The following is a 54,542-nucleotide window of genomic DNA, read 5'->3' as shown; positions in this document are numbered from 1 at the left end:
ATCTGCAAGGTTTTTCAATGAAAAAAGGTTTGATTAACTGTCAAAGTCGGGAAATCCGATTTTAACTTTCGTATAATATTTGCTATAATAACTTATTGATATGAAGCACAATATAAAATTAGATACTATAGGAGATGATTTTTTTGGACCCGAGTTCGTGGCAGATTATTTTATTGATTATACTCATTATCCTCTCAGCACTGTTCTCTTCGGCCGAAACCGCCTTCACGGCAGTAAATAAACTCAAACTTCGTCATATGGCGGAAGAAGGAAATAAAAGGGCAAAAAGAACGCTGAAGCTGGTGGAAAACCCATCTAAAATAATCAGTACTTTACTCATCGGAAACAATATCGTTAATATTTTTGCGTCTGCACTGACAACGATGATTGTCATCGAAAAGTTCGGATTCAATGCAACAGCGCTTGCAACGTCCCTTTTGACCATCGTGATCATCATTTTCGGTGAAATCACTCCGAAATCCTTCGCAACTCAGTATGCCGAACGAGTGGCTATGGCTTTTTCGAAACCCGTCGGGATACTTATGGTTATTCTGACACCGCTCGTCATCATTTTTTACAGTATCGCCTCTGCAATCATCAAGCTCTTTGGTGGAAACATCAATCAGGGACATCCTCTGGTGACAGAAGAAGAGCTGAAGACTATGGTTGATGTGGGCAGTGAAGAAGGTGTATTCGAAGAGGACGAAAAAGAGATGCTTTTCAACATTTTCGACTTCGGTGACTTGCAGGTCAAGGATGTCATGGTGCAGAGAGTGGATATGACCGCCATCGATGTTGATGCGGATTTCGATGAAGTGATGGAAGTTGTCGCCTCTGAACAGTTTTCAAGATTTCCTGTATACGGAGAAGACATAGATGATATCGTCGGTATCCTCAACGTCAAGGATCTTCTGTTTCTTTCAGATGAAGACAAAAAAACCTTCGATCTGAGAAAATATATCCGCGAACCTTATTATGCCTATGAATTTAAACGGATCACCGAGCTCTTCAAGGAGCTGAAAAAAAACCGTACGCATATTTCGGTCATACTGGATGAATATGGTGGCACAGTCGGTATAGTCACCATTGAAGATCTTCTGGAAGAAATCGTCGGTGAGATCGATGATGAATATGATGATGAGCGCGTCATGGATATCGAAACCATCAAGAAGAATGAATACGTCGTTTCAGGCTCCTACAGACTGGATGAACTGAATGAGAATATCGGTACCCATATCGAATCTGAAGAGTTCGATTCGATCGGAGGTTACCTGATCGGAATCCTTGGCACCTTTCCTGAAAATGGAGAAATCATTGAAACCGACGGCATAAAATTCATCGTCGATGAAGTGGACAAAAACAGAATCAAAAAAATCAGAATGATCATGAAAACCAGTATATAAGCAAGTTTCGGAGAACCAGAAAAGGTTCTCCTTTTTTATGCCTGACAGAAACCTGCTCAATTTTGTAAACGTTTTTTAAACATGCGTTTTTCCGTACTGTAAACGTATTGACAAACCTATACGTACAGGGTATATTCAAGACAACAAGCTTGTACGTATAAGTTAATAAAGGAGGATTAAAATGGGTAAGTACACTGAAGATGCCAAAAAAATGCTCGAACTGATCGGTGGAAAAGAAAATATTTCCGCTGTCTCTCATTGTGTCACCAGAATGCGTTTTGTCCTTGTCGATCCGTCCAAAGCAGACATCAAGGGAATAGAATCCCTGAAGAGTGTTAAGGGCAGTTTCACTCAAGCCGGACAGTTTCAGGTCATCGTGGGTAACGACGTAGCCAATTTCTACAATGATTTTTCTGAGGTTTCCGGTGTGGAGGGCGTGTCCAAAGACACAGCAAAGCAGGCTGCCAAGAGCAATATGAACTGGGCACAAAGGCTTCTTGCAAATCTTGCAGAAATATTCGCACCGCTTATCCCCGCACTTGTAGTCGGAGGTCTTATCTTAGGTTTTAGAAACTTTATCGATGCTGTTCCTCTTCTTAACGGCGGTAAGGATACGATCACCTCGCAGTATCAGTTCTGGGCTGGCGTGAATCATTTCCTCTGGATCATCGGTGAAGCGATCTTCCACTTCCTGCCTGTCGGTATCACCTGGTCTGTTTCAAGAAAATTCGGCACCACTCAGATTCTGGGTATTGTACTGGGTATCACCCTTGTATCCCCTCAGCTTCTGAATGCCTATGCAGTTTCAGGTGGAGGAGAAATACCTTTCTGGGATTTCGGATTTGCAAAGGTCGACATGATCGGTTATCAGGCTCAGGTTATTCCCGCGATGCTCGCAGGATTTACACTGGTCTATCTTGAAAAATTCTTCAAAAAAATCGTACCGGACTACCTTTCCATGATCCTCGTTCCCTTTTTCGCACTTGTTCCTACCGTACTGCTGGCACATACCGTCCTTGGTCCAATTGGCTGGGTCATCGGAGATGCCATTTCAAACGTTGTCTATTCAGGACTGACTTCGGCATTCGGCTGGCTGTTTGCAAGTCTCTTCGGATTCCTTTATGCGCCTCTTGTCATCACAGGTCTTCATCATATGACCAATGCCATCGACCTTCAGCTCATGGAGCAGTTCGGTGGAACCAATCTCTGGCCGATGATCGCTCTCTCCAATATCGCTCAGGGCTCAGCAGTGCTTGCCATTGTAGTCCTGCACAGAGGGGATAAGGAAGAGCAGCAGGTATCGATTCCTGCGGCCATCTCATGCTATATGGGTGTAACTGAACCTGCAATGTTCGGTATCAACATCAAATATATCTATCCGTTTGTTGCTGCAATGATCGGTTCTGCCCTAGCCGCGATTTTATCCGTAAGCTCCGGTGTCATGGCAAACTCTATTGGTGTTGGTGGTATACCTGGATTCTTATCCATACAGTCCAAGTATATGTTCATCTTCATTCTCTGCATGATCATAGCCATTGTTGTACCATTCCTTCTGACCATATTCTTCGACAAAAAGAATATCCTGAAAGGAAAGGGTATCGATCTCAAAATGAAATATTTCTAAAAGACAAAGGAGGGGAACAGCTTGAACAACTTTGACGACAAGGTCATCTACCAGATTTATGCAAGATCCTTTATGGACTCCAACGGCGATGGTCTTGGCGACATACCGGGAATCACCAGTAAACTGGATTATCTGAAAGAACTGGGCGTAGATTACCTGTGGCTTACTCCTGTATTTGAATCTCCAATGAATGACAACGGCTATGATGTAGCCGACTACTATAAGGTGGATCCGATCTTCGGTACGATGGATGATCTTATTCATCTCATCTCCGAAGCAAGGACTAGAGGATTAGGCATCATGCTCGACATGGTGTTTAATCACTCTTCCATTTCACATGAATGGTTTCAGAAAGCTCTGAAAGGAGATCCTAAGTATAAGGACTACTATATCTTCAGAAAAGGTAAAGATGGAAATCCCCCAACCAACTGGGTTTCCAAATTCGGCGGAAATGCGTGGGAATATGTTTCTGCTCTTGACGAATACTACCTCCATCTCTTCGACAAAACCCAGGCTGATCTCAACTGGGAAAATGAAGAGGTCAGAAAAGAACTGTTTGACATCGTAAGGTTCTGGCTGGAGAAAGGCGTCAGCGGATTCCGCTTTGACGTTGTGAATCTCATTTCAAAACCTGAAGTTTACGAAGATGATCATTTAGGTGACGGGAGAAGATTCTATACAGATGGACATCGCGTCCACGAATATCTTAAAGAGCTCAATCAGGAGACATTCGGCAGAGTGGAAAACACCATAACTGTGGGAGAGATGTCCTCCACCAGCCTGGAAAACTGCGTCAGATATTCAAATCCCGAGGAAAATGAACTCAGCATGGTGTTCAACTTCCATCATCTCAAAGTGGATTATGAGGAAGGTGACAAATGGTCCCTAAAACCCTTCGACTTTCAGGAACTGAAGGAAATCTTCGATCACTGGCAGATGGGCATGCAGCAGCACAATGGAAACATGGCACTTTTCTTCAACAATCATGATCAGCCTCGGGTGGTATCAAGGTTCGGAAACGATCAGAAATACCGAAAGGAATCAGCCAAGATGCTGGCCACCTCGATTCATATGCTCCGCGGAATCCCCTATATTTTTCAGGGGGAAGAATTCGGGATGCCCAACGCCTATTTCGACAGTATAGAAGATTATAGGGATGTGGAAAGCATAAACTACTACCATATTCTTAAGGAACTTGGTATGCAGAAAGATCAGATTCTCTCCATTCTTCAGGAGAAATCCAGAGACAACGGCAGAACGCCTGTTATGTGGAACGAGGAAGAAGGACATGGCTTTACTCGAAGTGTACCATGGATTCCGTTCTGCAAAATGAAAGGCATCAGTGCTGAAGGAGACCTGATTGATGATGATTCCATTTTCAGATACTATCAGAAGCTCATCAGATTGAGAAAGAAAAACAAAGCCATACAGAAAGGTTCCTATAAAATCATCGACAAAAATCATAAAGCATTATTTGCCTACTTAAGAAGTTTTGAGGATGAAAAAGTGCTTGTGATCTGTAATTACTATGATCAGGAAGTGCTTTTTGATCCGGCTCGATATGAATTACCCGAACTATCCTCTAAACGCTATACTGTTCTACTCTCCAACTACAATGAACTCACTGAACAGGAAGGAAAAATCCTGATCAAACCATATGAATCTTTGGTAATAAATATTGAGCGACAGTGATACTCGTGTTATTATGGATTGGGTGATGTGTGTATGGCAAAATATTCAGCTTTATATAGCAAAATACAAAAAGATATAGAAGATGGTGTCTTAAAACCAGGTCAAAGACTTCCCTCCGAAAAAGAGCTTATGGAGGAATATGACCTATCAAGAGATACTGTCCGTAAATCATTGGGATTACTTGCTGCGAACAGCTATATCAGAAAAATTAAAGGCAAAGGATCCTTTGTTCTTGAAATGAACAGATTCGATTTCCCTGTGGCTGGACTGATCAGTTTCAAGGAAATGGCCAAGCGTACAGGGATGAACAGTCACAGTACTGAAGTCATCAGCCTGAAAGTCCTAAAGGAAACTTCTTTCCCGGTACATACCATTGAAGGAAAAGAAATCCGAGATATGTGGGAAGTCATAAGGGTAAGAAGTATCGACGGCAGACGGGTCATCCTGGACAAGGATTATTTCTATACGGAAGTGGTGGAAAAGCTCAGCGAAAAGATCTGCAAAGAATCGATCTATGAATATCTTGAAACGGAGCTCGGCCTTAAAATCGGTTATGCCCATAAAGAGATCATCATTGAAAAGGCGACCGAGGAAGACAGGAAAAACCTGGATCTTCTGGATTATGACGTGGTGGCTGTGGTCAATACACTTGTCTATCTGGAAAGCGGCAAGCTTTTTCAGTTTACCCAGTCAAGGCATTGTCCGGATAAATTCAGATTTATCGATGTGGCAAGAAGAGTAGCCCCATAAACGGAATCAAAAACTTTAACATAAAAGACATCGCTCTGCGATGTCTTTTATCATATCCAAGGATATTACACTGATAAAAACATTTCTGAGAAACCGGTATCTGTATACTCTATATGTTCCATGATTGAGTTACCGATCACCTTTTTGATGCCTTTTTTCTTCTGTAAAAGTATCCGATCAAAAACACAATAATCATGAGTAACAGCCCGATAACCTGCATGGCCAGTGATATTTTATTAGGCCTCTGTTGAAGGATGGGTTTAATCCTAGGTTGTCCCATATAAATTCTTAAATCTGATGTATAATGTAGTTATTATTATAATATGATATAAAAAAAGTCTATTCTGAGTGAGAATTCTGTATCTTTTTCAGACCTATCTTTTTCAGATGGAGAAGGGGAATTATTGATGGTCATATTGGAGTTTATCAGTGGAATTGGAGAGGTTCTCATATTTATCACCCCCATGACTCTTGTTGTCGGAATCATTAATGCCATAAAGAAGGATGGACAAAGTTCTTCAATATACAAAGTATTGGCCATAATAAGTGCTTATCTCATCTTTATTCCAATGATTTTCAATTCATAAGGGACAATTATGCTCCTTTTTGAATATCGTACCAGAACAGAAAGGGATTCAAAAGGATCCCTTTTTTCTGTCCGCTGTTACATAGGTGCTGTAATAAAGACACCCCCTGGTTATGATTATTTCGATGCACTCTTCTTTGCTCTACTTATTTTTTGTGGCGGTAAATGTAAACATGCACTACAATATCACTAACGAGGTTTTTTACCTAAACGCAATCAGGAAATAAGGCAGGTGAATCCATGGATTCTTATTATCAGGAAGCCCTCTATGAAGCGCAGAAAGCATACAATGAAAATGAAGTTCCTGTAGGGTGCGTGATTGTAAAAGATGGAGAGATTATCGGACGCGGATACAATCAGATGGAAGCCTCCCATGATCCTTCAGCACATGCTGAAGTCATTGCCATAAAAGATGCCTGTGCGCGTCTTGGAACCTGGAGACTTTCCGGGTGCATCATGTATGTCACCCTTGAGCCCTGCCTCATGTGTGCTGCCCTCATCAGAAAATCCAGAATGAAGAGAATTTTTATCGGTGCCATCGAACCACGCGAAGGCGCTTTCGGCAGTGTGGTGTCCATAAATGATCTTCCACCGGGAGGCATTCATGTGGAATCCATCTGGCTATATGATGAAGCATCAGAGAACCTGCTTAAACAATTTTTTAAGGAGCTAAGAAAAACATGATAAAAATCTACGACAGAAAAAGCGGTCAGATAACCGAAGAAAAAGTGGTCGGCGGAAAACTCCTTGAAATGCTTTATGGCAAGCCATATGGAAGACCTTTTCTTCATCTTGTGAAGAGAAAGTTCTTTTCACAGCTCTATGGAAAAGCCATGGACTCCACCTGGTCCAGAAAAATGGTCGATGATTTCATCAGAGATCACGCCATTGATATGGAAGAATCCCTTATGCCCGCCACCTCATTTCAGAACTTCAATGATTTCTTCACAAGAAATCTTAAGCCTGAGGCAAGACCATTCGATTCCGATCCCGAAGCTTTCTGCAGTCCTTCGGATTCCCGACTGCTGGTTTTTGAAAACATCGATATCGATAAAGTCATTCAGGTTAAGGGGCTTACCTACTCCTTAAAGGAGCTTGTAAAAAATGACGCACTCGCTGAAAGATATCAGGGAGGAACCGTGCTTGTCTTCAGACTTAATCCCCTTGACTATCACAGGTTCCATTTTATTGACGAAGGGATTGCCCATCCGACAGTAAGTATTGACGGGCTATACTATTCTGTGAATCCCGTTGCCCTTAAGACCATCCCCAGAATCTATGTGGAGAATAAAAGAGCCATAACAGAGTTTGAGAGCAGAAACTTCGGCACAGTCTTATATGTGGAAGTGGGTGCAACCAATGTGGGCAGCATCATCCAGACGCATAAGGACTTAAGCCTTGCAGCAAAAGGCAGTGAGAAGGGATATTTTAAATTCGGCGGTTCCACGGTAATTCTTTTTGTGGAGAAAAATCAGGTTGTGATATCCCCGGATATCCTTCAGGCATCTCAGGAAAACATGGAAACAAGAGTTCTTTGCGGTGAAGTCATCGGGCGGAAGTCGAATTGACAAAGAATTCATCCCTAAGCAAGACTCTTGTAAGACTTCTCTAGTATATTGGTATCAGACATGAATAAAGGAGTTGGTCTTATGTATGGTCTTGCCCTTGGTGGCGGAGGCTCAAGAGGCTCCTATGAAATAGGAGTACTTAAAGCACTCAAAGAAATGAATATCGAAATCGGTGCAATCACCGGCACCTCCATCGGGGCGATAAATGGCGCTTCCTTTCTTATGGGTGACGTGAATCTTGTGGAGGAGATGTGGAAATCATTAAGTCGTGATTCACTCATCAAGTTTAAAGGCATCAGCATCCCGGATATCATCAGAAACAGAGGATTTGATTTTGATCTGCTTTATACGCTCCTTCAGGATTACCTCGTAGAAGAGCTCATCAGAAGCAGTCCCATCGATCTTGGCATCGTCACTTATAACGTGACCAATAAAGAACCCCTGGTACTCTTCAAGGATGAGATTCCAGAAGGAAAACTCATCGACTATATTGCCGCAAGTGCCAATCACCCTACTTTTGCACGCCTTGTGATTGACGGTGAAGAATTCATTGACGGTGCGGTGTATGACAATATCCCCATAAAGCCGCTGTATGATAAAGGCTTCCGGGATATCATCGCGGTCAACCTTCATACGATTAATGACCGGAAAGATCTGGACGGACCATACAATCTTCTGCAGATTGAAGCGGATGGTTCATTGGGTTCCATCCTTTTCCCCGATCCACCGACAATAGAAAAGAATATTCTGCTGGGGTACCTTGATACCCTCAAGGCTTTCAAAAAGCTCCATGGAAACCGGTACTATTTCAGAAGCCTTGATGACTTTTCTCTGCTGTCTCTGCTCAATGCGGAAGAAGCAAAACTCCTGAAAGAAGAGATGAATCCTCTCTTTCTAAACAAGACCCTTGATCGCTATCAGCGGGATGCTCTACCAGAGTATTCGATGATTCTTGCAGCACTCGAAATCACTGCAGAGGTTCTCAATATCGATAACACAAGAATATACGCGCATCAGGGCGAACTTCTGGATGAAATTCTTACAGCAGTTGATGAAATCATCAAAGGTCAGAGAAAACCGCCTTTGAAAGAGAAGGTCATTTTTATGAATCTTGAACCGGCGGCATTCAAAGCTCTGGAAATCACAGCGCCGAAACTAGCCATTGCCAACCTGTTTTTAAAAATCTTACAAAAAAGAATGATAGGAGAATGAACATGGAAAAAATCGATCTGAGAAGTGATACAGTAACCCATCCAACCGAAAAAATGAGAAGGCTTATGGCAGAAGCTCCCGTAGGCGATGATGTCTATGGAGATGATGAGACTGTAATCAGTCTTGAAAGAAAAACTGCCGAGCTTCTTGGAAAGGAAGCTGCAATGTTTGTCCCCTCCGGTGTATTCGGTAACCAGGTTTCCGTGCTTACCCATACATACCGGGCTCAGGAAATCATACTCGGCGAATTCTCTCATATCATTCAGCATGAAGCAGGCTCCGTAGCCCTCATCTCAAATGTACAGACCAGAACCATCGATGACAGATACGGTGAAATGGATCCCGAAAAGGTTGAAAAGGCAATCCGCAAGGATGAGGACATCCATTTTCCCCACACAGGTCTCATCTGTATGGAAACCGCCCATTCCACTGGAAATGTGGCTTCCCTTGAAAATATGAAGGCAGTTCATGCAGCAGCGAAAAAATATGACATTCCTGTCCATCTTGATGGTGCAAGGCTTTTCAATGCCGCCACCTATCTGAAAGTTGATGCAAAGGAAATTGCACAATATGCAGATACCATCTCCCTCTGTCTCTCAAAAGGACTCTGTGCTCCTGTGGGGTCTGTGGTTGCAGGCTCTAAGGATTTCATCGCCCGAGCAAGAAAGAACAGAAAAATCCTTGGCGGTGGAATGAGGCAGGCGGGAATTCTAGCCGCAGCAGGCCTTGAAGCTCTTGAAATGAGAAACAGACTTCAGGATGACCATGACAACGCTCTCTATTTCGGAGATGAGCTGGATAAGATTCCAGGAATCACCGTCCATAAGGATGCCATAAAGATCAACATGATTTTCTTCACCATCGACAAAGAATCTTTTGATGAAGCAGATTTCATTTCCCATCTGAAGGAGAGGAATATTCTCATCAACGGTCAGGACGGCGGACTTTTCAGATTTGTGACCCATTACTATATCACAAGAGATAGAATTGACGAGGTAATCAAAATTATGAAGGATTATTTCGGACAGTAAATTGAAATAATGACTTAATTATGTTAGTATGATTAAGTTAAGCAGTGGTAGCTCAGCTGGATAGAGTAATCGGCTACGAACCGATCGGTCGGGGGTTCGAATCCCTTCCGCTGCACCATAACCAACGGTTTCAGGACTTCTGATACTGTTGGTTTTTTGTTTGTAACAGCAAATTAACAGCAAGGTAAAAGGATAGCTTAATCGCTATCCTTCATAATTTCTTTAATTAATTTATGAAAAAAGTCTTTTGGCTCTATAATTACCACCATACTTATGAGTAATTTTAAGATTACAAATCTTTCACATTACAAACAAATTAAAATTCGATCATTCATACAAAATTATATTTGACTAACAAAAACAATTTTGTTATTATTTGAGTATACTAATCAAAGGAGGAACAAACATGATATTTAACTATACCGTAAAATTTCAACTTGCAAACGACAGAGCACGAGAGGGATTTAGTTTTCTAGATATTGAGGATCATGTAAAAGAAGCTATTAAGGTATATCATGAATCTAAGACTGTCCGACATAAAAAAACACTCTCATATACCGTAACTAAAAAAATATTAGAGATGAATATTATTTCACCCGTTGAGCTTGAATTTCCTAGCAAGGCTTTAGCAAAATTCACTAGAACTCTTGTTAGCATATCTCCAGAACTAGCCCGCACCATTACCAATGGTAGAGTTTTCCAGTCAGTGGAAACTACTATTCCTGCTAGTGATTTGGATAATTATTCTTCAAAGGAAACGATCAAAAGATTAATTGATATTTTTTGTGAAGATGGAGATGATTCTGAAGCTATAGAAAAAAGAAATGCTAGGCTAGAAGTTCAACGAAAAATCAAAGCCATTATCTTCAATGCAGAATAGCTCCATTATGAGAAAGTAGTTCTTGTGGGTTGCATACTCTAAACGATTGACAACCCTATCGATCTGCCTTGCTATATTTCTCCATCCCGATGAGGGGTTAGACTAAGATGGTTTTCATCACTAGTCTAACCCCTCATCACGTCTATAGCCGCTAGAGTTAATACATGACTAAAATTATTAGATATTTTGTTTGTCAAAGCTTTATCCCTCTAGTCTGGACTGATGTTGAACAAAACTATCTAGTTCTTTTAATAAATTTCTTCAAAACTTTTCTTCGTCAATCACATATTCCTTTACCTTTGGCCTCAGTGAATCAATATCTATCTGGATTTCACCACAACAAACAATAGTTCTGGACTGACTCATTTGGCTTATCAGCCATAATTCTATTTCCAGTCATAACCTTGAATCTGATGCCTTTTTTATCGATATCTTCCTGCAGCTCATTCTTTAATTTTGCAAATTTCAGGTAGTCATCCACAATATCTTCGTAAAATCTTCCTAACATTCCATTTTCATCTAGTTGATCCAAAAGGTCCTTTTTAATTTCATCCATGATTTCTTATTTTTCTTTTGAAATCATTCGCTTTCGATACCTCGCCATACCACCACCCCCTTACACGTGAGAAAACAGAAAAATCACCACAGTCTTACCCATACAAAACGCTTGCCCTCCAAAAAGGCAATTTTTGAGAATTGCCCGGGGGTGCTACCAACGCTCTTCATTGATCATACTCATCTCTTTTTTCTTATATTGTCTGAACTTGAACCAATCTCTACCTTCCACTTCGTTATGGCATCTATAACAAAGGCTTACAAGATTCCACATCTCTTTTGCATACTCAGGATACTGTTCAAGTGGATAGATATGATGCACTGTCCTCGCTCTAGTCAGCTCCTTTGGTCTCATGTTTGGATACTTCTCTGAGTCCTATTTATGAAGGCATCTCTGACACTCATAGTGATCTCTTTTAAGGACCGTTGGCCTGATTTCTTCCTGCCATTCTGATCTCCAATAGAACTTATTCTTTTCTCCTGCCTCTACCAGATCCCTTACGTTTGACTTCAAGAATCGAAAGAAAGGCGCAAAGCAGATCAAGATGACACTTGCTGGTCATTTCAATATCATCATGAATCTCAAGTGCATCCACAGGATCATGAGAAAGTTCGGGATCGTCTGTACCACCCGCAAATCCAATCCGTACAGGAAAGGAATGAAGGCGACCCAAGAGCATACAGTGGTTCCGAACCTCCTTGCCCGAAATTTTAGGCAGGGAATCCCTAGAAAAGTCCTACTCACGGACATCACCTATGTGCCCAAGCCCTCCGGCAAATGGGCCTATCTGTCGACCATCAAGGATGCCTCCACAGGTGAAATTCTCGTCCATAACCTTTCGCAGAGTTTTGAGATGCCACTTGCCACCGATACCCTGATGAAACTAAAGGAGGCGGGTATAACGTTTCCTGAAGGTGCATTGATCCATTCAGACCAGGGCGTCCACTACACCAGCCCTATTTTTCAGAACATCGTGAAATCCATGGGTCTTTTGCAGTCCATGTCCCGTAGAGGGAACTGCTGGGACAATGCCCCTCAAGAGTCCTTCTTCGGACACATGAAGGATGAGGCGGAGTTCACGACCTGTAGGAACTTTGAAGAACTCCGGGAGGAGATTGACAGCTATATGGATTACTACAACAATTTCAGATACCAGTGGAATCTAAAGAAGATGACCCCTGTCCAATACAGAGATCATCTTCTCAACCAATTATAACTATGCCTTTTTTGAGCTGTCCTTTACAAAGGGTACATTTTATTACCTAGTTTTGCAACGACTCCCTTTCCTTACTTCTCAATCAGTAATCATGCTAATTTTTGTAAATGGCCAGAAAGTTTTTTCTTGAGCTTCTCAATTTCAACAGATCTGCTATACAAAATTTTAACTTCGTTATTACATATTCTCTCTAATGATATTAAATATTCGTCGACAAAAGTATATTTATATACAATCTCCTCTTCATCCTGATTATATATAGCCTCGCAAACTATTGCATTTGAGCTCTTGTAATACTTAATTTCTTGATAACCAGCAACTAATATATTACTAGCCAAGCTATTAAGTGTAACTTTCTCAGAATACAGCTCATTATAATACCTATTTAAATTATTCATTTATATCCTCCTTATAAGAGATAACTATCAAGTGCTCCTCTAACATATTCTTCTAAAGTACTTACATTCTTCTCAGCACGTTCATAGTCTTCAATTAACCACTCACTTCTTGGCTTATTAAGAAATAATCGTAATTGATTATTAAAATACTTAGCAAGAGTTGCTCCATTATTATCACTTTCATTATAGGGTGGGTATTGCCATTTATCAACAAAATTCGATTTAATTCTTGTTATTTCATTACCGTCAATTTTTAAATTAAAATCCTCAATAATGTTTGGAATAATTTCTTCAACTATATGTTCATTTAGCTTCTTTCGAAGATCTTTTTCATATAGATCTGGCCGTAATAGCTTGATATTATCTGGATCTTTCGAGACATTGATTTGCTTGTCAATATCTTTAGCTATATCGAGCGTTACTTCGAATTGCTCCATTATTTTACGGATTCGCTCTTCACTCTCTTTTAGTTTCAACTGTCTTTTCTCAAAAAGCTCCGTTTCTAAAAATTGATCCGACTCTTCATGAAATAAATCACCTTCATCAATGTCGCCATAATCTAATTCAGCTAACTCAGAATACGGATTAATATCTCTTTCTTGTTTTATTTGCCTGCGTATTTCCTTAATTGACTTACTCTTCGATAACTCTTTTTTATATGATTCCCATAATGATTCTAAATTTAACTCTTTATGATGGATAACTTCAGCAATATTATCTTCCTCATTTATTTCATACCCATCTTTTATTGATGTTGCTCTTAGTACTCGTCCTATAAACTGTTGATATGGAAGATCAGATCTAAATGGTCTAAATATAGCCGCTATAGAAAGGAACTTATGATCATATCCTTCACCTAATAAAGCTACATTTACTACAACATCAGTATTATGTGACTCTATAAGTCTAAATGCATTCTCTTGTTCAGCTTTGTCTTGATTACTATGAATAACAGTTACTTTCATCCCTTCATCTTGATACAGCTCTTTAATCTGCTCAGCATGAGATATACTGCATGCTACCGCTACAATTTTATGAGGATTATTATTCGTTATTGCACGTTTTTCTTTAAGCTTTTCAATAGATTTTAGGACGATACTTTTATTACAGTCTGATGATAACGCTACACTTTTGCTAATCCATTCATTGTCCTTTATCTGCTTTATTTCATCTAATGAATACTCTCTATCATCGTCTTTAATGGTAAATTTCATTTTATCAGGCAGATATGTAAATCTTTCAAGACTTTTCACGTAACCATTAGCCATTGCGAGGCTCAAAGGATAACTATATATTTCAGTGCCTGATATTATTTCTCCATCGCTACGAAAAGGTGTCCCTGTTACTTTAAGTACTTTTGCATTGCTAAAGTAGTCAACTGCTTTTTTCCAAGTCCTTGCCTCTCCATGATGTGCTTCATCAATAATAATGAAGTCAAAGAAATCTTCTTTCACTCTTTTTAATAACGAACTCTCAAGTCTTTCCTGAAGTTTATGAACATTTAATACTACGATATCACTCATCAAAAGGACATCTTTAGTTAATGTTTTATCAAATTCAATTATTGTTGGTAACTCACCCTTTTTATTAAAAACTTCGGTATTTAAATAAAAGTTCATAGGGTTTAATGGATTTATCTCATTCATGACAGTATTTCTTACTATCGTTTGTGGTGTAATTATAAGTACTCTTTTACAACCAACTGCATATGGCGCTATAGCCATAACACCAGTTTTCCCTACCCCAGTAGGTAGTACGACCAATGTTTCCCTATCATTATAGTCTTCACTATAATACTTCTTTATAGCAGCATAACTCTTAATTTGTGGATCTCTCAAAATCGGATTGTTAGCGATAAACGGATTAGCAGATATAAAATGAGACATTACAACTCCTCCAATACATTTTCTTTCAGTATATCAAATATATTGGTAATCAACAATTATAGCTTTTTTATTATGTTAATTTACTTATGAGCATCAACTACTTTGCAATCGAGTAGGGAGAAATTTCTTCTCCCTCTCAGTCGAGTAGCCCAGGGGAGTTTCACCCCTAGGCTCTCACGGAACCGTATGTGAATCTCTCGATTCATACGGCTCTTATCATCCACCTTATGGCATCCATCCGAGAACCCAATGTGTAAACATTCTGGGTTCTCTTTTTGATATGTCTTTCTACCATTCCTCTGCCAGCTTTCTGTGTCCACTGAATCGCTTGTATTTCTGCATTGCCCATTTGACCAGACTTCTGTTCAGGCAGTCCATGGTGTACTTCATTGCGGAAGGGCAGCATTTCTTGAAGTAATTCAACCATCCCCGAACCATCGGATTAATTGCTTCCGCAATCATTTCGATTTTGTTTCCTGAAAGTCTGTGCAGGTTCATCGCCTTCACCTTCTCCCGAAATGCTTTTCCCAATTTCAAGCTCATTGCCGGTAGGAAGTTGAACTTCAGTCTGCCCAACTTGTCTTTGATGAACTTTTTCTGGAACGTATAGCCCAGAAAGTCAAAGCGCGTCACCGGGTATTCCCTTGTTCTGTCCTTATCCTGGCAGTACACAATCTTGGTTTTCAAGGGATGGATCTCCAATTTACATTCCTTCAGCCGTTTTTCCAAACTGCTAAGAATTTCCATTGCTTCTTTCTCCGATTTACAGTGAATGATGGCATCATCAGCATACCTTTCAAATGGCGCGTCCGGATAACGTCTCGTTATCCAGACATCAAACGCATAATGCAGGAAAAGATTGGTCAATACAGGACTGATAACACCGCCCTGCGGTGTTCCGCATTCTCTTTCTGTCATTACTCCGTTCCCATCCATGAAAGGCGCCTTCAGCCACCTGTCCACATAGATTTCTATCCAGGGTTCCTTTGCGTGCTTGCGCACGGCTTTCTTCAGCAGTTCATGGTCGATGCTGTCGAAAAGCCCTTTGATGTCAAATTCGATGACATAGTTGAACTTCCAACACCTTTGCCTGGCCTGTCCAACTGCATCTACGGCTGATTTACCCGGTCGGTATCCGTAGGAATCCTTGTGGAAGATTGGCTCGACATCCGGTTCGAAATATAACTTTGTGACCATTTGCGCCACTCTGTCTCCGATAGTCGGGACACCTAGTCTTCTTACTCCACCCGTCTTCTTGGGAATCTCCACCACCTTTACCGGTGGTGGGAAATAACTGCCCGAACTCATCCTGTTCCAGATTCTATACAGATTTCCTTTCAGGTCTTCTTCGAATTTTCCGAAGTCCACCCCGTCGATCCCCGCACTTCCTCCGTTTGCCTTGACTCTTTGGTATGCAGTCAGCACAACTTGTTTGGATATCGCATAAGGTTTGCTATTACTCATTTAAATCCTCCTGTTTCCAGTTGTTCAAAGATTCTAGCTGAATGATACAACCCCTTCACTCCGTTGCCATTACAGCAACTTCATCACTACTACGGGTTGTTCCGCCCCTGTATGGCGCATCGCTATTTTCGACCTCACCTTTCTTTGGCTTGTGTCTTTTCACTTGTCATCACCATTCAGGTTCCTGTGTTCCACATCAAAGCCTGTCATGTGCTCATGCCTTCTTCATACCGGTTGCCGAACAGACAGCATTTCAGGACAGCTTCCGTTCTTCTCCTTGGATAGTGGTGGAACCCAAGTTTTGACAACATTTCACACTATCGATACCTCGTCAAAGGTTCACTTTCGTTCATCTTCACATGACTTACGTGACTATTTATATAGCCTTTTCCCTTATCGCTCACTAACCACGGCTCTTGACCGTAGCAGCATAAGGTCGTTTGACAAGTTTTCCTGACCAATCCTTGTCGAAGGGCCTACCTTCATCTTCGATGCAGCTTTACACAGCACACCACCACCGTGTATACCGTTCGGTGCACGGCGGTTCAATCGTTTTAAGTGCGTTTGCCAAGAAGCTCGTATCGAGCCTGGATATCATAATATCCGGCTCGGACGAGCTTTTCGTTTGTGATGGAACGGGATAGTACTGCACTACCGGCGATTCGCCAATAGCCAAGTCTCGTATTTCCCCATTGGTAAGCCTGCTCTTTCGGAATCCCAAGCTTTTGCAGGTTCTGTACCCTTGTTTTGGGTTTCTTCCACTGCTTCCAGATGTACATCCGGAACCTTCTCCTCAGCCATTTATCCCATTCTAATGCAATTCGCTTCATGTCTGCGATGTGGAAATAGCCCAGCCAGCCACGAATATAGACTTTCGTCTTTTCCATGACTTCCCGGACATTCTTTCCCTGGTTTCTTTTCGTCAGTTCCTTCAGTTTCACCCTGGCTTTAGCCAGGGAATCCCTGTGTACTCGGATGTAGTTTCCTTTCCCGTTCCTTCCGAGGGCGAAACCCAGAAACTTGAATTTCCTGGAGTAGATGCTGATGGCTTTGCTCTTTTCGAGATTTAGCATCAGCTTCAAGTTATTCTCCAGATATTTCCGACTCGATTCCATCAGGCGTTCTGCCGCTCTTTTGCTTCTGCCAAATACCACAATGTCATCCGCATAGCGGACTACCGGCACCACTCTGCGCTTCATCTCCTGATCGAACTCGTTCAGGTAGATGTTTGCCAGAAGTGGCGATAACGGCCACCTTGCGGTGAGTCTTCCTCTGTTTTACAGAAGATGTTGTTCTCCATGACTCCGCTCTTCAGGTATTACTTGATGAGCCCTATCACACAGGTATCCTGGATCTGATTTCTCAAAAGATTCATCAGCAATTTGTGGTTCAGGGTATCATGGTACTTTGACAAGTCGACTTCCACCACCTGGGTGTAGCCCTCTTCAGCATAGCTCTTCACCTTCTGCATGGCTTGTTGTCCACTTCTTCCCGGGCGGTAGCCATAGCTACCGTCCAAGAACAATGGCTCAAAAATGGGTTGAAGCTTTTGCTCAATCGCTTGCTGGATGATGCGATCGATGACCGTGGGTATTCCTAGCTTGCGTTCTCCGCTTCCATCTGGCTTGGGAATTGACTTGCGACGCACCGGGCTGGGCTTGAAACTTTCATCCCGAATGCTCGACAAGAGTTCCTCAAGGAGGCCGGCTGCACCGTCCCCTTTCTCTACTTTCCCGAGAGCCGGTGCTCCGCGCTCCCGCATACTCTTGACGTTCCACGCTATCCCATTGCGGGCAGCCCTTTCGGTTTTCTGCTTTCATCACACCGGCCTCCTTTCAGTCTTTACTCGAGACTAACGATTGTTCAGTCCTTCCCGAAAGGGAACCTTTCGGTACTATGACCTCTGCTGACTTCTCACAGCAAGCTTTACGCCATCCTTCGGATGATTCCCTAATGGATGTCTGTGAGACCTCCCCGGGTAAGAGCGATAACCTTCATTCCATCTAGTCGCCTCATTTACCGTATGGGATTCGGGTAGCATTGGACTTTCTCTTGTTGGGCAGAGTCGTCCATCCCAATTCGGCCTTGTATGAGATTTCTGTTCGTCGACCCGGAACTTTGCCCGCCAGAACTCGGCGTTCTGACATCCGGCTTCCTTCAGATTCCACCTCGCGGTGGACACCCTTGCCTTCGGCTAACGCTTCCTGCTACCGAGCGCGTAGTGGACTTTCACCACCAAGTTATCACCCATGCCGGGCACACCCATGATAAAAACCAATGGAATTCCATTGGTTTTTTTATTTGCTCTAAAACAGCAAATCTGTTCCATTAAACGATTTACTGTATTCACGCTGAAGAAATCATCCGATAATCATGTGATACAATATTCATTGAATATCATGTACAAATATAGTAAAAAGGATTGGTTTAAAAATTTGAATAAACTTTGGACGAGAGACTTTAAAATCATTACCATCGGTTCCATCATCTCCATGCTGGGTAACTCCATTGCAGGATTTGCCATCGGACTTCTGGTTCTGGACTATACAGAGTCGACACTGCTTTTTTCTCTCTTTATGGTCATCTACAATATGCCTAAAATCGTCGCTCCGCTTTTTGCAGGACCTTATCTTGACCGGTTTTCCAGAAAAAAGGTGATCTATAATCTGGACTTCCTCTCTTCAGGAATATTCTTCCTCATGTACCTGCTCCTCAGAGCGGAATGGTTCAACTACCCCGTTTTCCTCGTGATCGTACTGATCATCGGAACCATAGATGGCATCTACAGCGTTGCTTATGAAAGCTTTTACCCGAACCTTGTATCCAAGGGTAATTTCTCAAAAGCCTACTCCATCTCCAGTATGATTTATCCTCTTGCAGCCTTCATGGTTCCTGTAGCATCCTTCATCTATACGCAGACAGGCTCGGCTGCTCCGCTTTTCGCATTTAATGCGGTCACTTTCTTTGTTGCAGCGGTATTTGAAACAAAGATCGGCTATACTGAAAAGCATATTGCAGAAACAGCAGATCAGAATAAGGGTTTCTCCATGATTTCCTACAAAACGGATTTCAGAGAAGGCATTCAGTATATGAAACAGGAAAAAGGGCTGACCATCATCACCATCTATTTCTGCATCACCATGTTTGCATCAGGGGGAGTTCATATCCTTCAGCTGCCCTTCTTCAAAAACAACCCGGAACTCTTTTCCAATATTCCTATAAATGTTGTGACCTTATATACCATCATCAGCAGCTTCGGTGTGCTAGGAAGACTGGCTGGAGGTTTTATACACTATAAATACAAATATCCAGTGGCGAAGAAGTTTCTCATTGCCATTACGGTATATACGACCATTTCGGTTCTGGAAGCTTTCCATCTCTATTTCCCTGTACCAATTATGATGTTCACGTTCTTTATTATCGGTATTATGGGTGTAACCTCATTCAATATCAGAATCTCCGCAACACAGTCCTATGTTCCGGATGAACGAAGAGGAAGATTCAACGGTACTTTCCAGATGATCGTGTCTGCAGGTAATATTCTGGGACAGCTTCTGGCGGGTGTTCTTGGTGAAATCTATCCCGAGAGAAATATCATCACCATGTTTATGGCAATCAATCTTCTGGCAATCATTTTCATCATGTACAACAAAAGAGAAGAAGTCAAAAAGATCTACAACAGAAGAGTCTAACTCTTCTGTCTGCAGATCTTTTTCTTTAGTCCTATTACTCTTCCACGGACAGGTGCAGCGCGATTTTTTTAATCAGCCTGTCCATATCCTCAATGTCTTCCTTCAGCTCCAGAGAGTTCACGACAGGCATTCCATCATGATCCACTTCACCGTAGGTTTCAATATCAATCATTGCCTCATAGAGCTCCCTGCTCTGATCTTTGGCTATGCGTATGAACTTCAGAAGTTTTCTGAGCTCAAGATCGCTAAATTCCATCATTACCCCACCATTTCTTTATTCGTTTATCCTCATGATACCATAGTACGTTCTAACCAGAAAGAAATAATCAGAAAAATTTCAACAATGACGTTCATATTGATATGGTATACTAAAATCATCATTGTATGATCAGTTTATTATTTCTTTCCGATCATACATGAATTGAACTGCAATCATTTATCTTTACTAAACGATAAAGGAGGATCCTCGATTTCACTTGTATCGAGAAATTATTATGATGAATTATAAGATTTTAACTGACTCCGCCTGTGATATCCCTTTCGAGCTGCTTTCTGAGCATAATGTCGGTGTCATTGGTATGGTTGTGAATTATAACGGAAAAGATTATGTGGAAGACAACTGGAAAAGCATTAATGCAGAGGCTTACTATAAATCACTGAAAGAAGGCGCCACTCCAACCACAAGTCAGATCACACCCAACCGTTTCTGCGAATTCTTCAGACCCTATCTTGAAGAAGGCAGAGACGTCCTTTATGTCGGGTTTTCCTCAAGCTTAAGCGGAACCTTCGGTGCTGCCAATATCGCAAAAGGCATACTTCAAGATGAATATCCTGATAGAAGAATAGAACTCATCGATTCCATGTGTGCTTCTGCTGGAGTGGGACTTCTCGTTCTCACCGCAGCACAGCTTCAGAAAGAAAACAAGTCCATGGATGAGATCATCCTTCAGCTCGAAGGAATGAAGTTTCAGATCAATCATATCTTTACCGTAGATGATCTGAACCATCTGAAAAGAGGCGGAAGAGTTTCCGGTTTCTCAGCTGCCATGGGTACGATGCTGAACATCAAACCGATTCTCTACATGAGCAGAGAAGGAAAGCTTCTGAACATTGAGAAAATCAAGGGAAGAAAGAAATCCATCCATGTTCTGGCAGATTATCTCGAGAAAGGCAAGAACGGGCATGAATCGACTCCGGTCATCATCGCTCATGGAAACTGCCCAGACGACGCAGATCTTCTGAAGAAACTCATTATAGAAAAGAATCTTTCTTCCGATGTGAAGCTTGTGAATATGGGTATGACCATCGGAGCGCATACTGGTGCCAACGTCATCAATATGGTCTTTCTAGGAAAAGATAGAGAAGAAACCGTAAATAAGTCATAGTGTGAATAATATTCAGTCAAAGTAAAAGGGAGCTTTAAGCTCCCTTTTACTTTGACTGATTTATATAGCACTTCCTGAATTTATGAAATCTCTTTTCTTCTATACTTCTTCCTCTGCATAGATACTGATGACATTCTTAAGCACTTCCACCGCTTTATCCATGGACTCTGCAGATATGAACTCATATCTGCCATGGTAGTTTTCTCCGCCGGTGAAAAGATTCGGACAGGGCAGCCCCATGTAGGAAAGCTGAGCACCGTCTGTTCCGCCTCTTATCGGCTTGATTACCGGTGTGACACCAGCCTTTTCCATGGCGAGCTTCGCATTCTCCACGAGATACATATGAGGCTCAATTTTTGTCTTCATGTTTTTGTACTGATCATGAATCTCCAGAGTAATTGTGCCTTCTCCATACTTTTCATTCAGTTTTTCCGCAGCTTCCTGCATCTTCTTTTTGCGCTCGGCAAATGAATCTTCAAAAAAGTCTCTGATGATATAATCAAGACTCGATCCGTCAACATCTCCCTTGAACTCATTCAGATGATAGAATCCTTCATACTCTTCTGTATGTTCAGGAGTATCCTTTCTGTCAAAGAAATCCGCATATTCCATGGCGATGAATATGGAATTGACCATTTTATCCTTGGCAGTTCCCGGGTGCACATTTCTTCCTCTGACCTTCACTTTTGCTGAAGCCGCATTGAAATTCTCAAATTCCAGTTCCCCAAGTGGTCCGCCATCCATGGTGTAGGCGATATCTGCACCAAAGGCCTTCACATCAAAATGATGAGGTCCTCTTCCGATTTCTTCATCTGGAGTAAAGGCAACATGGATATCTCCATGTATGAAATCTTTATGCAAAGAGATGTATTCAAGCACTTCCATGATCTCCGCAATGCCCGCTTTATCGTCAGCACCAAGAAGAGTCGTACCATCAGTGACCATAAGCTCCTGTCCGATATAACCCGTCAGTGCCGGAAACTCAGACTCTTTAAGGATGATTCCGTTTTCTTCATTGAGAACCAGATCTCCGCCTTCGTATTTCACGATTCTGGGCTTGACGTTTTTTCCGCTCATGTCCGGTGAGGTATCAAGATGCGCAAGAAGTCCGAGTTTTTTCAGCTTCTTTTCTGTGTTGCTTTTCAGGTAGCCGAAAAGATATCCGTTGTCGTCCAGAACAGTCTCAAGTCCCAGAGTCTCCAGTTCTTTCTTCAGCTCATTCGCAAGGATCATCTGTCCTGGCGTGGATGGAACACTTTCGCTGTTCTCATCAGAGGTTGTGTCATACTGCACATACTTAAGTAATTTTTCTACTGCACTCATTCCATTTCCCTTCCTTTATTATATTGTTTTACGTCAGATCATGATTTTCTTAAGTTAAAGCTTAGGGTTGTAGATCCTTCTGCGATCAAGAGAAAAAATCATCTCCGAAAAACTGCCTGGCTCAACATCTCTGACCGCCTGTGTGAAATCATAGACTCTGGCATCGATCATATCGATGTGGTGAAGAAGCTCAGCTTCAAGAAACATCGGCTTTACAGGACTTCCGTATTCAGGTTCATAGTGGTGGGATAGAATCATATGCTGAAGCAGCATCCTTTTTTCATCCGGTGTATTCAGTCTGTCGCAGATCCTGTCCACATTTTTGACACCGAGGGATATATGCCCAAGGAGATTGCCTTCAATGGTGTATTCCGATACAATGCCCAGTTCTGAAGATTCCATTTCATTCATCTTCTCCAGATCGTGAAGGATGATTCCCGCATAAAGAAGATCCGTATTGACACTGCTGTAGATTCCAGAAATGCTCTCACCAAGCTTCAGCATGGTCAGTACATGATAGAGAAGACCTGAACGGATAGCGTGATGATTTCTCTTCGCCGCCGGATAATACATGATCTTGTCCTTCTTCTCCTCGACTGCTTCTCTCACAACATTTCTGATGTCCACATCTTTTATGGATGCGATATATTTTCCGATTTCCTGGAACATGAATCTGTTGTCCAGAGGTGCGGATTCAACAAAATCCTCAGGGTTTGCACTGTCTTCAGGAACTGCCAGTCTGATTCTGTCGACCTTGAACTGGTTACTGTTCATGTAGCTTGTAACCGTTCCTCTTACCTTGACCAGATCGCTCTCCTTGAACATATCTTCCATCTCCAGAGGGACTTCCCACAGTTTTGCGGAAATCTCACCAGTTTTATCTCCAAATATAAAATCCAGATATTTTTTGTCTTTTGAATTGGTGGTTTTAAGATCGACTCTCTTCACGATGAAGAAACAGTCAACGCGGTCTCCAACCAAGAGATCGCATATTTTTTTGCTTGCAAGCTCCATATCATTCTCCTCACTTTGAAAAATAGGTTATAATTAAGTATACATCAAACGGTCAGATGAGCACGAAATTTTTACGATATTGATTGTATATTTGACCAGAAAGGATGATCGCTATGGACATCACCCTCCCAAAAGGTGTTAGTTATATCATTAAGGAACTGAATAAAAACGGACATGAAGCCTATGTCGTAGGTGGCTGCATCAGAGATGTCCTGATCGGTCTTACCCCAAAAGACTATGACATCACAACATCTGCAGCTCCAGAAGAAGTCATGAGCATCTTCAAAAAAACAATTCCTACAGGACTTAAACACGGCACTGTGGAGGTGGTCACAACCGACGGGATTTATGATGTCACCACCTACCGTGCTGACGGAGAATACATCAACAGCAGATATCCCGCCAATGTCATATTTATAGACGATCTTGTGGAGGATCTTAGAAGACGTGACATCACGATCAATGCCATGGCCTACAATACCGAAAAAGGGATCATCGATCCTTTCAACGGTACTGAAGACATCAAAGGAAGACTCATCAAGGCTGTGGGAAACCCTATCCTTCGATTCAAAGAGGATGCCTTGAGAATTTTAAGAGCAGTAAGACTGGCCACAACGCTTAATTTCAATATTGAGGAGAAGACGCTCCTTGCCATAGTGGAAACGATGGATGGACTCCGCTTCATCAGTGTAGAGAGAATTCGCGAAGAACTGGACCGGATTCTGCTCTCGAAAAATCCCTCAAGAGGAATTTCCATGCTTTTTCAGCTTGGCATCATGAAGTATGTTCTGCCTGAGGTGATGAGTATGGCTGTATTTGACCAGTTCAATCCACATCATGACAAGGATGTACTCGGTCACACGCTTGAAGTCCTTGAACATGTACCGGATAAGCTTCATCTGAGACTTGCTGCACTCTTCCATGACAGCGGCAAGCCACAGACCTTCACCGTGGACAGAAATGGTATCGGTCATTTCTACGGCCATGAGGAGAGGTCAGAAATGATTGCAAGGACAGCCCTTGAAAGACTGAAATATGATCATAAGATCATCCGTAAGGTGACGAAACTGATTTCCTACCACATGGTCAGTACAGACATGAAGAATGAGCTGAAGATGAAAAAACTCATCAATCATCTCGGCCAGGAAAACATCAACGACCTTATTGAACTTAAAATTGCGGACTTTGTGAGCAAACCCGAAACCAGCAGCAGGAAACTGTTCGAAATCAACGCTTTCAGAGACCGTATGACAGAAATCACATTGAGAAAAGATCCGCTGAACATAAGAGACCTGGCTGTAAACGGACAGGATATCATGGAACTCGGTATAAAGGAAGGCAGAAAGGTAGGAGAAATACTCAATACTCTTCTGGATGTCGTTCTTAAAGAACCTGGACTTAACGAGAAGACTACACTATTGAACATGGTGCGCAAGGAGCTGGATGTATGACAGAAAATGTAAGAAACACCATCATCACAATGATGATCATGGGTATACTGGGATTTGTCCTGAAAAAAAGTGGAGTAACCGATAAGAGAACGGATAAATTTCTTTCGCAGCTGCTGGTCAATTTCTGTACACCAGCTGTAATGATCTATATCACACTGACAAACTTCAGTATCTCCACTTTTCAGAATTCCTATAAGGGCATTCTGATCGCCATCGCCTCCATGATTCTCATCAACATCATCGCATTGGGTGTTTCGGGTGCTCTCTCCTTAAAAGGTATGGAAAAAGGTGAATTTATCTCCATGGCCACTTTTTCCAACACCATATTTGTGGGTCTGCCTCTGATTACCGGAATCTTCGGGGAAAAAGCGGTACCCTATCTTATGCTTTATTACATAGCCAACACCCTCACCTTCTGGACTCTTGGCATCTATCAGCTTGTGAAAAGCTCAGGAAAGGCCTTCAGCAGCAAAAATCTGATGAAGATCATCAATCCGCCCATACTCGGATTCATCGCAGGTATCCTTCTCCTCTGGTATAATGTCAGCCTTCCGGTATATGCCATGGAGAGCATCAATTACTTAAGACTGATGCTTACACCACTGTCACTCATCTTTATGGGCAGTACCATAGGTGATCTTAAAATGAGTTCTGTGGGCAGTCCAGTAACGACGGTACTGATACTGATCATGCGATTTGTTCTTTCCCCTATTGCATGTCTTCTGATTCTAAAGGTTACCGGTATGCCAGAAGATCTAACCAAGGTGTTTATCGTATGTGCCGGGCTTCCGGTCATGACAAACATCTCCATCGCAGTAGGAAAGTATGGCGGCAATCCATCCTACTCCTCATTCATGACAGCTCTGTCATCCATCGTATTTATATTCGTTGTTCCCTTTTATATCAAGCTCTTTGAATTTATTTAATCGAAATCTGAGGATGAGTGAACTCATCCTTTTTATCTGCAATTAAAAGAACATATGTTTAATAATATATTGTTGAATAAGAACACACGTGCTATAATTGAAGAAAACAGGAGGTGCTTCATATGGATATTCTAGATAAAATCAGGATTCTTGCCGATTCCGCAAAGTACGATGTTTCCTGCTCTTCCAGCGGCAGTTCAAGGGGCAGCAAGAGCGGTGCTCTTGGCAGCACCTCCCCTTCGGGTATCTGTCACAGCTTCACTTCGGATGGAAGATGTATTTCACTTCTGAAAATCCTCATGACCAATTTCTGCATCTATGACTGCGCATACTGCCAGAACCGTATCAGTAACGATATAGAAAGAGCGGCATTTGCACCGGAAGAGCTGATCGCACTGACCATGAGTTTCTACAGAAGAAATTATATTGAAGGACTGTTCTTAAGCTCAGGTGTCATCATCAGTCCAGACCATACCATGGAGCTTATGATCAGAATCATAAAAACCTTAAGGCAAAGAGAAAAGTTCAATGGATATATTCATATAAAAATCATTCCTGGAGCCAGCAGTCATCTCGTTCATGAAGCCGGACTATATGCTGACAGGGTAAGCGTCAATATCGAGCTTCCAGAAGAGGCAAACTACAAAGCGCTGACTCCGGAAAAGAACAGGGCTTCCATTCTTAAACCCATGAAACAGATTGCTGAGAATATCACCGAAAACAGTGAGGAAAAAAGACTCTCCAGGTACATCGAGAATTTTGTACCCGCAGGTCAAAGCACTCAGCTCATTGTCGGCGCAACGCCCACAACAGATGGTAAGATCCTCAGCCTCAGTCAGGGACTCTACAATGACTATAATCTGAAGAGAGTGTATTACTCCGCCTATATACCTATAAGCAGCAATAAGCTTCTGCCCCAGCTCTCAGCACCTCCTCTTCTTCGCGAACACAGAATCTATCAGGCAGACTGGCTTCTGCGCTTCTATAAATTCACCGCCGATGAGCTCCTGAAAGAAAATGAAAATCTGGATGTAAATGTCGATCCCAAAACTCAGTGGGCTCTATACCATATGGAGCTTTTCCCTGTGGAAGTGAATCGGGCAAGCTACGAGATGCTTCTGAGAATTCCCGGGATCGGACTCACATCAGCCAAGAGAATCGTAAGAGCAAGAAAACTTTCATCACTCACCTACGAGGGGCTGAAAAAAATGGGTATCGTCCTTACTCGGGCAAAGCACTTTATTCTTGTAGGCGGGAAATATCATGGAAATTTCGCCATGAAACCTGAATTTATTTATGAGGCCATCAGTGAAAAGAAGGATCAGATTCAGCTCAGTCTCTTCGGAGAGATCGACAGAAATCTTTCACTCTTGGATCCTGGAGATGAGCTGATGATGAAAAAGGCCGGCATATCCCAGCTGATTGCAGAAAAAGCAATCATATCAAAATCTCTTGGAGGTGATTTCTAAATGGAAGTCATGTTATTTGACGGCTCAATGGAAGATCTTCTGACCGCTGTATACCATGTCTATGTAGACAAAAGGGAGCCTATCCTATATAGAGCATCTCAGTATGAAAGAAATCTCATCGATGAACCAAAGAATGTCGTCTATAATGAAGAGGCTTTTCAGAGAGTAAGGACCTCCATGAGACAAAAATTCTCGGAAGAGACCCTTACTCTCATTTCCTATGCGCTGAATCATAGCGATCTCCATTCTCCAAATCTTGTCCTGAGATATATCATGGCCTGCTTCAGAAATCCTGGAAAAGCGCATGATTATCAGGACGAGCTGGTGATGAAAGTGACAAAACTCTCCAGACAGGTCTCTCTGGAGAGTCACAGATTCACTGGTTTTGTCCGGTTTTCTCTTGTCGGATCGATCTACGTCGCAAAAATCGACCCGGACCATGATATACTTTCCTTTATTGCCCCTCATTTTGCGGAGCGTTTCCATGAAATGAACTTCATCATATATGATGAAAAACGGAATGAAGCCATCGTATCTCAAAATGGATTCTGGGCTCTAAAGAGAGGCCTTCATCTGGATGAATCACTGCTGAAGTCTGATTCCAGTATCGAAAAGTGGCAGCAGTATTTTAATCATATTTCCATAGAATCAAGAGCCAATCCGAAAGCGCAGAAACGGTCCATGCCATCAAGATACTGGAAGAATCTTCCGGAGACCGATCGTAGAATAAATCACAGAAATCCACAATCCGATTAAACTGTTTACCATAATTTGACCTTGTCGATCCTGAGCACTTTAAGCTTAAACTATTATAATATTAAAGTATTGCGATAAATATCGAAAAATTAACCAAAATTCGATGTAGTCATTCTAATGTGTACGTACAGTGAAACATATCGTTCGAATGTTACTAGATAAAATCGTTGAATCACTATAATTATTTTCCTTAATCGTTTAAGTAAATTATTCCAGATACACATTTTTTTGATTATTTATCAAATTTTATAGAGAAAAAGACAAAATCCAGAATCTGGAACACATTCCAGTTCTGGATTCACCTTTAGTCTCTGTCGTTTTCGGATCTTTTCTCAGAGCTTAAGAGAAGATTCAGAATGTAGTTGTTCAAAGAACGATTATCGCCCTTCGCTTCATCCGTGAGTTCTTCTTTCAGGTCCTGAGGTAGTGTCAACAAAATCCGAGTTTTGTCTTTACCAACAGCCATATAAAAACACCCCTATCTTTATTGCGTGATAAATTATAATTATATTATACTTCAATTTAAAAAAATAGAAAAGCAAATTTTGTCAGAATATCTGTATTTCTCGGGAATTTGGTACAGAATAGATATAAATTTCACCAGTTCTCATACCTGTAATTGACTCCAAAGCTTCTTTATAATACCTAAGCTGCTCCTGGTATCTTTCCACGAGGACATCTGTATAATTTTCGGACACAACGTAATCTGTTTTGTAATCTATTAGTATCAGATTATCGTCTTCTTCAAAGTACGCATCTATTACCCCTATGACCATAACTTCACTTTCTGTCATATTCATCAGGAATTTGACTTCTCTTTTCAGTCTGTTCTCCTTATCCGCCCTGGCCATCCTCTGACCAAGAACGCTGTCAAGAAGCTTCTTGAGTTTCATCGGATCCACAGCATCTGCTTCTTCCCGCCTCAGGAGTTCATCAGCGACAAGCTTATCGAGCTGATTAATGATTTCATCTAGTTCAGTATGGCTGAAATCAATATACTGCATGACTTTATGAAAAGCGGTTCCTTTTTCAGCTGCGCTCAGTCCTACCCGTTTCATCAGAAATGCTGGCCTCTCCAGACTCTCTTCCTGAATCAGGATATCTCCGATATCATCGGTTTCTCTATGCGCAGCAAGTCTTTTGAGCTCTGTGACCGAAATCTTTGATCCTTTTTTTGTATCCTCTAAAAATGCATACTCATATCCAAGCCTCTGACTGATTTCAAAAGCGGAGGTCTCATCTTTCAGAGTATCCAGCGTAAACAGACCGCTCGGTTTGTTTTCTTCTGAGTTTAGATCCCTGAGAATTCCAGACTTCGATCGTATCTCCAGCTTAACCCCTACATCATCACCCAGAGAATAGATTTTTCCATCGGTACGCTGAGCATAGAAACTCTTGTGTTTCAGGAGTACCGACATAATCCAGTCAAGGTAACCACCCGCTTTTTCAACTTTCCCTTCGAGAATTCTGTGACTATCTCCGGCAGAAAGCTCAGTCCATTTTTTGAGACTCTTTTCCATATCCTTGACCTGACCAGTGATGATGAGTTTTTCCTTTGCTCTTGTGAGAGCAACATAAAGCACCCTCATTTCTTCGGATATATTTTCGAGATTGATTTTCTTTCTGATCACTTCTTTGACCAGTGTCGTATTTGTCAGCCCGCGATCAAGATCGACAAAATTCGGTCCGAATCCTAAAGTTTCGTGCAGGATGATGGGTCTGTTAAGATCCATTTTATTGAACCTCTTTGATGTATTCACAAGGAACACTACCGGAAATTCAAGCCCTTTGGATTTGTGTATACTCATGATTCTGACGAGATTTTCATTCTCTCCCAATATCTTTGCCGCACCGATATCACCGGTGGTCCTTTTCAGCCTATCGATGAATCGGATAAAGTTGAATAACCCCTTAAGGGTTGTTTCCTCAAACTGTTTCGCTCTCTGAAAGAGGATTTTGAGATTTGCCTGTCGTTCAATCCCATCAGGCATTGCTCCGACATAATCGAGATAGGAAGTATCTGTATAGAGATACCAGATGAATTCATCCAGGTTCATGTATTTTGATATCTGTCGATACCCGGATATTTTCTCCAGAAAAGTTCTGACCTTGAGCCTTAGTTCATCAGTGAATCCTTCGCCTTTGACCATATTGTTGTAGAGGAATTCCTTGTCATGAACTTTTCTGATTTCAACCAGATCCTCTTCGCTGAAAGAGAAAATCGGACTTCGAAGAATTGCTAGAAGCGGTACATCCTGAAGCGGATTATCAATAATTTTCAGAAGTGACATCATGGTTCTGATCTCTATGGTATCAAAGTATCCGGTGGAACTGTCGCTGTAGGAAGGAATATTTGCCTCATGCAGCTCTTCCAGGAAAATTGAAGAAGACCTCGACGTCGCCCGCATAAGAATTACGATGTCCCTATAGGTTACAGGTCTCAATCCTTTTGTCGACTTATCATAGACCTTAAACTGTGACCGGATGAGGTCATTGATCTTATCCGCAACCATTTTCGCTTCCACTTCAATCGCTTTATACTCAGAAGGATCGATAGATTCACCCTCATCGGATTCTAAGGTCTCTTCTTCATTTTCTTCAGTTCCATCTTCCTGTGAATTCTCTTCTACAAGCATCACTTCTATCTGGTCATTGTCCTGCATATTTTCCGTCTTTTCCTCGACCACATCTTCGAGGTTTTCCATCTCATAATAGCTTGCACCGTAGATGAGCGATTCTTCATCGCTGTAGTCAAGCTCACCGACTCTAAGACTCATAATGCCTTTAAACAGGAAATTGACGCTGGAGAGGATATTCTTCCTGCTTCTGAAGTTCTTGTAAAGCAGAATCTTTCTGCCGTTACTGTTCCCTTTGAGATCGTAGCTTCTGTATTTTTCCATGAAAAGCTCCGGTTTCGCCTGTCTGAATCTGTATATACTCTGCTTGACGTCACCCACCATGAAGACATTCGGATTTTCATCTTCCTTTCTCGATACCATGGAGATGATGACTTCCTGTACATCGTTGGAATCCTGGTATTCATCCACCAGAACCTCTGAGTATTTCATCTTGTATTCTTTCGCGATTTCAGATGGACCTACAGCTCCGTCTTTCTCTGTGGTCAGAATCTTCAGCGCCATGTGTTCCAGATCAGAGAAATCCAAAAGACTTCTCTCTCTCTTCCGGGCATCATACTTCTCCATGAAAAGCTTTGTCAGTTTTTCCAGCGCCCTAAGCTGCGGCAAGGTTTTGTCTATGATCCTGACATTGTCTTCTTCTGATTCCATGAAGTAGCTTTCTTTGAGATCTTTGAAGAACGCTTTATAATCTTTACGGACATTTTTGACTTCATCAGCCAGTGAAGGATCATGTCCTTTTTTGGCATTTTTCAGTTTCGTCCATTGAACAGTATCCAAAAATACTCTAATTTCGTCGAACTTCGGTTCAGCCTTGAGAAGCTCCATGAATCTCATGTAGATGTCGATATCATCTCTCAGCGCTTCTTCATATCCCTTAATGGGCTCGTGAGATCTGGCCGTTTCAAGTGCATCCTCCAATGGGTTCTCGAATGTACTGAGCAGTACGACAATATCCTCTCTCAGGTTTTTAAGTACCGGAAGATCCATAAGCGATTTTTCGCCAAGATCAAAAAGGGCTACCTTCTCTTCCAGCCATTTAAGCGGCCATGGACTGCTCATAATGAAGCTGTAGAGATTGAGCACAATGCCACCCAGATCTTTATCATCCTTCTTTCCGCCGTATGCATCGACGAGGTCGATAAAATCCTTATCCCCCCTCATGTAAGACTCTTCCAGAGCTTCTTCCAGAGCTTCCTCTCTTAATATCGCTCCTTCAGTCTCATCTGAGATTCTAAAGCCCGGATCCAGTCCGATATGATGGAAATTGCTTCTGATCATCTCAAGGCAGAAAGAATGTATGGTGGTTATGCTGCTGCGATTTAAAAGGAGAAGCTGTCTTTCGAGGTTTCTGTCAGATGGATTCTCATCAAGCGCTTTGATGATCGCCTCACCGATACGCTCTCTCATTTCCGCTGCTGCCGCGTTGGTGAATGTGACCACCAGAAGTGTATCAATATCGATTTTATCCTGTGTGATCATCTGAATGATTCTTTCAACAAGTACTGCCGTCTTGCCTGATCCGGCAGCAGCTGAAACCAGAAGATTGCTGCCTCTTGATGTGATTGCCGCCATCTGTTCGTCTGTCCAGTTATTGGCCATTGCTGCCACCCCTTTCCTTCATTTTTGCCCAAAGATCCTCTATAGGTACCGCTTTCAGATTTCTGAAATGATTTTCCTCGATTTTTCCATCGAACTGACAGATGCTCTTATATGTACAGTAAGTACAGGGAATCTTCTCTTTATCCTTATATGGCATGATGGATATATTGCCGTCGAACAGCTCTTTCAGGATCTGTCCGATGCTTTCTCTGACATAATCTCTCAGGATATCAAATTCATCTTCCGTCAGGATCATTTCCTTATTTTTCTCGGATCGGTTTGCAGTTGAGACCACTTCACCCTGCTTGTTGAATTTCGCCGGAATCACCAGAGAAAATTCATCAATATCTCGATCCATTGACCGGATCACCCTCGCGTCCTTAAGCAGCAGACCCTTCAGTTTCAGGCTTTCCATAACCTTTCTCTCGATCTCCTCATCCGTCAGATTGACGCTGCCTTTCACTAATGGATTATCCAATCTGAAATACAGTACCGCTCCAGGGACAGCCTGAGAGCTGAGTATGCTTTCCCAGTTCCTCAGAACGACATCCAGATACACCAGAAGCTGCAGTTGCAGTCCATAAAAGACATCCTTAAGGGATACATCTTTTGCAGATGACTTGTAGTCGATGATTCTGATATAGGATTTCCCATCCATTTCCATGACATCTATACGGTCGATTCTTCCACGTAGCAGTGCATCTTCACCTGTATCAGGTATCTCTATGGACAACGGTGGCAGTTTTTCACCGTCCTTGCCAAAGCCCAGTTCATTGAACATGGGGACAAAGCTTCCTTTGGAAATCTGAGCAGTTATGGTCTCAAGGGACCGGTTGATGATTTTCTTGACCTTCTCCCCCATATGCTTATATCGGGGCGAACTCTTGTAGATCATATTGGTCCTATCGATGGCATCATCAACGAGTCTGTCCACCGCTTCTCTGATATAGGTTTTATCCACCTCAGACATACCAAGCTGCATGCCTCTGATGTCTTCGGTGAACTGATCGATGACCTCGTGCATGAGCGTGCCCACATCAGGAGCCGTCACTTCATGCATCACTCTGTCCTTGGCTTTCAGTCCGTACTGAATATAGTAGGCGAATGGACATGAGGTGAACCGTTCAAGTCTTGAGACACTAAGATACAGCTGGTTGCCATACAGCGCTTTTACGGATTCCCTGCTGAGGTTCATTGAGGTGTTGGTATAGTTTAATCCTTCTCTGGAAATCTTCAGGCGGCTGCTGAACTCTTCGTCCTGACTGAACCACGAATAGACTTCACCCCAAAGTGGATTCACAGGATCACCCTGATAGTTTCTTCTCATTTCTTTGATCAGTTCGTTGAATGTTGCAACCTTGCCCTCCACTTCGATTATACTTCCGCTTTTCTTATCCATCGGATTTTCATATGCGGTTTCTCTTAGAAGAGGATAGAGTTTCTTCAGTCTTCCGATGACAAGGGAAGGTCTCTGAGATTTCCCATCCATATCCGCTCCTACATAGGAAACGGATAGAAACTCACTGGGTATGGTGAATGCTGTATAGACAAGGAACTGTTCATATATGGATCTCGTCTTGGAATCGATAAAGAGCTCAAACCCTCTTTCTTTGAGTTTAGAAATATCCTTGTCCGTAATGATGCCTTCATCAGAGACGGTCTTAGGAAAGATGCCATCATTGACTCCAAGGATATAGAGCCCGCGAATATTATCACTTTTTACTCTTGCCACATCTCCAAGAATGACCTGATCCAGAGTAAGCGGAATCAGTGCGATCTTATAGCTGATCATAGCCTGTCTCAGCATATCACCGTATACTTCCAGTGAGATTTTCTCACTGCCAAGAACACTGACCAGATCGTCAAAAATGGAGATGATTCCCTTAAGAACCTCCTGATATTCCTTTGCAATCTCCATATCGCTGATTTCATTGACCTGCTCAGAAGATCTTTTTATCACGCCATGGTTTTCCAGATGTTCATAGATCAGTTTAGTCACTTCCTGAACATTTTCCGCTTCGGCAACAGATGCCCTCAGTGGACCATAGACCGTTACGATTTTCTCGCGGATTTCGTTTGTTCTGCTCAGGTATTCCCCCCCTAGTGTTTCATCTTGAATATTCGGGTAGGGGTATACCCAGTCTTTTTCAAAACTGCCTCCCTTGATTCCATTTGCAAGAATATAGTTCTCCAGAATATCCACCTCAGGAGCCCCGATATGTGACAGACTCGTCTTCAGCAGCTTGAACAGTGCATCATAAGTGAATCCCTGATCGATGATCTCAAGAAGCGCAAGGATATATTGAGAAAGCGGACTTCCATCGATGTCTCTTCTCTTATCGAGAAACACGGGAATTTCATGTTCACGGAATACCGACAGAATAATATTCTCATAGGCATCGATATTTCTGCAGAGTATCGCAACGTCCCGATAACGTAAGTTATCGTCTTCACGAATCCTTCGCTTGATGTCCAGAGCGATTTTTTCCACTTCGTCGAAACTGTTCTGCGCTTTATAGATACTGACTGCCTTACAGCTGATCTTAAACGTATCATTCGGATAGGTGAAGTATTCCGATTCAAGATGAGCAAGCTCCGCATTTTCCCTGAACCTCAGGGGAGTTTCATCAGGCAGAATCAGAGGCTTTTCTATTGAAGTACCTGTAATTTCGGCAAGCTTGAATATTTTATCTTCAGTATCTCTTGTGATCTGAAATACCTCACCCTTCTCATTGATTTTATCGATGGTCAGCGTCATGATGACTCTTCTGGTATTTTCCATCAGACCCTGAATGAAAGAAAGCTGCATCACAGAGAAATCATTGAACTCATCAATATAAACTTCAGTGTTTTTCAGAAAATCCGCTCTATGGATTCTTTCCAGTGCATAGTTCATCTCATCCATTGCATCGACATACCCTTTATGGACTTCTTTATCGTAAGCACTATATAAAAGAAGAATATCACTGAATTTCTGAGTGAGTTCCTTGTCACCAGACTCTTCAATGGTTTTTCGAAGCTCCTCCATATCCATATTGTATCTTTTCATTTCATCCATGAGATTTTTTGCCATATCAATAAACCCGGGTTTACCAGCAACAGCTTTGAAAAGATTAAGATCGTCTTTGACATCGCCGATGGCTTTTGTCATCAGCATGCTCTTACCTGTATCAGAAATAAGGCTGTGCGTTGCACCGCCAACTGTAGAAAGGACTCTTCTTACCATGGTGCCGAAGCTCATGACAGATACACGAAAGACACTGGTCTGCCCCAAATGCTTCAGCACTTTCTGCTCGGATCTGAAGGTATACTGATCCGGTACCAGCAGAATAATATTTCGGTCAGGATAGTTTTCCATCTGTATTTTTATTTCTTCATAGACCTTGCTTGTCTTTCCGCTTCCGCCTCGGCCGTAAATCATCTTAAGACTCATCATTTCACATCCTTATTTGTTCCAATAATACTTCTTTATTATACTATATTGACTATCCCAATATGCGGACATTTCTCATTTAGTATGAGCCACTTTCTCATGAGTCATTCATTTTTCCGCTATGAACTTCAGTCCTGCAGGCGGCATCAGGTAAGGAGGGTTCCGCTTCTCACGGGTTAATTGAAAAAGTAACTTCCAGTTTGTAATAGTAACTTCCACTGAAGTCGGAATCGAGAGATGGCCTGATTTCAGTGGTTTTTTCTTTTGTTTGTTCTATCCAATATGGCCAGTTTAGTAGTACAATATATCTGATCAGCAGCACAAAACTGAGTCTTTTTGGGTATGGGAAACCGAAGGTCGAATTTCGCTAACTTTTTGCAAGAGTAAATTCCACCCCGTGTTCTTGTGCGATAATCAGATGCAGATGATGCCTCTGGTCAATATTATTTAAGTAGAGATGGGTGCATTATGACTTTATCGGGTGAGATAAGTTCTGCACCCATCTTCTTTACGAAATCATCTCCGTAGATATCCGTAAATGCTTCGTAGGGAGACTTGTCTCCCAGGTTTTTCCGGATGTAGGAGTTCACGGGATTCATTAATAGTGTAATGTGTTCCTGATTAAATCCGTCGAACGAAGTCCCTTTCGGGATGATCCGACGAAGGAGAGTGTGATTGTTTTCTGCTGCGCCTTTCTGGTATGGTGCATGGGGATCACAGAAGAACACGCGAGAACGAAGAATTCCGTCCGGTGTGTATTCAATGGCGGCGGGGTTGGAAAACTCGCTGCCATTGTCTCCAAGCAGCACGGGAAATATCTGCTTAAAACCCTCTAGACCAAGTTCTTCGAATAGAATGTTGAATACGTCTGTCACAGACCGGGAAGTGTTCGCTTCCCGGATGAATGCAAGCATGTACTGAGGTACCACGAAGTGGATAGTGAGAAGAACTTTCCCGCCCTTGGTTCCTTCCACGCTGTCAATTTCGACTACAGGAATACCTGGATTCGCTTCCATGAAGGTCCTGTAGTCGAGATATGTGCGGTTCTCACGGCATTTTCTGTCCACCTTGAATGTTGTCTTAGGCTTGCGCCTGCCCATGCGCACGACTCGAGGCATGTCGATGTTTCTGGCGGAAAAAACACCCTTATTGACATAGTGGTATAGAGTCCGCTCATGCAGCATGACTTCATCGGCTTGGCTGACGCAGATATGGTGAAGAGACTGACCTTTAAGGAGAAGAGGACTGATCAGCGCATCCAGTCTTAATGCGTCTTTCTCGGTAATCTGGAGGCCCTGACGAGCCTCTGAGCGTATGGCCTCATACTCCTTCTGCGCAGCAGAAGCGCTGTATAGCCGTTTCTCTAGAGAGCATTTCCTCCGTGTCTCGCATCCATTGCAGACATAGGGGGATTTGGTGAGTTTCAGACAGGTTTCGGGGGTATATTCCTTGCAGAGTGTGGAACACTCGTAGGAATGGCAGAAGCTGCATGTGCGGTTGCACTTGACCTTTCCGCACAGTGACTGGAAACCGCAGTTCTTCCTCAGCAGGCAGTTGTTGTAGGGCTTCCCGTAACAGCCTGTCTGCTTGAACTGGATATGGGTTTTGACTTCCTTGGATATGGTTCCGGGGTCTTTCCCGAGATCTCCCGCTATGCTTCTGAGGGATTCTCCAGCCTCTAGTCCATGCTGTATTATGATTCTGTCGTCTAGGGTCAGATGTTTATGCTTGTTCGTTATGTCCTCCTGAAGAGGCATCATCTTTTCTCATCTTATCCTTTTGCACAACTAAGTTCCATATTCCGGTTTGCAAAAGTAATTTCCGTTTCTATTTTTTTCAGTGTGGAATTTAGTTTTGCAATCAACACATCCGCTTCTCACGTTATTTCAAACGTTGAATTCTATTGACAGTGCCTTCTCCCCTTGATATAATGTGTTTTGTGGTAATTTAATATTCATTGACTTCGGTATGGAGAACTACTCAAGTGGCCGAAGAGGCGCCCCTGCTAAGGGCGTAGGTCGGGTAACCGGCGCGAGGGTTCAAATCCCTCGTTCTCCGCCATAGAATCGAAAGTTTCGGTTCTTAGAAACCATCTTTTTATAAGATGGTTTTTTCTTTTGCATAAATTGAACAATAAAAATCACCAGAGAGCAGTCAGAATGATCTGCACTCTGGTGATTTGTCTGTTTTAAGCTACTTGGCCATCAGCTCGTCAATTTCCTTCTTCGTTGGGAGTGAAGGCTGAGCCCCAAGCTTTGTACAGGTCAGCGCACCAGCGGCATTAGCCATTCTGGCTGCTTCTCTCAAGTCTCCTGTCTCGGCAAATGCCATGGCAAGAACGCCTGTAAAAGCGTCTCCTGCTGCGGTTGGGTCTACTGCATTCACTTTAAAAGGTGGAACCATTTCATCAAAGCCTTCGCCATACAGATAGGAACCTTTGTCGCCCATCTTCAGTACGACATACTTGGACCCATTACGCTCCATAAGTTTTTTGGAAGCTTCTCTGGCACTGTCCTGATCTTTAGGATAAATCCCTACGAGCGCTTCTGTTTCTGTTTCATTTGGAGATAGAATGGTTACTGGAGGTAGACCTTCAAGGTCATATTTCTGGGCTGGACCTGCATCAAGTACTGTAATGATGCCTTTTTCATTGGCAAGCTCAATTGCCTTTTTATTGGTTTCAAATGGAATCTCAAACTGAAGAAGAACTGCATCGAACTTATCCTTAAATGCATCTTCCAGTTCATCTGGTGGTGTTTTCATATTGGCTCCAGGGAAAATGATCAGACGGTTCTGTCCATTGTCTTCCAGAGTAATGGCCACGAAACCGGTATTCTCGCCTTCTCTTTCTATAACATACTCTGTATTGATTCCAGCTTCCTTCCACTTATCCAGCAGATATTCGCCGTTCGTGTCCTTACCTACTGTTGCATATGCTGCCACATCAGCACCCGCTCTTCTTGCAGCAACAGCAGCATTACTGCCTTTACCACCTGGAGCATTGCTGTAATCATGTCCGAGAACACTTTCACTCGGTTTCGGGGCTCTTTCGCAGCGAAGGATGAGATCCATCATTACACTACCAACCAATAGAATTTTTGCAGCCATTTTTTATTCCTCCTTGATATTATAATTACATCTGTATAAACATTATCATGTATAGAAATTTCCGTCAATTTTGGAACACCCTGATATATAAGGCAATATGGACCATATCATCAATAAGAAAATGCTCAGAAACCACATAGCCGCGTACAGTTGCATTTAAATGACGCACATATTAAATCATCTGCTTTACAGAAATTTAACGATTGAAAGACTATTTCAGAAGATGAAATACTGACATATCCGTAATACACCTGTCCATTTCCGGAAAACAGACGGATCTGTAACCATGTCAATTCTGAAACTCATATTTTCGAAAAATGTACTTGCATTTTGAGAACAAGGAGTGTATTATTTGATTCAATAATTTAATTGCGTTGAAAAGAAATAGTATCTTGTGCAAAACTTTCAGAGAGTTTTTGGTTGGTGTGAAAAAACAGTGGCGCATAAGGGAACACATCTTTGAGCTGTATTTGCGAAATTTATTAGAGTAGTGAATACCGGGAACCTTGTCATCCGTTATCAAGACTAGAGTATGATTGTACTCGAAGAGGTCAGTACCGTGAGGTGCTGATAAAATAAGGTGGAACCACGAAGAGATATCGTCCTTAGTCAGATTTTGACTAAGGACTTTTTTGTTTTTCAAAGCAAAAAAATTAAAAACACATTATTCAAGGAGGAAAAGAAAATGAAAAAAATCATCACACTGCTTATGGGACTTATGCTGCTTGCGGGGTGCTCAGCAAACACAAAAACAGAGGAAGACAGTTTTGAAGCCATCGCCGAAAAGGGTGAAATCGTAGTGGGCCTGGATGACACTTTTGTACCTATGGGATTCAGAAATCAGGACGGTGAGCTGGTCGGTTTTGACGTTGACCTTGCAAAGGAAATTTTTAAACGAATAGGCATCACACCAAAATTTCAGCCGATTGACTGGTCGCTTAAAGAAAGCGAGCTGAACAGCGGCAACATCGATCTCATTTTCAACGGATACACCATAACAGAAGCAAGAAAAGAGAAAGTCAATTTCTCCGATCCTTATATGGATAATACTCAGATCATCATCACGATGGCAAGTTCAGACATCAACACCAAGAGCGATCTTAAAGATAAAGTCGTAGCTGTTCAGAAGGAATCCAGTGCTTATGATGCGGTATCCGCTGAGGAAGATGTAGTCAATAATCTTAAAAACGGCGAACTCATCACATTCGATTCTAACCTCGACCTGTTTCTGGATCTTGAATCAGGCAGAAGTGATGCAATCGTTCTGGATGAAGTCCTTGCAAGATATGTTCTTCTTTCAAAAAATATGGATGAATACAGAATACTGGATGAAAACTTCGGAGAAGAAGAGTACGGAATAGGGTTCAGAAAGGCAGATGTTACACTCCTTAATAAGGTGAACGAGACCCTTGCCGAAATCAAAGCCGATGGAGCATTTGAAGAAATAAAAAGGGTGTATATCAATGATTAATATCATCACATCAAGCTACAGTGTCATTCTAGGCGGACTTGGACAGACCCTGTTCTACTTCATCATCACACTCATTACCTCTTCAGTCCTGGGTGTGCTTGTAACTTATCTTTACAGTTTCCGAAAACTGAAACCGTTCATTTCCGCTTACATTTCTGTTGTCAGGGGCACTCCGCTCCTTCTGCAGCTCATTTTCATCTATTTCGGGCTTCCCTTTTTCGGGATAACCCTGGATCGAATGAGTGCAGCACTGATCGGATTCACTTTTAACTATACTGGCTACATTGCAGAGATTTTAAGGGGAGGCATACAGAGCATACCTCAGGATCAGAAGGACGTGGCGTTCGTACTCGGATTTTCTAAATCCTTTACTTACTACAAGATCCTACTTCCCCTTGCAGTGAGAAACAGTTTCCCCTCTCTTTCAAATGATGTACTTGTACTCCTTAAAGACACAGCTCTGATCTATACTCTAGGTCTGAGTGAGCTTATCAAAGTCTCAAGAACTCTTGCAAACATATATGTTTCAGCGGTTCCGTTCATCCTGGTGGGTATGATCTACTTTATCTTAAGTATCATCATTGAAAAGTCTCTGAAGAGAGTGGAGAAAAGCATAAGGAAGGTGACGATATGAGTTTCAGAGCAGAAAAAATCACAAAATCATATGGTGATCTCATGGTACTGAAAGATCTTGACTTTTCGGTTGAAAAGAACGAGGTGCTGGCCATTGTAGGACCATCCGGCGTAGGAAAATCAACACTTTTAAAGTGCATCGTCAGACTGGAAGAGCAGGATTCAGGAGAGTTCTACCTGAATGATGTTCCTGTGGATGATACAAACAGAACAAAAATCGGACTTGTCTTTCAATCCTCCTCACTTTTTCAGCATCTGAATGTAATGGATAACCTTCTGATTGCCGTACGATACCATAAGATTTATCCGGAGGAGGAAGGCGTGAAAAAAGCGGAGGAACTTCTAAAGGAGTTCGGTATGCTGGAAAAGAAAAAAGCATACCCCTCAGAGCTTTCCGGTGGACAGAAGCAGAGAATCGCAATCATTCGTGCTCTGCTCCTGAAGCCGCTTGTACTTTGTTTTGATGAACCGACCAGCAGTCTCGATCAGGAAAACAAAAACCTGCTGATCGATATCATTCAAAAAATCAAAAAAGATCACGCTATAATTGTGGTATCTCATGATAGTGAATTTATAGAAAAAGTGTCGGATCATACGGTTATACTCGGTAAAGTCTGATTCTAAATGGATGTCAGGATATCTCATCTCCATTAAATATAATTAAATATATATCATGTAGCATTTTATCCTCTAAACAGGTAAAACAGATAAATCACGTAAACTTTATTAACTAACTATGAATAAAGTAAATATTACCCGTAAATTTAATTGTATGCTATTGAATACGACTATCAGTTGGGTTATAGTTAGTACATGAAGTAAATGAAAACTCCCAGTCACGGGAGTTTGTGAAAGAAAAAAACAAAATTTGGAGGAATTAAAGAATGAAACATGAATTACCAAAATTACCTTATGAATACAGTGCACTGGAGCCTTATATCGATGCTCAGACCATGGAGATCCATTACAGCAAGCATCATCAGGCATATGTCGATAAGCTGAATTCCGCTCTTGAAAAATATCCTGAACTGCAGGAAAAGAGCATCAGAGAACTTATTGAAAATCTTGATGCGATTCCTGAAGATATCCGTACTGCAGTAAGAAACAACGGTGGCGGACACCTGAATCATTCCATGTTCTGGTCAATGATGAGAAATGACAGCCAGAAGCCTGAAGGTGAAGTGCTCGAAGCCATCAACAGAAAGTTCGGAAGCATGGAAGAATTCAAGACCCAGTTCTCCAATGCAGCAGCAACACGATTCGGATCCGGTTGGGCTTGGCTGGTTGTAAAGAACGGCGAACTGGAAGTTATGTCCACAGCAAATCAGGACAACCCTGTTTCTGAAGGATATGAACCAATACTTGGCTTAGACGTATGGGAACATGCATACTATCTGAAGTATCAGAACAAGAGACCTGAATACATTGAAAACTGGTTTAACGTGATCAACTGGGAACAGGTTGCAAAGTTCTACGAAGCCGCTAAATAAATAAACCCTTTAAATAATATATATTTTAACTGGCCTTAAGATTAAATTCCGCTGATTCCCCCGGCGGAATTTTTTTGTGCGTAAAAAGAAATACAGATAAAGAAACGGACATACAGAAATTCGATCGTATTCAAAAATATCTGTCAATTATCCTGTATATTTATTCTATAAACTATGTTATGGAGGTCATCATGAGAAATCTGACAATAGACGATTTTAAAAATTTCAAATTCCTTTCAGGGATCGAGCATTCCCCTGATGGAAAGCATGCAGCCTATGTCCTGCATGAAGTGGATATGGAAAACAACAGATATCTGTCCAATCTTCATCTTCTGCAGGTGGACAGCGGCGAAACAAAGAAATTGACTGCGTTCAATAAGGAATCCGGTTTCAAATGGCTGGACGATGAAAACATCATTTTCACCACCATAAGAGATGACAAAGACAAAGAAGAAATGGAAAGCTTAAAAGAATTCACTCAGGTGTACAAGATCAATATCCATGGCGGAGAAGCCGACAAGTATATCCGTTTCAACAAGAAAGTAACAAACTACGAGATTCTTTATAACGGCATGATTCTGGCCTCAGCGTATTATGACAGCAACAGCAAAGATCAGCTGACATTAGATGAAAAAGAACTTTCCGATGAACTGAAAAGACTGAAGGAAGAAAAGGATTATGAAGTTCTTGAAGAAATCCCCTACTGGTCCAACGGAAACGGATTTACTTCAAGAAAAAGAGACCGACTGTGCCTCTTTGATGAGAAGGGACAGTTTGTGGAGTATCTTTCCGGTGAGTACACAAATGTGGAAAGCATTAAACTGAATGAAAAGAAAGATCAGGCTGTAATCACCTCAAGCACCTTTATGGATAAGGAAGAACTCTACAATGAACTTTCAATATTCGATGGTGCCGGTATCGTAAAACTCGAGACTACAGGTCTTGCCATTTCATCCGCCGAATTTCTCTCCGAAAATAAACTGATCCTAAGCGCAACAGATATGAAGATTCTTGGCATCAACGAGAATGCCAAGTTCTACATCTACGATCTGGAAAAGGGAGAACTGAAACTCATCACAGAAGATCTTGATATATCTCTCTACAGTTCAGTAGGAAGCGACTCAAGGTATGGCGGAGGTAAATCCAGAAGAGTGGATAACGGTATGCTCTACTTCACCACGACTCAGGGAACCGACTCATATATCATGAAGGTTGATGAAAGTGGTAAGATCAGTGCGGTCATGACCGAAGAAGGTTCAGTGGACGCCATTAGCGTCCATAACGGTTCCATTCTTTATATCGGAATGAAGAACACTTCACTTCAGGAACTGTACGGGATACTCGATAAGGAAAATCAGAAGCTCACCTCCTACAATGACTGGGTCAAAGAAGAAATCAAGCTTTCCATTCCTGAACCGCTTAGTCTGGAAAGAGAAGACGGAGAATCCATCGACGGATTTATTCTTAAGCCTGTCGATTATAAGAAAGGCACGAAATACCCTGTACTTCTGGAAATCCATGGCGGACCTAAAACCGTCTACGGCAGCGTCTTCTATCACGAACTGCAGTATTTCGCAAACAGTGGCTACTTTGTCATTTTCTCCAATCCTAGAGGAAGCGACGGAAAAGGAAACGAATTCTCTGACATCAGAGGACAATACGGTATGATCGATTACGAGGATCTGATGAATTTCACAGATCTTGCCCTGGAAAAATATGAAGACATGGATAAGGACAATCTTTTTGTCACCGGCGGATCCTATGGCGGTTATATGACCAACTGGATCATCGGGCATACAGACAGATTTAAGGCTGCGGCTTCCCAGAGAAGCATCTCAAACTGGATCTCCATGTTCAATACCACAGATATCGGATTCTACTTCGCTGACGATCAGACTGCAGCTTCACCATGGGACAATCATGAAAAAATGTGGTGGCATTCACCCCTGAAATATGCGGACAACGTCAAAACACCTACACTGTTTATTCATTCTGAAGAAGATTACAGATGCTGGATGGCAGAAGGTCTGCAGATGTTCACCGCACTTAAATATCATGGTGTGGAATCAAGACTCTGTCTTTTCCGTGAAGAGAATCATGAGCTTTCAAGATCAGGTAAACCGAAACATAGAGTGAGAAGGCTTACGGAAATCGATGAATGGTTCAAGAAATTCATCAATCTCACCAACTAATACCGCTAACGTCTACACTCCTATATATTGAACCGGCTTTATGGCCGGTTCTTTTTTTACCGTATCTCTTGTGATATCAGTTTGACATCGGTAAAGATTTCCACTATAGTACTAATAATATAAAATTGCAGGTGGTGAATTTCGTTGAATAAAAATATACTGGTATCCCTCATCAAAAGCTCAAGCGGTGAAGAAACTTGCGATCTTGTTCTGAAAAATGCGCAGATCGCAGATGTCTTCAGCGGTGAAATCCTTCAAAGAAACATCGCCGTTAAAGACGGTTTTATCGTCGGTTACGGTGATCAGTACACAGGCAGAAAAGAGATCGATCTGAAAAACGCCTACGTTGTTCCAGGACTCATCGACGCCCACATCCACATTGAATCCACACTGGCGACCCCCAAGGAATTTTCCAGAGCAGCTACAAAGCATGGCATCACAACAGTCGTTATGGATCCCCATGAGATCGGAAATGTCATGGGCACATCAGGGCTGGATTACATGCTCGAAGCATCGGAAAATCTTCCGCTGGACTTTATGATGATGCTTCCATCCTGTGTCCCGGCAACTGCATTCGAAACATCCGGAGCCATACTCCATGCGGAAGATCTGAAACCATACTACGGTAAGAACAGGGTAGCCGGACTTGCAGAAGTCATGGATCTCAGCTCCGTAAAAAATACATCGGACGATATGATGAATAAGCTTCTTGATGCCCAGGCAAGCAATAAAACTCTCGACGGTCATGGTTCGGGACTGAGTCCAGCCGGCAATAATATCTACCGTACAGCAGGAATCTCTACTGATCATGAATGCACAACCATAGAAGAAGCAAAAGACAGGCTGGAGAAAGGGTTCTATATTCATATCCGTGAAGGATCCGTCGCAAAGAATTTTGATGCACTCATTCCTCTGGTAAACAAAAGCAGCTGCAGACGGTTCACCTTCTGTACAGATGACATCTATATCAGCGATCTCAATGAAAAAGGAAGTATCGACGATATGGTGAGAAGAGCCATACTTTATGGACTCGACCCTATTGATGCCATCAGAATGGCAACGATAAATCCTAGTGAATGTTACGGATTCAAGACAAAGGGTGCAGTTGCACCAGGTTATGAAGCGGATTTTCTGATTGTGGACAGCCTTGACGATTTTGTCATTTCTAAAGTTTTCAAGAACGGAAATCTCATATGGGAAAACGGCGAGCAGAAATTCAGTTACAAGGAAGATAAGCGCGAAGAAGTGACAAATACCATTAAGCTGCCAGATCTTACCAGAGAAGACCTTATGATCACCTCGAACTCAGGTAAACTGAATGTCATAGAAGTTTTTCCCAACAGTCTTCTGACCCGTCGTAGGGTGGTGAATCATGAAAAAAATACACCCTATATCATCTCTCCTGATGAAGATCTAGCGAAACTGATGGTCATTGAAAGACACGGCAATCACGGTAATTTCGGAATCGGTCTCGTCAAAGGTTTCCGCATGAAAAAAGGTGCAGTGGCCACGACTATCGCCCACGACTCACACAATCTGGTAGTGATGGGCACAGATGATCAGGATATGCTTGTAGCCATAAACAGAATCAAAGAAATCGGGGGTGGTATTGTAGTTGTATCAGAAGAGAAGATCATCTCCGAACTGAGACTCGATATCGCAGGTCTTATGTCCAGCGCCCCCCTAGAAGAAATAACAGATGCTCTTTCAAACCTTGAAAAAGCATCAGATGAAGTGTTTGAGCGCGTGGATTTCAATCCGTTCCTCACCCTATCTTTCCTGACCCTTCCTGTAATCCCTGAAATCAAGATTACCGATCAGGGACTTTATGACGCTAAAAATTCACGATTTATCGGAATAGATGAAACAGATTCTCCTGGTGATCGCTAATTAAAAATAATCGAACAAACTGAAAAGCCGGTCCTAAGAGCTGAACCATTAAATCGTTCACTCTTTCAGGCCGGCTTTTTGCTGACTGCTATTCTTTAATCAAGGTGATATTCTGAAGGGGTTCTAAGCTTTCTGCCTCTTCAATCTCTTCAATCTCTTCAATTTTTTCATAAAGAAGACACCTCAGTTTCAGTTCAATGTAGGAATATAATTTATCCCATGAAATCACGGTGAAGTTATGTGCGTATTCCACTGATGAAATGGCGGCGAATTCATCTTTCCCATCCATTTTTCTAAGGAGAAAATAAACGCCCTTATAGTTTATGACAAGAAGACGGTGAGAACACATATTCCTGCTGGTATTCACCTGATTATCCAAGCAGAAATGTCCAATATACTGAATAAGAGTCTCTCCCATACTGTCTATACTTGTTACAGCGTATTTACCCGTGACCCATCGATACCAGACATCATTCAGATTGATGAAATTAAAAAATTCATCATGATGGTTGAGTAATCGTCTAAGTGACGAAATTTCAACTTTTCTTTTTTCCTCAAGCAGATTTCTTCTTTTGTTCTCCTCGTTTTCCATAACTTTTCACCCCAGGCGTTTAATTATCTAAAAATTCTCATACCTAAGTATATCACAGTTTGGAACGGGCAATAATAACTTTAGGAAAACATTATGTAAAGCATTGCGCTCACAAAGATTCAGGCTATATAGAAAAAAGGAAGCAAAGTCTATCACACTCAGCTTCCTTTACCCTATTTTTTAGCCTTTTCCACTCTGACCGATTTCCCTTTGATCTTTCTTTCACTTAGACCCTTCAGTGCAAGTTCGCCTTTTCCGTTCATGATATCAATGTAGGAAACCATATCCATAACCTTAATGATTCCGATATCTTCCGGTTCGATACCCTCTATGGCATTTAGTGTACCAACAATATCTATGGGACGGATTTTCTTCTTTTTGCCTGCATTGATGTAGAGCTTTGTGATGTCGCTATGTGTAATGACCTTCGAAGGTCTGTTTCTTCTCAGATTTTTCTGGAATTCTCTGAATGCGTCTTTTTCATTTTTAAATGGACCGTAGTCAATTGTTTTCAGAGCGCCAAGAGAATGTCCGATATAGCCTTCAACTTCAGATACTTTTCTGGCATCATATTCCGTGATGAAATAGATGGCGAGACCTTCCTTGAAATTTCTGCCGGTTCTGCCTTTGCGGTGAACATAGCTTTCTTTTTCCACGGGAAAATCATAACTCAAGGAAATATCAAGATCAGAAATATCGATTCCTCTTGAAGCGACGTCAGTTGCCACAAGATAGGGAATTTCCTTGTTTTTAAATCGCTCCATCGCCTTCAGGCGATCTTCCTGCATCATACCCCCGTGGATTTTCAAGGCGTCAATATTGGCATCGCCAAGCTTCTGCTGAATTCTGTCGCATTCGTCCTTGGTGTTGACAAAAATAATCATCGATTTCGGTTTTCTGCCGTAAATGGTGGAAAGAAGTGCCTTCCACTTGTCCTTGACGTCCAGCTGATAATGGACTTCTTCGATATTCAGCTCATCATCCTTCGCCGCTTCAACAATCTTAAAATCAGGCGTGATCTTCATTGCCAGATCCCTTACATTCTCGGTAATGGTGGCAGAGAACATCATGGTCTGTCTGACATGTTTAAGGTGTCTCACGATATCCATGACCTCATCGGTGAATCCCCGATCCAGAAGCTCATCCACTTCATCAATGACAAGGTACTGTATGGCATCCGTATATATAGTCCCTCTTTTGATATGATCAAGGACTCTGCCAGGAGTGCCGCTGATGGCCTGATGTCTGTTTTTCATCTCCTTGACCTGCTCCTGGAAAGGCTGCTTTCCGAATACCGCCACACAGGAAAGCTTTTTATATCTGCCCAGAGTGTCATATTCATTTTTGATCTGAAGCGCCAGTTCTCTTGATGGAGCCAGAATCAGTGTCGAGGCTTTCGCCTCCTCCCATCTGGTCCTTTCCATTATAGGCATTAGAAAGGCCAGCGTCTTTCCGCTTCCTGTTGAGGATGACCCCAGAATATTTTCTCCAGCAAGGGCTAAAGGCCCCACTTTCTCCTGTATTTCAGTCAGTTCCTTAAAACCGAGGCTTTCCACCGCTTTTAAGATCTCACTATCTAAATTGATGTTTTTAAATTCTTTACTCATTCTTTCTCCCTGCTGTCAGGCTTACCCTGCTCAGCTTTTTATCATGACTGCATAGACTCATTATGACCTGATTCTCATGCACATCAATCACCTGCAATAAAATAGCATACAATGTTTACCATTCATTATATGATAAGCATCAAGGACATGCAAATTTCTTTTCTCTTATTCAACTGATCTGTTATCTGCCTAAGGACAAAGAAAAACCGGTCTGATTTCTCTGTCTTATCTGAAATCCTGACCACCGTTCACCTGGATCACTTCGCCCACCAGATATTCAGCTTCAGGAGATGCCAGAAAATAGATGACATTTGCTACATCTTCCGCTTTACCCAGTCTTCCCGCAGGTATTCCCTTAACCCAGGAATCCAGAAGCTCTCTGCTTGTAGTGCTGTGAAAATCCGTATCGATGGTGCCTGGAGAAACCGCATTGACCCTCACTCCAAATGGAATCATTTCCTTTGCAAGTCCTCGGGTAAAGGCAAGAAGTCCGGATTTCGTCACCGCATAGGCACAAGCTCCCGGTCCTCTGCCCATATAGGCTGTTATGGAGGTGATGTTTATGATACTCCCTCGACTTTTTTTCAGGTGGGGAATCGCAGATCGTGAAGCGTAAAAGGCACTGTTCAGGTTCAGATCCATAACCCTGTTCCAGTGATCTGTCTCCATTCCTTCAATCGACTTTCTGCCCAGAAGTCCTCCGGCATTATTGACCAGTACATCAAGACGCCCAAAGTGTTCTGATACAGACTAAATGAGCATCTCCACTTCCATTTCTTTTGTCACATCAGCTTTGAAGTATACTGCAGTATATCCCTCTTCCTTCAGTTCCTTTACGGCTTCAATTCCACGCTCTTCATTATTTCCATTTATTGCCACAAGACAGCCTTTTTCTGCGAACTTCCTCGTAGATGCAAAACCTATTCCTCGTGTACCCCCAGTGATCAATACTACTTTCTGCTCCATCAGTTTTCTCCTTTGTTTCTTCTTTTCTGTTATTATATCCTGAACTCTCAAAGAAAATCAAAATCACTCCGTGATATAAAATCTCCTCAATACAGAAACATCCGCACAGCATTTTTTCTGCCGTGCGGATCATCATTTTTCATATTCTTCTGATCAGGGAAAGAATATGCTCAAAGGATCGGAAATCATCATTGCTGAAACTTCTACTGTCAATTCTTTTCCCAAGATTCTCTTCCATATGAATGACCATATTCATCATCGTCAGAGAATCCATCAGCCCATTTTCAATAAGATCTAGATTGTACTGTTCTTCCTTAAGCTCTATTCCGACTGCATCATTCAGTGCATCAGTGACGATTTTTCGGTAATCTTTCATAACGGCTCCTTTCATACAGTAATCTTTCGTTTCTCCATCTATTTAGCCAGAACAGCTGATGCCTCATTCATCCTCTTATACACCTTTTCCATCTGTTCTTCATGGAACATACGGATGGCAGCCCTGTCGATCTTTCCGCTGGTATTGGTCTTGAACTCCGGAAGTATCATGATCTTCTGAGGAATCATATAAAGCGGTAGATTTTCTCTAAGCGCCTTCTTTATCGTGATGACCGTAGTCAGGTGATCTTGAGTTTCTTCCTTCAATGTAATATAGGCAATCAGTGCGTTCACCCTGCCATCTTCTGTAGCCATCGGCCGTACAACACACTGATGGACAATGTCCAGAGAAGAGACAGCAGATTCCACTTCCTCAAGTTCCACACGATTTCCACCGATCTTGATCCGGTTGTCCAGTCTGCCGGAGTAGTAGAGCAGTCCTTCTCTCCTGACCATTAGATCACGTGTATGAAATCCACGTCTTCCATCGGGCAGATGAAAGAATGCCGCATCAGTTTCCTTCGTATTTTTCCAGTACCCGTCACATAGTCTTCTGGAAAGAATGACAAGCTCCCCTTTTACTCCATCCTTCACTTCATAACCATTTTCATCCCAAAGACAGGCTTCAATGGCTGGAACAGGTCTGCCTAAGGGGATGATATCAGTTTTTATGCTGCAGAATTCCTCTTTGGTTATACAGTTGCCCACCGCTACGGTTGTAAGTTCTGTCGATGCATACTGGATACATACAGAGATCTGCGGAAAGCGGTCAAAAAGTTCTCCGATGAGTTTTCTCGAACAGACTTCACCCGCAAGCGCCACGCCTTTAAGCTGCGGCATACTCTCCTGAGAAAACCGGCTATCCGAAAGGAGCATGGCGCAGGTGGTTGCAATTACGCCCAGATAATCCGGCTTCACTTTGAGATAATAGTCGACAAGTCTTCCAGGGTCTTTCTGGATTTCGCAGGGCACCGCATACATCCGGGAACCCATAAGGGTCATCGTACGATACACATGCTGCATGTGAGCTGAGAACATGTACGAAAAGTTGTTCATGACCCTCATTCCCGGACCACCGATATAATAGATATCCGGTGCAGTCAGGAGATTTTCAAGATCACCTAGACAGTTGATGACCCCTTTAGGTGTACCGGTACTGCCTGATGTATAAAGCAGTGCAAGCATTTCGTCATACTTCAGCCAGTGGTTTTTATGGACTCTGTTTCCTAGTCTCTTATCAATGATGATTCCGATTTCCTTTTCGGACTGTCTCTTCAATGGTGTTGAATAAAGAAGATCCGTATGAAAAGCAATGATCAGCTCTGCGTCAGAATCTCTGGCAATGAAATCAGCCCGTTTTTCCGGAACGGATGTGGTCAGCGGCACATAGGCACGACCGGATTTCATGCATGCGAAAAGACAGGTGAGCATATCATTCTCCTTATCCCCAATAAGAAGCACAGAGGCCTTCGGCGATAAGGTCTCCAGAAAATAGGTGGCAAGAGCGTCAGAGCGGGCATGAAGCTCAGAAAAAGACATTGTTATGCCATCCTCATCCACAGCACAGATCCTGTCCGTCTTTGCCTGCTCAATTAATGCTTCCAGTATCATATCAATCCCTCCATAGATTTACTTCAGCACTTCCCTCATAGGAAGATCCGGTTCATGCAGAAGCAGAGTCAGAATATTATAGTTGGATGACAGCAGTTTCTCAATCGTGTTCTCACTGAACCGTTTAGTCTGATATCTCAGCTCAAGGGTAACCCTCTCTTCTTTCGGCACATCAAAGATCGCCGCATAAAACTGTGAGACATTGGTATTGGACCAGAACATACGCCCTTTTGGATCTGCATCCACAAAAGCAGATTCATAGTCCATCTGGGAGAACAGAATCCAGCTGTGGTTGAAATTCATGCCATGACTCATACAGAGCGCATAGGACAGCGGAGTGAAATCAAGGCTGCTGTATCTCAGATGACGAAGCATCTCAAGATTATCCTCATAATTCTTTCGGCAGAACTCAGTGAACGATTTACTAGGGTCCACACTGTACATCATCACAGGACTGTTCATCATGCATCCCATGGTACGCCTCAGCACCCCGTCGTTACGTCCATAACTTAAGGTAGCCATGGAAAAGCGTGTTGCCGCGGTAATACTATTTGCCGTCATGGCAGAGCCTGACATAAGTGCAGAAGATACGGATAGTCCATTATCTCTGCAGAAAGAAACAAGCTTTCTGTAAAGATCACCCTCCACAGTAATACTCTTAGTATCGCAGTGAATCTTCATGGAACGGGATCCGGCGGGAAACGAAAAATCCTTATGATATCTGAACACTTTTTTCCAGTATGCTCTGTCCTCTTTGAACTGTGGAGATTTCCGGTAGCTACGCTCCTTCTCCACATGATCCCTGTAGGATCCAGGTTCCTTTACAATACCTGTTTCTCCAGTCGTATAGAATCTGTCCAGAGCTCTGATCTGATTGGCCATCAGCTTCATGCTGTACCCGTCTGTCAGAAAATGGTTCATCTGAATCCAGAGCGTAAATCCGTTGTCTGCTCTTTCAAGAATACGAAAATCGTAAAGCTTATCCTTCAGCAGTCTTACATCATTATCCTTTGCTTTCATAAGCCATGACTCATATGTCTCATCATCATCAAATTTCAGTAAAGGAAACACTTCCTTCTCATATGGAGCGATATACTGTTTCCATTTCCAGGGAAAATGATATACAGGTCTTAGTCTAAATGCATCATTCTTTTCAAGAAGCTGATTACCGATTTTACTTAGAAGCTCAGCCGAACCTTTCTTCCACTCAAAACAGCACGTAAGGGTGTTTAAACGTCCGCTGTTCTTTAAATCGGAATTGGAGAGAAGACCGATAATGAGGGTATACTGTGACATCGATAGCGGAAACAGATCTGGCATGAAACTCCCTCCTCACATAATACTGAGCACTGCAGGCAGCCATAGGCCAAGAAGCAGTGTCCATACGGTAGATACGATCACTCCTGCAACAAAAAGATCTCTGATTTTATAGTACTTTGTTGAATAGGCAACAATCACAACAGGGTCAAATGGAATGAGCAGTACGCAGCTTGCCATGACTGCAACAGAAAATGTCACGATACGCGGATCGAAATCAAGGGATACGGCGAGCCCTGCAAAAGCGACTGCGTAAAGCACCACAATGGCTGATGCCGTCGGAATGAGAAGATGAGTCCAGTTCACAATTGCAGCAATTAAAATAATGAAAACAAAAATACCTGTGCCTACAAATACTGTAGAGACATTTCCGACAATCCAGTCTGTAAGTCCTGTAGATACCAGTGCAGCACCAACGGATAAAATCGCGCTGCAGATCAGGATGGAATCCCATCCGGTTTCTTTTGTATACTCCTTCCATGACATCATGTCGAGTCCTGGAAGGAAAAAAGCTGCAAGAGCGAATACAGAAACCACGGTCACATTAAGCCATGGTACCCATGAAGTAAGAATCCAGAGAATGAAGGTCAGGCCGAGAAGCATCATAGTCTTGATGTCGTACAGGCTGAACTTTTTCTCATGGCTGACCTGACTGAGTGCCAGCTGCATTTTTTCTTCAGGCACATTCTCCGGTCTGAAGAGAAGGTTCAATACCGGAATGGAAATGAAAATCATAGCCAAAGATAGCGGAATACCGATCATCATCCATTCCACAAATCTGATTTCAACGCCGGTCGCCTGCTGGACCAGCTGGATGGATAGGATATTCAGTGAGCTTCCAGCAGGAGTCATCATCCCCCCGTATACCGCACCAAAGGGAACCGCAAGCAGCAGTGCGCGACCGAGTCTGCTTTTTCCAGGCTCCTCACCCATAGCATACAATACCCTTGTGCAGATTCCCGTCATGATGATGGCGCAGGGAACGTTGGAAACAAGAGAAGATATGACTGCTGTGCAGAACATGAATGCTCCGATGAGCAGAACAGATTTTCCATTTGTCTTGCTGAGCATAAAGTATGCAAGGCGATGAGGAAGAGATGATTTAAGAAGAACGATGGAAATTCCATAGCAGGCCATGAGAAAAAGAAAAAGTGTTGTCATGGAACTGCTCAGAGCAACCTGCAGAGGCACAACCTTCATAAGAGATAGAAGAACGATGAGAAGCGGAGCCGTAATCCCGACAGGAATCGGTTCTGTAATAAGCAGGATCATTGTAAGCGGTCATTAAAAGCATGGATTTAAAGCAGTGTGGATCCATGAGATAATCTTCTTGATTA

General features: G+C 42.3%; 43 protein-coding genes, 2 tRNA genes, 4 pseudogenes and 1 other annotated feature. Of the genes and pseudogenes, 25 read left to right on the top strand and 24 right to left on the bottom strand.

Translation table 11 applies throughout. The features are described 5' to 3' along the window. Positions 1-143: 143 nt before the first annotated feature. From RTX25_RS10545 to RTX25_RS10495, 11 genes are all read left to right on the top strand, one after another. The gene (locus RTX25_RS10545; protein ID WP_312653453.1) at positions 144-1,403 is read left to right on the top strand and encodes a hemolysin family protein; all 1,260 of its coding nucleotides are present in this window, start codon (positions 144-146) and stop codon (positions 1,401-1,403) included. A 181-nt stretch (positions 1,404-1,584) separates the two neighbouring features. Then, complete coding sequence (gene treP / locus RTX25_RS10540) at positions 1,585-3,027, top strand: PTS system trehalose-specific EIIBC component (RefSeq protein WP_312653451.1); 1,443 nt, start codon at positions 1,585-1,587, stop codon at positions 3,025-3,027. A 21-nt stretch (positions 3,028-3,048) separates the two neighbouring features. Next, the gene (treC, locus tag RTX25_RS10535) at positions 3,049-4,719 is read left to right on the top strand and encodes an alpha,alpha-phosphotrehalase (RefSeq protein ID WP_312653449.1); all 1,671 of its coding nucleotides are present in this window, start codon (positions 3,049-3,051) and stop codon (positions 4,717-4,719) included. 33 nt (positions 4,720-4,752) lie between these two features. Further along, positions 4,753-5,469, top strand: coding sequence for a trehalose operon repressor (treR, locus tag RTX25_RS10530; RefSeq protein WP_312653447.1), 717 nt, complete (start codon positions 4,753-4,755; stop codon positions 5,467-5,469). A gap of 407 nt (positions 5,470-5,876) precedes the next feature. Next, the gene (locus tag RTX25_RS10525) at positions 5,877-6,056 is read left to right on the top strand and encodes a hypothetical protein (RefSeq protein WP_312653445.1); all 180 of its coding nucleotides are present in this window, start codon (positions 5,877-5,879) and stop codon (positions 6,054-6,056) included. A gap of 239 nt (positions 6,057-6,295) precedes the next feature. Further along, the gene (locus tag RTX25_RS10520; RefSeq protein ID WP_312653443.1) at positions 6,296-6,739 is read left to right on the top strand and encodes a nucleoside deaminase; all 444 of its coding nucleotides are present in this window, start codon (positions 6,296-6,298) and stop codon (positions 6,737-6,739) included. Then, on the top strand, positions 6,736-7,623 hold the full coding sequence (locus RTX25_RS10515) for a phosphatidylserine decarboxylase (protein WP_312653441.1): 888 nt from the start codon (positions 6,736-6,738) through the stop codon (positions 7,621-7,623). Before RTX25_RS10520 ends, RTX25_RS10515 begins: the two co-directional genes overlap by 4 nt. Positions 7,624-7,683: 60 nt before the next feature. Further along, positions 7,684-8,835, top strand: coding sequence for a patatin-like phospholipase family protein (locus RTX25_RS10510; RefSeq protein WP_312653439.1), 1,152 nt, complete (start codon positions 7,684-7,686; stop codon positions 8,833-8,835). Positions 8,836-8,837: 2 nt separating this feature from the next. Further along, positions 8,838-9,866 (top strand): low-specificity L-threonine aldolase, encoded by a 1,029-nt coding sequence (gene ltaE, locus RTX25_RS10505; RefSeq protein ID WP_312653437.1) that lies wholly within the window; start codon positions 8,838-8,840, stop codon positions 9,864-9,866. Between the two features lie 41 nt (positions 9,867-9,907). After that, positions 9,908-9,984 (top strand) — tRNA-Arg (locus tag RTX25_RS10500). A 288-nt stretch (positions 9,985-10,272) separates the two neighbouring features. Further along, the gene (locus RTX25_RS10495; RefSeq protein WP_312653435.1) at positions 10,273-10,746 is read left to right on the top strand and encodes a hypothetical protein; all 474 of its coding nucleotides are present in this window, start codon (positions 10,273-10,275) and stop codon (positions 10,744-10,746) included. Positions 10,747-11,077: 331 nt separating this feature from the next. On the opposite strand, the gene RTX25_RS10490 is transcribed toward RTX25_RS10495, so the two are convergent. Next, a complete protein-coding gene (locus tag RTX25_RS10490) occupies positions 11,078-11,302 on the bottom strand; it encodes a hypothetical protein (protein ID WP_312653433.1) in 225 nt (74 codons plus the stop codon). 153 nt (positions 11,303-11,455) lie between these two features. Next, entirely contained in the window at positions 11,456-11,656 is a 201-nt protein-coding gene (locus tag RTX25_RS10485; protein WP_312653431.1) for an HNH endonuclease, read from the bottom strand. A gap of 148 nt (positions 11,657-11,804) precedes the next feature. On the opposite strand from RTX25_RS10485, the pseudogene RTX25_RS10480 reads away from it, so the two are divergent. Next, positions 11,805-12,518: pseudogene (locus RTX25_RS10480) on the top strand (IS3 family transposase); the annotation flags it as partial. Between the two features lie 89 nt (positions 12,519-12,607). On the opposite strand, the gene RTX25_RS10475 reads toward RTX25_RS10480, so the two are convergent. The 6 genes and pseudogenes from RTX25_RS10475 to RTX25_RS10455 form a co-directional block, all read right to left on the bottom strand. Then, complete coding sequence (locus RTX25_RS10475; RefSeq protein ID WP_312653429.1) at positions 12,608-12,916, bottom strand: hypothetical protein; 309 nt, start codon at positions 12,914-12,916, stop codon at positions 12,608-12,610. Positions 12,917-12,927: 11 nt separating this feature from the next. Beyond that, positions 12,928-14,802 carry a DEAD/DEAH box helicase family protein gene (locus RTX25_RS10470; protein ID WP_312653427.1) on the bottom strand — a complete coding sequence of 625 codons (1,875 nt, stop codon included), beginning with the start codon at positions 14,800-14,802 and terminating at the stop codon, positions 12,928-12,930. A gap of 288 nt (positions 14,803-15,090) precedes the next feature. Next, positions 15,091-16,266, bottom strand: coding sequence for a group II intron reverse transcriptase/maturase (gene ltrA / locus RTX25_RS10465; RefSeq protein ID WP_312653425.1), 1,176 nt, complete (start codon positions 16,264-16,266; stop codon positions 15,091-15,093). 554 nt (positions 16,267-16,820) lie between these two features. Further along, positions 16,821-17,207, bottom strand: a complete 387-nt coding sequence (locus RTX25_RS14630) for a group II intron maturase-specific domain-containing protein (protein ID WP_397428548.1) — start codon at positions 17,205-17,207, stop codon at positions 16,821-16,823. Positions 17,208-17,282: 75 nt separating this feature from the next. Continuing rightward, a pseudogene (locus RTX25_RS14625) lies at positions 17,283-17,507 on the bottom strand (reverse transcriptase domain-containing protein); the annotation flags it as partial. Between the two features lie 77 nt (positions 17,508-17,584). Then, positions 17,585-18,028, bottom strand: a complete 444-nt coding sequence (locus RTX25_RS10455) for a reverse transcriptase domain-containing protein (protein WP_312653421.1) — start codon at positions 18,026-18,028, stop codon at positions 17,585-17,587. Positions 18,029-18,701: 673 nt separating this feature from the next. Here RTX25_RS10455 and RTX25_RS10450 point away from each other — a divergent pair. Next, on the top strand, positions 18,702-19,958 hold the full coding sequence (locus RTX25_RS10450; protein WP_312653419.1) for an MFS transporter: 1,257 nt from the start codon (positions 18,702-18,704) through the stop codon (positions 19,956-19,958). A 34-nt stretch (positions 19,959-19,992) separates the two neighbouring features. Here RTX25_RS10450 and RTX25_RS10445 read toward each other — a convergent pair whose 3' ends face one another. Beyond that, positions 19,993-20,217 carry a hypothetical protein gene (locus tag RTX25_RS10445; RefSeq protein WP_312653417.1) on the bottom strand — a complete coding sequence of 75 codons (225 nt, stop codon included), beginning with the start codon at positions 20,215-20,217 and terminating at the stop codon, positions 19,993-19,995. A gap of 235 nt (positions 20,218-20,452) precedes the next feature. Between RTX25_RS10445 and RTX25_RS10440 the strand changes: the two genes are divergently transcribed. Continuing rightward, positions 20,453-21,343 carry a DegV family protein gene (locus tag RTX25_RS10440; protein WP_312653415.1) on the top strand — a complete coding sequence of 297 codons (891 nt, stop codon included), beginning with the start codon at positions 20,453-20,455 and terminating at the stop codon, positions 21,341-21,343. 99 nt (positions 21,344-21,442) lie between these two features. Here RTX25_RS10440 and pepT read toward each other — a convergent pair whose 3' ends face one another. Both pepT and RTX25_RS10430 read right to left on the bottom strand, forming a co-directional pair. Beyond that, a complete protein-coding gene (gene pepT / locus RTX25_RS10435; protein ID WP_312653413.1) occupies positions 21,443-22,666 on the bottom strand; it encodes a peptidase T in 1,224 nt (407 codons plus the stop codon). 54 nt (positions 22,667-22,720) lie between these two features. Then, the gene (locus RTX25_RS10430) at positions 22,721-23,680 is read right to left on the bottom strand and encodes an HD domain-containing protein (RefSeq protein WP_312653411.1); all 960 of its coding nucleotides are present in this window, start codon (positions 23,678-23,680) and stop codon (positions 22,721-22,723) included. A gap of 113 nt (positions 23,681-23,793) precedes the next feature. Between RTX25_RS10430 and RTX25_RS10425 the strand changes: the two genes are divergently transcribed. From RTX25_RS10425 to RTX25_RS10410, 4 genes are all read left to right on the top strand, one after another. Further along, positions 23,794-25,131: an HD domain-containing protein gene (locus tag RTX25_RS10425; protein ID WP_312653409.1), complete on the top strand. Its 1,338-nt coding sequence runs from the start codon at positions 23,794-23,796 to the stop codon at positions 25,129-25,131. Then, a complete protein-coding gene (locus RTX25_RS10420) occupies positions 25,128-26,057 on the top strand; it encodes an AEC family transporter (protein WP_312653407.1) in 930 nt (309 codons plus the stop codon). Before RTX25_RS10425 ends, RTX25_RS10420 begins: the two co-directional genes overlap by 4 nt. 122 nt (positions 26,058-26,179) lie before the next feature. After that, on the top strand, positions 26,180-27,526 hold the full coding sequence (locus RTX25_RS10415) for a putative DNA modification/repair radical SAM protein (RefSeq protein ID WP_312653405.1): 1,347 nt from the start codon (positions 26,180-26,182) through the stop codon (positions 27,524-27,526). Beyond that, positions 27,527-28,282, top strand: a complete 756-nt coding sequence (locus tag RTX25_RS10410) for a TIGR03915 family putative DNA repair protein (RefSeq protein ID WP_312653403.1) — start codon at positions 27,527-27,529, stop codon at positions 28,280-28,282. A 304-nt stretch (positions 28,283-28,586) separates the two neighbouring features. Here the strand turns inward: RTX25_RS10410 and RTX25_RS10405 are convergent, their stop codons facing one another. The 5 genes and pseudogenes from RTX25_RS10405 to RTX25_RS14620 form a co-directional block, all read right to left on the bottom strand. Further along, positions 28,587-28,748 carry a DNA-binding protein gene (locus tag RTX25_RS10405; protein ID WP_312653401.1) on the bottom strand — a complete coding sequence of 54 codons (162 nt, stop codon included), beginning with the start codon at positions 28,746-28,748 and terminating at the stop codon, positions 28,587-28,589. A gap of 82 nt (positions 28,749-28,830) precedes the next feature. After that, the gene (gene addA / locus RTX25_RS10400; protein WP_312653399.1) at positions 28,831-32,520 is read right to left on the bottom strand and encodes a helicase-exonuclease AddAB subunit AddA; all 3,690 of its coding nucleotides are present in this window, start codon (positions 32,518-32,520) and stop codon (positions 28,831-28,833) included. After that, positions 32,510-35,956 carry a helicase-exonuclease AddAB subunit AddB gene (gene addB, locus RTX25_RS10395; RefSeq protein ID WP_312653397.1) on the bottom strand — a complete coding sequence of 1,149 codons (3,447 nt, stop codon included), beginning with the start codon at positions 35,954-35,956 and terminating at the stop codon, positions 32,510-32,512. The genes addA and addB overlap by 11 nt, the downstream gene beginning before the upstream one ends. Before the next feature lie 440 nt (positions 35,957-36,396). Further along, positions 36,397-37,380 (bottom strand): IS30 family transposase, encoded by a 984-nt coding sequence (locus RTX25_RS10390; protein ID WP_397428547.1) that lies wholly within the window; start codon positions 37,378-37,380, stop codon positions 36,397-36,399. Between the two features lie 171 nt (positions 37,381-37,551). Next, positions 37,552-37,692, bottom strand: a pseudogene (locus tag RTX25_RS14620) (helix-turn-helix domain-containing protein); the annotation flags it as partial. A gap of 231 nt (positions 37,693-37,923) precedes the next feature. Between RTX25_RS14620 and RTX25_RS10385 the strand changes: the two are divergent. Further along, a tRNA-Ser gene (locus RTX25_RS10385) sits at positions 37,924-38,014 on the top strand. A 132-nt stretch (positions 38,015-38,146) separates the two neighbouring features. Here the strand turns inward: RTX25_RS10385 and RTX25_RS10380 are convergent. Next, the gene (locus RTX25_RS10380) at positions 38,147-39,061 is read right to left on the bottom strand and encodes a ribokinase (protein WP_312653394.1); all 915 of its coding nucleotides are present in this window, start codon (positions 39,059-39,061) and stop codon (positions 38,147-38,149) included. A gap of 365 nt (positions 39,062-39,426) precedes the next feature. Continuing rightward, positions 39,427-39,671, top strand: a binding site (T-box leader). A gap of 75 nt (positions 39,672-39,746) precedes the next feature. Between RTX25_RS10380 and RTX25_RS10375 the strand changes: the two genes are divergently transcribed. From RTX25_RS10375 to ade, 6 genes are all read left to right on the top strand, one after another. Further along, positions 39,747-40,532, top strand: coding sequence for an amino acid ABC transporter substrate-binding protein (locus RTX25_RS10375; RefSeq protein WP_312653392.1), 786 nt, complete (start codon positions 39,747-39,749; stop codon positions 40,530-40,532). Beyond that, positions 40,525-41,166, top strand: a complete 642-nt coding sequence (locus RTX25_RS10370; protein ID WP_312653390.1) for an amino acid ABC transporter permease — start codon at positions 40,525-40,527, stop codon at positions 41,164-41,166. Before RTX25_RS10375 ends, RTX25_RS10370 begins: the two co-directional genes overlap by 8 nt. After that, positions 41,163-41,783 (top strand): ATP-binding cassette domain-containing protein, encoded by a 621-nt coding sequence (locus RTX25_RS10365; protein WP_312653388.1) that lies wholly within the window; start codon positions 41,163-41,165, stop codon positions 41,781-41,783. Before RTX25_RS10370 ends, RTX25_RS10365 begins: the two co-directional genes overlap by 4 nt. 266 nt (positions 41,784-42,049) lie before the next feature. After that, positions 42,050-42,655, top strand: coding sequence for a superoxide dismutase (locus RTX25_RS10360; RefSeq protein WP_312653386.1), 606 nt, complete (start codon positions 42,050-42,052; stop codon positions 42,653-42,655). A gap of 191 nt (positions 42,656-42,846) precedes the next feature. Beyond that, positions 42,847-44,847: a S9 family peptidase gene (locus tag RTX25_RS10355; RefSeq protein WP_312653385.1), complete on the top strand. Its 2,001-nt coding sequence runs from the start codon at positions 42,847-42,849 to the stop codon at positions 44,845-44,847. Positions 44,848-44,991: 144 nt separating this feature from the next. Further along, positions 44,992-46,737, top strand: coding sequence for an adenine deaminase (ade, locus tag RTX25_RS10350; protein ID WP_312653384.1), 1,746 nt, complete (start codon positions 44,992-44,994; stop codon positions 46,735-46,737). A gap of 88 nt (positions 46,738-46,825) precedes the next feature. Here the strand turns inward: ade and RTX25_RS10345 are convergent, their stop codons facing one another. The 7 genes and pseudogenes from RTX25_RS10345 to RTX25_RS10315 form a co-directional block, all read right to left on the bottom strand. Beyond that, complete coding sequence (locus RTX25_RS10345; protein WP_312653382.1) at positions 46,826-47,329, bottom strand: hypothetical protein; 504 nt, start codon at positions 47,327-47,329, stop codon at positions 46,826-46,828. 173 nt (positions 47,330-47,502) lie between these two features. Continuing rightward, entirely contained in the window at positions 47,503-48,936 is a 1,434-nt protein-coding gene (locus RTX25_RS10340; RefSeq protein WP_312653380.1) for a DEAD/DEAH box helicase, read from the bottom strand. 225 nt (positions 48,937-49,161) lie between these two features. Next, positions 49,162-49,902 (bottom strand): annotated as a pseudogene (locus RTX25_RS10335) (SDR family NAD(P)-dependent oxidoreductase). A gap of 139 nt (positions 49,903-50,041) precedes the next feature. Further along, the gene (locus RTX25_RS10330; RefSeq protein WP_312653378.1) at positions 50,042-50,278 is read right to left on the bottom strand and encodes a hypothetical protein; all 237 of its coding nucleotides are present in this window, start codon (positions 50,276-50,278) and stop codon (positions 50,042-50,044) included. A 38-nt stretch (positions 50,279-50,316) separates the two neighbouring features. Then, the gene (locus RTX25_RS10325) at positions 50,317-51,888 is read right to left on the bottom strand and encodes an AMP-binding protein (RefSeq protein WP_312653376.1); all 1,572 of its coding nucleotides are present in this window, start codon (positions 51,886-51,888) and stop codon (positions 50,317-50,319) included. A gap of 18 nt (positions 51,889-51,906) precedes the next feature. Further along, positions 51,907-53,208, bottom strand: a complete 1,302-nt coding sequence (locus RTX25_RS10320; protein WP_312653374.1) for a condensation domain-containing protein — start codon at positions 53,206-53,208, stop codon at positions 51,907-51,909. Between the two features lie 12 nt (positions 53,209-53,220). Next, positions 53,221-54,477: an SLC13 family permease gene (locus RTX25_RS10315; protein ID WP_312653372.1), complete on the bottom strand. Its 1,257-nt coding sequence runs from the start codon at positions 54,475-54,477 to the stop codon at positions 53,221-53,223. Positions 54,478-54,542: the final 65 nt, after the last annotated feature.

The sequence above is a fragment of the Proteiniclasticum sp. genome (genome assembly GCF_032054185.1).
In the GTDB taxonomy this organism is placed as follows: Bacteria; Bacillota; Clostridia; order Clostridiales; family Clostridiaceae; genus Proteiniclasticum.
The sequence above is the reverse complement of the archived record's forward strand: the minus strand, read 5'-3'. Positions and strand labels throughout refer to the sequence as shown.

What these genes read in the sequence shown, in the direction of transcription:
- RTX25_RS10425 (WP_312653409.1), top strand. Translation starts at nt 23,794, where the DNA reads ATGGACATCACCCTCCCAAAAGGTGTTAGTTATATCATTAAGGAACTG.
- RTX25_RS10355 (WP_312653385.1), top strand. Translation starts at nt 42,847, where the DNA reads ATGAGAAATCTGACAATAGACGATTTTAAAAATTTCAAATTCCTTTCA.
- addA (WP_312653399.1), bottom strand. Translation starts at nt 32,520, where the DNA reads ATGGCCAATAACTGGACAGACGAACAGATGGCGGCAATCACATCAAGA.
- RTX25_RS10370 (WP_312653390.1), top strand. Translation starts at nt 40,525, where the DNA reads ATGATTAATATCATCACATCAAGCTACAGTGTCATTCTAGGCGGACTT.
- RTX25_RS10405 (WP_312653401.1), bottom strand. Translation starts at nt 28,748, where the DNA reads ATGGCTGTTGGTAAAGACAAAACTCGGATTTTGTTGACACTACCTCAG.
- RTX25_RS10330 (WP_312653378.1), bottom strand. Translation starts at nt 50,278, where the DNA reads ATGAAAGATTACCGAAAAATCGTCACTGATGCACTGAATGATGCAGTC.
- RTX25_RS10420 (WP_312653407.1), top strand. Translation starts at nt 25,128, where the DNA reads ATGACAGAAAATGTAAGAAACACCATCATCACAATGATGATCATGGGT.
- RTX25_RS10525 (WP_312653445.1), top strand. Translation starts at nt 5,877, where the DNA reads ATGGTCATATTGGAGTTTATCAGTGGAATTGGAGAGGTTCTCATATTT.
- pepT (WP_312653413.1), bottom strand. Translation starts at nt 22,666, where the DNA reads ATGAGTGCAGTAGAAAAATTACTTAAGTATGTGCAGTATGACACAACC.
- RTX25_RS10515 (WP_312653441.1), top strand. Translation starts at nt 6,736, where the DNA reads ATGATAAAAATCTACGACAGAAAAAGCGGTCAGATAACCGAAGAAAAA.
- RTX25_RS10380 (WP_312653394.1), bottom strand. Translation starts at nt 39,061, where the DNA reads ATGGCTGCAAAAATTCTATTGGTTGGTAGTGTAATGATGGATCTCATC.
- RTX25_RS10495 (WP_312653435.1), top strand. Translation starts at nt 10,273, where the DNA reads ATGATATTTAACTATACCGTAAAATTTCAACTTGCAAACGACAGAGCA.
- addB (WP_312653397.1), bottom strand. Translation starts at nt 35,956, where the DNA reads ATGATGAGTCTTAAGATGATTTACGGCCGAGGCGGAAGCGGAAAGACA.
- ltaE (WP_312653437.1), top strand. Translation starts at nt 8,838, where the DNA reads ATGGAAAAAATCGATCTGAGAAGTGATACAGTAACCCATCCAACCGAA.
- RTX25_RS10475 (WP_312653429.1), bottom strand. Translation starts at nt 12,916, where the DNA reads ATGAATAATTTAAATAGGTATTATAATGAGCTGTATTCTGAGAAAGTT.
- RTX25_RS10340 (WP_312653380.1), bottom strand. Translation starts at nt 48,936, where the DNA reads ATGAGTAAAGAATTTAAAAACATCAATTTAGATAGTGAGATCTTAAAA.
- ltrA (WP_312653425.1), bottom strand. Translation starts at nt 16,266, where the DNA reads ATGAGTAATAGCAAACCTTATGCGATATCCAAACAAGTTGTGCTGACT.
- RTX25_RS10485 (WP_312653431.1), bottom strand. Translation starts at nt 11,656, where the DNA reads ATGAGACCAAAGGAGCTGACTAGAGCGAGGACAGTGCATCATATCTAT.
- RTX25_RS10320 (WP_312653374.1), bottom strand. Translation starts at nt 53,208, where the DNA reads ATGCCAGATCTGTTTCCGCTATCGATGTCACAGTATACCCTCATTATC.
- RTX25_RS10520 (WP_312653443.1), top strand. Translation starts at nt 6,296, where the DNA reads ATGGATTCTTATTATCAGGAAGCCCTCTATGAAGCGCAGAAAGCATAC.
- RTX25_RS10430 (WP_312653411.1), bottom strand. Translation starts at nt 23,680, where the DNA reads ATGGAGCTTGCAAGCAAAAAAATATGCGATCTCTTGGTTGGAGACCGC.
- RTX25_RS10375 (WP_312653392.1), top strand. Translation starts at nt 39,747, where the DNA reads ATGAAAAAAATCATCACACTGCTTATGGGACTTATGCTGCTTGCGGGG.
- RTX25_RS10325 (WP_312653376.1), bottom strand. Translation starts at nt 51,888, where the DNA reads ATGATACTGGAAGCATTAATTGAGCAGGCAAAGACGGACAGGATCTGT.
- RTX25_RS10315 (WP_312653372.1), bottom strand. Translation starts at nt 54,477, where the DNA reads ATGATCCTGCTTATTACAGAACCGATTCCTGTCGGGATTACGGCTCCG.
- RTX25_RS10415 (WP_312653405.1), top strand. Translation starts at nt 26,180, where the DNA reads ATGGATATTCTAGATAAAATCAGGATTCTTGCCGATTCCGCAAAGTAC.
- RTX25_RS10365 (WP_312653388.1), top strand. Translation starts at nt 41,163, where the DNA reads ATGAGTTTCAGAGCAGAAAAAATCACAAAATCATATGGTGATCTCATG.
- RTX25_RS10455 (WP_312653421.1), bottom strand. Translation starts at nt 18,028, where the DNA reads ATGCGGGAGCGCGGAGCACCGGCTCTCGGGAAAGTAGAGAAAGGGGAC.
- RTX25_RS10410 (WP_312653403.1), top strand. Translation starts at nt 27,527, where the DNA reads ATGGAAGTCATGTTATTTGACGGCTCAATGGAAGATCTTCTGACCGCT.
- RTX25_RS10445 (WP_312653417.1), bottom strand. Translation starts at nt 20,217, where the DNA reads ATGATGGAATTTAGCGATCTTGAGCTCAGAAAACTTCTGAAGTTCATA.
- treR (WP_312653447.1), top strand. Translation starts at nt 4,753, where the DNA reads ATGGCAAAATATTCAGCTTTATATAGCAAAATACAAAAAGATATAGAA.
- RTX25_RS10345 (WP_312653382.1), bottom strand. Translation starts at nt 47,329, where the DNA reads ATGGAAAACGAGGAGAACAAAAGAAGAAATCTGCTTGAGGAAAAAAGA.
- RTX25_RS10490 (WP_312653433.1), bottom strand. Translation starts at nt 11,302, where the DNA reads ATGGATGAAATTAAAAAGGACCTTTTGGATCAACTAGATGAAAATGGA.
- RTX25_RS10360 (WP_312653386.1), top strand. Translation starts at nt 42,050, where the DNA reads ATGAAACATGAATTACCAAAATTACCTTATGAATACAGTGCACTGGAG.
- RTX25_RS10440 (WP_312653415.1), top strand. Translation starts at nt 20,453, where the DNA reads ATGATGAATTATAAGATTTTAACTGACTCCGCCTGTGATATCCCTTTC.
- treP (WP_312653451.1), top strand. Translation starts at nt 1,585, where the DNA reads ATGGGTAAGTACACTGAAGATGCCAAAAAAATGCTCGAACTGATCGGT.
- RTX25_RS10470 (WP_312653427.1), bottom strand. Translation starts at nt 14,802, where the DNA reads ATGTCTCATTTTATATCTGCTAATCCGTTTATCGCTAACAATCCGATT.
- RTX25_RS10510 (WP_312653439.1), top strand. Translation starts at nt 7,684, where the DNA reads ATGAATAAAGGAGTTGGTCTTATGTATGGTCTTGCCCTTGGTGGCGGA.